Raw genomic sequence first — 57,671 nt, 5'->3', positions numbered from 1 at the left:
ACTTCCCTGAATTTAATCCTCGCTATCGCCGAAACCCGCAGTATTACGCAGGGGGCACAGCGCATGCATTTGGCCTTGGCCGCTGCGAGTAAGCGCGTGCAGGATTTGGAAACGCGTCTGGGGGTAACGCTGTTTACCCGCCATGCACGCGGTGTGCAGCTCACGCCCGCGGGTGAAGCGCTGGTGCGGCATGTGCGCAGCCTGCAAGGCGCGCTGGTGGCACTGGAAAGTGAAGTGAGCGAGTTTGCCCAAGGCGTACGCGGCCATGTGCGAATTGCGGCGAATGCCTCGGCCATTGCCGAGTTTTTACCGGCAGAACTTGCCCGCTACGTGGCGCAGTATGCCGATGTACGGATTAGTCTGGAAGAGCAGGTGAGTACCGAAGTGCAACGCATGGTGCGCGAAGGCTTTGCCGATATTGGGATTTTTGTTGCGGCCGCTGATTGGGCTGCGCCCGATGGCTTGTATGCCAAACCGTATCGCCAAGGGCGGGTCGCAGCGGTGGTCCCCAAGGCTTCGCCATTAGCGAAGAAGCGAACATTGCGCCTCGCCGATATGCTGCCCTATGACTTTGTGGAATTACAGGCGGGGGCGGCGATGCAAGAACAGTTGTTTGCAGCCGCAGCCGAACTGGGCTTACCTTTACGGGCGCGCATTCAGGTGCGGGGCTTTGAAGCAGTGGCGCAGTTAGTGAGTGCAGGCTTGGGGGTGGCGGTGATGCCGGAGTTAGTGGCGAAGCGTTTAGCAACTTTGTTTGAGATTAAAGTCTGTGCCTTGAATGAACCTTGGGCGACACGCCATTATTGGTTAGCGAGCCGCCCGCTAGAGAGTATTTCTGCCGCTTCGCGGCGTTTTGTAGAATTGTTAACAGAAGCAAATTCAGAAACGAATTTAGAAACGAATTGAGCACTCATCGAGAGTTAGGAGAAGCAAGAATGGCGAAAACCCTGTACGACAAATTATGGGAAGCACATGTGGTGCATACCGAAGAAGATGGCACCGCTTTGCTGTATATCGACCGCCACTTGGTGCATGAAGTCACTAGCCCGCAAGCCTTTGAAGGCTTGAAAGTCGCGGGCCGTCAGCCTTGGCGTATTTCGTCGATTGTGGCCATGCCCGATCACAATACCCCCACCGATCCAGGTTTTACCAGCATTGCCGACGCTACCTCGCGTACGCAAGTTGAAACGCTCGATGCCAATGCGCAAGCGCACAAACTCACCTACTTCAAAATTGGCGATGTACGGCGCGGGATTGTGCATGTGGCTGGGCCAGAACAGGGCGCGACGTTGCCGGGCATGACGATTGTGTGCGGCGATTCGCACACCAGTACGCACGGTGCTTTAGGTGCACTCGCGTTTGGGATTGGCACCTCCGAAGTCGAGCATGTGTTGGCGACCCAATGCCTGTTAATGAAAAAAGCCAAAAACATGTTGGTGCGCGTGGAAGGCAAACTGCCCGCTGCCTGTACCGCCAAAGATATTGTGCTGGCCGTGATCGGTAAAATTGGTACAGCAGGCGGCACCGGCTATGCGATTGAATTTGCTGGCAGCGCGATTCGTGATTTGAGTATTGAAGGTCGCCTGACTGTGTGCAATATGGCGATTGAAGGTGGCGCGCGCGCGGGTATGGTGGCGGTGGATCAAACCACACTGGACTACGTGAAAGGTCGCCCCTATTCCCCACAAGGCGCGGAGTGGGATGCGGCCGTGGCTTACTGGAACACCCTGCATAGCGATGAAGGAGCACAGTTTGATGCGGTGATTGAGATTGACGCGACCCAATTAAAACCGCAAGTGACTTGGGGTACGTCGCCTGAGATGGTCGTCACCGTGGCCGATAAAGTGCCCGATCCCGCCCAGGAAACTGATCCCGTCAAGCGTGAAGGTATGGAGCGCGCCCTGCAATACATGGGTTTGCAAGCCAATACGCCGATTGAGCAAATTCAGATTGATAAAGTCTTTATCGGTTCTTGCACCAACTCGCGGATTGAAGATTTGCGTGCAGCGGCAAGCGTAGTCAAAGGCAAGCAAAAAGCGGCCAATGTGAAGCGCGCCTTGGTCGTGCCCGGTTCCGGTTTAGTTAAAGCCCAAGCCGAAGCCGAAGGCTTGGACAAAATTTTCCTCGCCGCCGGTTTTGAGTGGCGTGAGCCAGGTTGCTCGATGTGCCTAGCGATGAATGCGGATCGCCTAGAGCCGGGTGAGCGCTGTGCATCTACTTCGAACCGTAACTTTGAAGGTCGCCAAGGGCAAGGTGGGCGGACCCACTTGGTCAGCCCTGCGATGGCCGCTGCCGCTGGCGTAGCTGGACATTTTGTTGATGTCAGCACTTGGAAATAAGGAATAGAAAAATGCAAAAATTTACCACGCACACCGGTTTAGCCGTGCCCTTAGATCGCGCCAATGTGGATACCGACGCGATTATTCCCAAACAGTTTTTAAAGTCCATCAAACGCACGGGCTTTGGCCCCAACTTGTTTGATGAATGGCGTTATCTTGACCACGGCGAGCCGGGTATGGATAACAGCCAGCGCAAAATCAACCCCGATTTTGTGCTGAACCAGCCGCGTTACCAAGGCGCGAGTATCTTGCTGGCGCGTAAAAACTTTGGTTGTGGTTCTTCACGCGAGCACGCCCCATGGGCATTGGAACAATACGGCTTTCGCGCCGTGATTGCCCCCAGCTTTGCGGATATTTTCTTTAACAACTGCTACAAAAACGGCGTGCTGCCGATTGTGCTGAGCGAAGAGCAAGTTCAGCATTTATTTGAAGTGGTGGAAACGAACCCCGGCTATCAGCTCACGATTGATCTGGAAAATCAAACGCTGAGACTGGCCGATGGCACTAGCTATACGTTCGATATCACCGCCTTCCGCAAGTACTGCATGCTGAATGGCTTTGATGATATTGGCCTGACTTTGCGCCATGCTGACAAAATCAAAGCCTTTGAACAGCAGCGCTTGCAACAGCAGCCGTGGTTAGCGAAAGTGATTGCCTAAATCATCGCTTCGCACACTGCAGAGACTCAACATAATTTCGTAATTGAAAGCACAACATGACAAAGAAAATCGCAGTCTTGGCCGGTGATGGTATCGGCCCCGAAATCGTCGCTGAAGCGGTGAATGTACTCAACGCCCTTGGCGAATCGTTTGAACTGGAACATGCGCCTGTGGGTGGCGCGGGTTATGAAGCATCCGGCCATCCCTTGCCCGAGGCCACGCTCAAGCTCGCCAAAGAAGCCGATGCGGTGCTGTTTGGTGCGGTAGGGGATTGGAAATACGATACGTTGGACCGTCCCTTGCGCCCCGAGCAAGCCATTCTTGGTCTGCGTAAAAATTTAGGCTTATTTGCCAACTTGCGTCCGGCCATTTTGTACCCCGAGCTCGCGGGCGCGTCCACGCTCAAACCCGAAGTGGTATCGGGTTTGGATATTTTGATTATTCGTGAACTCACTGGTGATATTTATTTTGGTCAGCCACGCGGCGTACGTGAGTGCCCGGATGGCCCCTTCAAAGGCGAACGCGAAGGTTTCGACACCATGCGTTATGCCGAGAGCGAAGTGCGCCGAATTGGCCATGTCGCTTTCCAAGCGGCCCGCAAGCGCAACAAGAAAGTTTGCTCAGTGGATAAAGCCAACGTGCTGGAAACTTTCCAGTTCTGGAAAGACATCATGATTGAAGTCGGCAAAGAATATCCCGATGTCGAACTCAGCCACATGTATGTCGATAACGCCGCCATGCAGTTGGTGAAGAATCCCAAGCAGTTTGACGTGCTGGTCACGGGCAATATGTTTGGCGATATTCTCTCCGATCAAGCCTCCATGCTCACCGGCTCGATTGGTATGTTGCCCTCCGCGTCGCTAGATGCGAATAACAAAGGTTTGTACGAACCTTCACATGGCTCCGCGCCGGACATCGCAGGCAAAGGTATTGCCAACCCCCTCGCTACCATTCTTTCCGCGGCAATGATGTTGCGTTACTCGCTGAATATGGCAGCCCAGGCAGATCGTATTGAAGCAGCCGTGAAAAAAGTGCTGCAACAAGGCTTACGCACGGCGGATATATACGAGGCCGGCACCACCAAAGTTTCGACACGTGAGATGGGTGCGGCGGTACTTAGTGTACTGTAGGCGCTTTAGGCCCTGTAACGCTTCGTTGCAGTTAATTTTCTGCCGATAAATGAGAGCCATGTAAACTTTCTAGCGAGGTTTACATAGCTCTTTTTACATGGAGGCTAATATGCAATCAGCGCGGAAAATTGGATGTGCGTTTACCCTGTTATTGATCTTGTGCAGCACTGTACAAGCTGGTCCACTCCGCGACCGTTTCATGGAGCGTATGCAAAACCGCCAAGACACGTCGGCGAATAGCTCTGAAGCGAATGACGAAGCGGGAAGTGAGTTAAGTGACATGGGCGGCGGCAATGCCCAAAGCTGTGCGGATTGGTCTAAAAAAGTGAAACGTTTGGGCCGCCTACTGGGCGACAAAGCCGCTGGCCCACCGCCCGATCAAGCGAATATTGCCTATGGCCCCAGCGCGCTGGAAAAGCTGGATGTGTTTTACGCTAAAACTAATACGCAGAACAGCGCGCAGTCTGCGCCGATGATTGTGATGGTGCATGGCGGTGGCTGGTGCGTGGGTGATAAGAGCATGAGCGGCGTGGTGGCGAATAAAGTTGCGCGTTGGACGCCCAAAGGTTTTGTGTTTGTGTCGGTCAACTACCCGATGGTGGCCGAAGGGGCGAATGCCTTAGCGCAAGCCGATTACATTGCCAAGGCGGTGGCGTATATCCAAAGCCATGCAGCGCAGTGGGGCGGCGATGGCAAGAAGGTTATTTTGATGGGCCATTCTGCGGGGGCGCATCTAATCTCTTTGGTGAATGCCGATGCCCGCATCCGCGATGCGAACCGCATGCAACCGGTGTTGGGCGCCATTTCACTGGATGCCGGGGCGATTGATGTGGTGAAGCAAATGCCCAATGTGTATTCCTTCCTGAAAGTCCGCTACCAAGAAGCCTTTGGCAATACCGAAGCGGAATGGATAGCCGCCTCGCCGTACCACCAGTTACGCGCTGGTGCTGCGCCATGGTTGGGGGTGTGCTCAACACAGCGCAAAGACAAACCATGTGACCAAGCGCAAGCCTATGCAGAGAAAAGTACGGCCATGGGGATTGCCGCGCAAACACTGCCACAGGCTAAAGGGCATGGTGGTTTGAATAAAGACCTGGGCTTGGAGAATGACTACACCCGCCAGGTAGAGCGATTTATGGCTGGTCTTAATGCCGAGGTAGCGCGCCTGCTTCAGTAGTTTCCCCAGTGCTGCCTTGTGCACAAAATCCATGATTTCGGTTAAAATCTTCTTCTGATTGGTTTTCCTTAATTTTGCTGCCATGTCTTTTGCATTCGCTCACGCCGTTTCTTCCTTCGCTGCTGTTCAAGCAGTGGTTGGCGTTCGCACAGCCAAAATTTCTACAATTAAAACCATTAAGACCATTATCGGATAAGCGTTTGGCATCTGCGGTCTGGCGTGGGTGCTAGACCGGGAAAAAATCCAGACACTTAACATCGTAGGTGATTCCATGAAACGAGTAGGTTTAGTCGGTTGGCGCGGCATGGTGGGTTCCGTGCTGATGCAACGTATGCAAGCGGAAAATGATTTCGCCCATATCGAAGCAGTTTTTTTCTCTACCTCCAATGCCGGTGGCACTGCGCCTAGCTTTGCTCCCAACGCCGAGCCCACGCTGAAAAATGCCTTTGACATTGACGAGCTGAAAAAGCTGGACGTGATTCTGACTTGCCAAGGCGGCGACTATACCAATGAGGTGTTCCCCAAGCTGCGTGCAGCGGGCTGGAACGGCTACTGGATTGATGCGGCATCTTCATTGCGCATGAAAGACGACAGCATTATCGTGCTCGACCCGGTCAACCTAAACGTCATTAAAGATGGCCTTGCTAAAGGCGTTAAAAACTACATCGGTGGCAACTGTACCGTGAGCTTGATGTTGATGGGCTTGGGTGGCTTGTTCCAACAAGGTTTGGTGGAATGGGTCAGCGCCATGACTTATCAGGCCGCTTCCGGCGCGGGCGCACAAAACATGCGTGAACTGCTCAGCCAAATGGGCGCGTTGCACGATGCAGTGAAAGCCGAGTTGGCAGACCCGGCTTCGGCGATTTTGGATATCGACCGCAAAGTGGCTGAAACCATGCGCGCCGAGAGCTTCCCCACGAAAAACTTCCGCAACACCGCCTTGGCGGGTAGCTTGATTCCTTGGATTGATGTGCCGGTTGAGCATGGTCAAAGCAAGGAAGAATGGAAGGGCGGCGCTGAATGCAACAAAATTTTGGGTAACCCAGCTTTCCGTAGCGCAGGCAGTATCCCGATTGATGGCCTGTGTGTGCGGATTGGCGCGATGCGCTGCCACTCACAAGGCTTGACCATCAAACTCAAGCGCGATGTGCCATTGGATGAAGTGAGCGACATCATCGCCAAGGCCAATGATTGGGTCAAAGTGGTGCCGAACGAGCGTGAAGCCACCGAAAAACACCTGACTCCAGCTGCGGTAACAGGTACATTGACTGTGCCGGTCGGGCGTTTGCACAAATTAGCGATGGGCGGCGACTACCTCGGCGCGTTTACCGTGGGCGACCAACTACTGTGGGGGGCGGCTGAGCCATTGCGCCGCATGCTGCGCATTTTGTTGGCAGCTTAGTGGATGACTGTGTTGCTCGCTGGATGGCGGTACGCCTTGGCCTGTACAACTGGACTGATCCGGGGTTTGGCCCACGTCTGTAACCAATTCAGGGTTTGAGCGCACATTTGTCGTTCGCTAGCCACATAAAACAAGGGCGTTGCCAAAAGCGACGCCCTTGTTTATTGGCATTTAGGTTAAGCTAATGCTCCCAAGCTCATGTTTTCATGGGCTTTTTCTCTCTATTTGTTGGCAATAGGCAATATGTCTTGTTGCTACAGATTACTAAATGCCTTGAAATATGAGGTTGGCAGTATGTTTAGCCTTTCTCGCTAGGCTTGGAAGAAACGAGAGTGTAGGTTTTCAGTCGAAAATAAGGTAAACCGTGAACTTGGCATCCGTTGAGCGGAATGAAAAGCTTGACCTTCTTGTTACGGTGAGAGATAACGGAAAACAAACGGGGTTCACCAGTTAAATAGGGTAGCAGGGTAAACGCATGAAATTCAAACCAACACAACTCGCTCTGGCCATTGCACTGGCAACCGGCTTAACCTCAACGGCAGTTAATGCTGCCGGCCTTGGCAGGCTGAATGTTCAGTCTGCCTTGGGTCAGCCTTTGCGGGCAGAGGTTGAAATTACCGCTCTCAGCAAAGAGGAGGAAAATGGGCTGACAGCGCGTTTGGCGCCCCAAGAAGCATTCAAGCAAGCGGGCATGGAGTTCAATCCGGCTCTGTTAGGGATCAGGTTGAACGTTGAAAAGCGCGCGGACGGTAAGCCAATTGTCCGCGTTACCTCAACACGGCCGATTAACGAGCCTTTTTTGGATGTATTGCTTGAGCTGAATTGGGCCACAGGCAAACTAATCCGAGAATACACACTTCTGCTTGATCCACCAGAACTCAAGTTGTCCCGACCAGAGAGCATTGCGGCGCCCGTGGTCACGAATATCCAGCCTGCTCGTCCCGTTGAGTCAAGCGGAACGCCGGGACAAACAGAGGTTCGCCCTTTGCGTTCGATCAATACAGACAGTTCAATTCAGCAATCCGCTATCTCTCCGGCAGAGGCACGGGCGCTAGCCCGTGAGCAAGCTAGATTAGCCGCAGAGGAAAAAGCTGCGGCGAAAGCTCAAGCGAAGGCGCAAGCGGCTGAAGAAGCGCGTGCCGCTGCGGAAGAGAAAGCGGTTGCCCGCGCCCGTGCGCGTGATGAGGCAAGAGTCGCTGCAGAAGAGCGTGCTGCAGCGAAAGCGGCGGCCAAAGCTGAGGCGAAGGAACGTGCTGCTGCCAAAGCCGAGCAGGCTAATGAACGCAAAGCAGCTAAATCTGTTGCTGCGGAGAAAGCTGAGCGCCCCAATGAGCAAAGTGGCCAGTCCTACACCGTCAAAGCGGGCGATACGCTGAGCAAAATTGCTCGCACAGTTGGTCCCCAGGGGGTTTCGCTTGATCAGGCATTAGTTGCACTGTACCGTAACAACGAAGATGCATTTATTGGGCGCAATATGAACCGCTTGCGCGCAGGGCAGATACTGACGTTGCCGTCTGCTGAGGAGGCGCGTAGTGTTTCCACCAGTGAGGCGCGCCAAGTCGTGGTTGCACAAACTGCAGACTTTGCGGCCTATCGTGAGAAACTGGCTGGTGTGGTTGCGGTCAATAAAGCCAGTGGCAAAGCGGAACCAGGCCAGCAGGCTGCAGGGAAAATCACAGCTAAGGTTGAAGATAAGGCCCCGGTTAAAGAATCTAGCGATAAACTTAAGCTGAGTGCTGCAAATAACGACGCTGACAAGAAAGCCAAATCAACCGCGTCGAGCGGTAATGAAAAAGCGATTGCAGAGAAAAAGGCTTTGGAAGAAACGCAGAGCCGAACCAAGCAGCTTGAAAAAAATGTTAACGATCTCGCGAATGCCGTAAAACTTAAAAATGAGCAGCTAGCCAAATTGGAAGAGGCTAAGAAAGCCGAAGCACTCGCTAAAGCTGCGCAAGAAAAAGCGGCTCAAGAAAAAGCAGCTCAGGAAGCTAAGGCGAAAGCGGATGCGCAAGCAGCGAAAGCGAAGTCAGACGCTGAGGCCAAAGCCAAGGCTGACGCCGACGCTAAGGCTAAAGCAGACGCTGACGCAAAGGCCAAGGCCGACGCAGAAGCGAAAGCTAAGCTAGAGGCCGAGAACAAGGCCAAGCTTGACGCAGAAGCCAAAGAGAAAGCGGATGCCGAAGCGAAAGCCAAAGCAGAGGCGGAAGCGAAGGTAAAAGAAGCTGCCAACGCAACGCCATTGCCCGCAGATAAGCCTGCTGAGCAACAACCTGCTGCACCTGCAGCGCCGGTTGCGCCAGTGGCGCCACCCGCTCCTGCACCCGAAGCCCCCGCCATGAGCAGTCCTCTGGATATTTTGCGTAGTCCCTTTGCATTGGGTGGCATCGGTTTGCTGGGTTTACTTGCCGCAGGTTATGCCATTTATCGCTCAATGCGACGCAAGAAGTTCCAGCAATTTGAAGACAGTATTATTACTGGAACTAACCTCCAGGCGAACTCCGTATTCGGGCAAACGGGTGGGCAAAGCGTTGATACCAACAGTATGTTCAACTCTACTTTTGGTCCCGTTACCACCTCTGCGCTCGACTCTAACGAAGTCGATCCAATTGCAGAAGCGGATGTATACATTGCTTATGGTCGCCAAGCACAGGCAGAAGAAATTCTGAAAGAGGCCCTGCGCCGTGACAATGAACGTCAAGCCGTACGCCTAAAACTGATAGAGCTGGCCGCACAGCGCGGTGATGTGAAAGTCGTAGAAACCCTCGCCGGTGAGATGTATGCAATGACGAATGGCGACTGTGACGAGTGGCCGCGAGTGCTGTCGATTGGGGCTGCAGTTGACCCCAATAATCCCATGTATGCCAATGCTCCTGTCGTCACGCAAGCTCAAGCGGTGAGTACGCTCCCAGTGGCTGGCGCTGCGACCGCTGCGGTAACAGCGGCAGCAATCGCTGCGATTGATCCTGCGGAAACGGTGAAACTGCCGAATGGCTTGGCTGCGCAGCAAACGCCTGATGTTGATATGCCACTCGAACTGGGCGGCGATACTGACTTAGATTTAGACCTGACAAAAGAGGTATTGGATACACAACCTGCGGTGTTTGAAGCAAGCGGTGATTTAGCGCTGGATTTACCCACATCGTTGCCCGTTGAGGACAAAAATTCGACACTTGACTTTGATCTGAACTTTGATTCCTCAGGGACTAATGTTGACTTCACTGCACCACAGATTGATGTTGACCTCAGCAGTTCAGTCGCCAGTACCACACCCGAAACAGTTAATGAGCCAGAAAGCCAGGTTGATTTCGATCTTGGTGATTTAGAGGTACCTTCGTTGGGTGATCATGCTAAATCTGATGACGCATTAGCTATTGAAATTGATGTGCCAGCGCTGGAAGCTGCCAGCGACGTTTCGATCGTGCCACCAGCGCCTCCGGCACTTGATACAGCCGGCCTCGACCTGGATCTTGACTCAATGGTGAGCACCGAGGAAGAAGTGACGGATAATCCGTCTTACTGGCAAGAGATCGCCACCAAGCTTGATCTAGCGAAGGCTTACCTGGATATTGGTGACAAAGAGGGCGCTCAAGAATTGCTAGAAGAGGTCCTAGAAGCGGGGGATGCGGCACAAAAAGCCAAAGCCCAAGAAATGCTTGCTGAGATTGCCTAAGGGCTAGCTTGGCTTTAAAGTGAGCTAGAGAGCTAACCGCTGCACTTGCATTCAGTAAGATCGCCTTTGTTCTTACTTTGACTTGACGTATCAGGCCAGCTTGGTAACCCGAGCTGGCCTTTTGTTTGTGAAACAACTATGCGAATAGCGCTAGGTATCGAATACGATGGCCAGCCTTGGCAGGGCTGGCAAACTCAGCCGAGTGGACTGACGGTACAGGATACCTTAGAGCGGGCACTCCGCCAGTTTGTCGGCGATGATACGTGTATCCCCACGATCTGCGCCGGACGAACCGATGCTGGGGTGCATGCCACGGCGCAAGTCGTGAGTTTTGACATTCCCGATGTTGCGTGTAACCGTCCGGCCCATGCTTGGATCCGTGGTGTCAATGCGTTTTTGCCCCCCAGTATTGCGGTGCGCTGGGCGCAGCCCGTGGCGAGTGAGTTCAATGCCCGCTTTTCTGCCACGGCACGGCGTTACGAATATTGGTTGTACACTGATCCAGTCCGTCTGCCGCACTGGCACGGGCGGATGGCATGGTATCACGAGCCACTGGATATCGCGGGGATGCAGGCAGCTGCGACGAGTTTGTTGGGCACGCATGACTTCAGTGCTTTTCGGTCTTCACAGTGCCAGGCGAAGTCGCCGGTACGTACCCTAAAAGAGTTACGAATTAGTACTTTTCGGCCAGAGGCCGTTGGCCGCGCTCAGGCTAAGGATGGTGTTCAAGCAATCCGCAGTACGCAAATTTTGTGCTTTAGCTTGCAGGCGGATGCCTTTTTACACCATATGGTGCGCAACCTTGTTGGCAGTTTGATTTATGTTGGCAATGGTCGGCAGTCACCCGCTTGGTTGAGAGAGGTATTGGCATGTCGTCAACGCTGCTTGGCCGCACCTACCTTTGCGCCGGATGGTTTATATCTGACACAGGTACAATATCCTGTTGCCTTTGGTCTGCCGGATGCAGCCCAATCTCCTTTTCGTTTTTATCCTGATATCCAATGAAGACTGATACTGTGTTATCTGTTTCCTCCACTTCGGTTGCTTTTCGGCCGCAGCGAACCCGTATCAAAATCTGTGGGCTGACCCGTGCGAACGATATCGCGGCGGCAGTCGCGGTAGGCGCTGACGCCTTGGGCTTTGTGTTTTATGAAAAAAGCCCGCGTTACGTCACTGCAGCCGAGGCAGCGGCACTGGTGCGTGAGATTCCGCCCTTTGTGATGACGGTCGGCTTGTTTGTGAACGCCAGTGTCGCCGAGGTGGCAGCAGTGTGTGCGCAGGTACCCTTACAGCTCTTGCAATTTCATGGTGATGAAAGCCCCGCCGACTGTATGGCGATTGCCCAAGCCGTACAACGCCCCTTTATTCGAGCGGCACGGGTGCAGCCTGAGCTAGATTTGTTAGAATACCAAGCTCAATATACCGCCGCTCAAGCGCTCCTACTGGATGCCCATGTGACAGGTTATGGCGGTGGTGGAAAGGTCTTCGATTGGTCTCTTATTCCAGAAAAACTCGCGCCTCAGGCCGTTTTGAGTGGTGGCTTGAACGTACAAAACGTGGCTACCGCCATTAAACAGGTTCGTCCTTATGCAGTAGATGTCTCTAGCGGCGTTGAGTCCGCGAAAGGCATCAAAGACCATCAACTGATTCAGCAGTTTGTTGCCGCTGTCCGGCAGGCAGAGCAATAAACGGCATGAGAAAGACATTCATGAAATACGATTTACCAGATGCAAAGGGCCATTTTGGCCCATATGGCGGCGTGTTCGTTTCCGAAACCTTGATGCAGGCATTGGATGAGTTGCGTGATGCTTATGAGCATTATCGTAAAGACCCTGCATTTATCGCCGAATTTAAAGATGAGTTAGCGCATTTTGTCGGCCGTCCAAGCCCCATTTATCATGCGAAGCGTTGGAGTGAGATGTTAGGCGGGGCGCAGATTTATTTTAAGCGAGAAGATCTGAATCACACGGGCGCCCATAAAGTAAACAACACGATTGGTCAGGCGCTACTCGCCAAGCGGATGGGGAAACCCCGGGTGATTGCTGAAACTGGGGCCGGACAGCATGGCGTCGCGTCTGCTACTGTGGCTGCTCGCTACGGCATGGAGTGCGTCGTTTACATGGGGGCAGAGGACGTGGCCCGCCAAGCACAAAATGTATTTCGAATGAATCTTCTGGGGGCTAAAGTGGTCCCTGTGCATTCTGGCTCGCGTACGCTGAAAGACGCATTAAATGAAGCGATGCGCGATTGGGTCACGCATGTTGATCATACTTTTTATATCATTGGCACCGTTGCCGGGCCTCACCCTTATCCCATGTTGGTTCGTGATTTCCAGAGCGTCATTGGGGAAGAGTGTATTGCACAGATGCTGGGTCGGGCTGGTCGTCAGCCTGATTATGTATTGGCCTGTGTTGGGGGGGGGTCGAATGCGATGGGGATCTTCTATCCGTATCTCGGCTACGAGGAGGTGAAACTGATTGGGGTAGAAGCGGCGGGTGAAGGGATTGAAACCGGGCATCATGCGGCCGCCTTATGTGCTGGATCACCTGGGGTCTTACATGGGAATCGGACTTACTTGTTGCAAGATGCAAATGGGCAGATTGTAGAAACCCATTCCGTCTCTGCGGGCTTGGATTATCCGGGTGTGGGCCCCGAGCATGCTTATTTGAAAGACAGTGGTCGTGCAGCGTATGTTGCTATTACCGACTCTGAGGCGTTGCAGGCGTTTCATGATTGTTGTCGGATCGAAGGCATTATTCCTGCGCTTGAATCCAGTCATGCGATTGCACAAGCTATAAAATTAGCGCCTACCTTGGCGCGTGACCAAATCATTTTGGTTAACTTATCTGGCCGTGGTGATAAGGACATGCATACTGTGGCAAGACAGTCCGGTGCCGCGTTCTGGTGTCACCCAAGTTGCAAACCTGCTACGGGAGTGAGCATTGCCTGTGCTGATTGACCTACTCAAAGCCATCCAAGCGAATTGAACCTAAAGTAGTGAATCTGCGCCAAGGCTGGTTAAAAGCCAGTCTTGGCGTTGTGCTGTTAGCGACGCTGGATTGTGGATGACGCTACTCTTCGCCCTGTAAAGGTAATATTTTTGCTAAGTTAAGCGCATCACGTGCGAGTGAGCGATTGAAAAATACCTCATCGGGAGCTTGTTGGTTATCGCATAGGCTTTGCAAAAATAGCATGCCGCTTGGTGTGCCCCAATGCTGCCAGATTTTATCCATCAGCTCGGGCATTTCATCCAAGCCGATTTGAAAGGCTTGGCTATCATAGGTTGCCCAATCGGGCATGCTGCGACCAAAGCGCCGCTCGAAGACAATCATTAGGGACTCATAGACAGATTGGCGATCTGCCTGTCTGTATAGGTCGAACAGGGCTAGCCAAGGGGCGGCCGGTAGACTTTTGTTTTCATGCACTTGATGGCGCAATAGGCTGATCGCCTGATCAATTTCTCCTTGACCCGTTAACTTCTCACTTTCTTCCAGTAAGCCCGCACAGGTGCTCAGGGTTTCTTGTGCTTTTTTAGCTTGTGCATAGCTGATTCGCTGCTCACTGTAGTTGTCTACATAGGCCATGGTGACCGCAGCCAGGGTGATTTTATAAGGACTCAGGGTCAGGAGCTTATCGAGGTTTTCTACTGCTTTATTGGTTTTTTCCGCTGTGCTCAGTGCGCTGCTTGGTTGCGGGTTTTTGAGTAGGCTGCTGGGGATCGTCAACTCGGGCTGCCCATCCGGCAGCGTTAAGTCGGGTGCCAAAGGTGTAATTGTTTGACCGGCATTCGAGACAGGAATGAGTGGTTCATCCAGTGCCAGTTCAAGTCGCGAGTCGGCTTGCGCCCAGGCATCATCCAGTTTAGGTGACACTGGAGTGCTCTCATGTGTGTCAATGGCCTCTGCATGAGGCGTAGCATTTTCAAGATTAAATGTTGATCCTAGCCCTGGCTTGTTTAGATTGCTGTCTGGCAGTTCCTCAATGCTGACATCAAATGAGGGTAAGGGGCCATGCGTTGGAATATCTAAGGGTAACGAGGCTGACCACGGACTGTTCGTGACCGGATCTTGCTGGGCTTGTGATGCGCGTTCAAGCGTGAGGATGTTGGTATCGACATGTTGACCCTGCGTAGGGCCCGCTGGCGGCACAAATGCCCCGATGATTGGTCTTGCATCTGTGCCTGTATGTTGCCATTCGTCGAGGTCAGGGGCATGCGTACTGGCTTGAGTTACTTGCGCGTCCCACCACGGTTCACTTAATTTATGCTGATGTGCTTGACGCAGCCGATACAGTAACCAAATGACCAACCCAAAACCTAGGAAAGCGGCCCCACCAAACAGGAACAAAGCGGTTATGTCGCCAGATTTACTTTGGGTGGTTGCTTGTGCAGTGCGCACGTCATTGAGCTGCTTATCAAGCTGCGCAATTTTTTCTTTTAGCTCAGTTTCATTTTTCAGTGATTGCGCTAAGAGATCCTCGTCACGTAAAAATGCGGCTAGCTTACGTTGCTCGCGACGGATTTCCTCTAATTTCTCTGGGGTTAGACTGGGCGGGGAAATCAGGCCATCGGCATTGAGTTGAAGCGTTCCAGCCAATCGCAGCCCAGTTGTGCGGGTAATCTCAGGCAAAAAACCATCAATATCGGGAGCCAGCAATTGGAGCTTGTCACCGCTCACGAGCGGTTCTTTTGTTTTGCTTTGGCGCGGTGCAGGAAGAATTTTTTGTTTGCTAGGTGGCAGGACACCTGGTTCGAGCAAAGGAGAAATAGCTTTCTCTGAGGGGGGCGATACGCTGGTTTTTTTGGTGGCCTGGCGACTTGCTTTGCTGTCCGCTACTGGGGTTGTCGCGTCTTGAGGCTGATCGACAGCAGGAGCCGCGACCATTTTTTCAGTGGGAATGTCATTCGACTTGGGTTGGCGGCGGCTTGAGGGCCGAGGCGTAGGGGCATTTGTAATGCTTTCAAGCGGTGCTCCCGGCGGGGTTGTATTTGTAGGGGCGAGTGTCGCTGTTGATGACTCTTCAGCCGAGGCTTTATCGCTAGGGGGATCGAGTAAAACGATGTATTCACGTTGAACCGGGTTGTCGCAGCCAATTTGTAGTCTCAGGCGCAGGGCAGGTTCATCGATTCGTTGGGCAGAGGTAATCCAAATCTGAGCGCCGTTAGCATTGGCTTCCAAGGAGGTTCTTCCGCCGAGCAAGCCTGGTATATCATCAGCGCGGGCGCTGTTACTGAGGATTCGAACGCAATTGGCAGGCAGTTGTTCGCCTGCTTGCAAGGTGATGTTTATTGAGCCCCGAAATGTTTGCCCGAGTTGTGAGCGAACATTTAACGGGCCGACTGTGAGCGCTTGAGCATGAGTCGCTGCAACACAGGCAAACAGGCAAGCCAGCGGACGCAGCAATCGCGTTTTCGCCTTTGAATAAGCCCAGCCTGTGCTGTTGATATGGTAAAGCCATGTATGCAAAATAGTATGGTGCGGCATGCTGCTTGTCTCTACCCCGGATGGATGCAGGGTGCATGTAGTCTTAGTGCACTTAATCCCGCAACAGTTTTTTATCTGCTATCAAATTCTTACTAATCTTAAAGAAAAACCCCCCGTCGCGCTGCTACTGGCAAGGTAATTTGCCGCAATTCAGCGTATGGCGGCGATAAACTGCAGCAATTACGCGACGTTGTAGGGCTGTATGGAATGGTAACGGCATACTTTTCACGGCGCACTGCTAGCCAGTGAATCTTTCTATGATGGCCTTCGCAACTGCGTTACCGCTGCGAACGGCACTTTCTAGTGTTGCTGGATAACGCGCTAATAAGTAATCGCCGCACAGCCAAATGGCCGGGTGCAGGGTGTTGGGTGAGGGAGTGACGCGTGCGGTATCGCATTGGAAGGTCGCGCGCTTTTCTTGAATCAACTGATAATCCAGCGCTTGTGAGGGCAATTGTAGATGACTGAATTCGCGCTGCAATTGCAGGCATACGGCACCTACCAAGTTTGTCTGCGTCAGCTTAATCTCAGTCTGAGTGCTGATGACGACAGCAAAGAGGCCTGCTAATTTGGGATCAAGTTGGCCTTTATCAATCACCCATTGGCCAGGATTGTCAGTATTTTCTCGAAGCGCTTGAATCGGTGCTGGCAGGCGGTAGTGCGATGGATAGCGCAGATAGACGGTTGTAATCGGTTGGGCGGGCTGCGCGCTGGTTTGGTGTTGCTGCGCTGTCAGAATGGCGGGCGGCAGTATCTGTGTTAACTGCTGCCAGCGGGTAGCGATGACACAAGCACGGTGTTGAAAGATGTGCTGCCTTGTTTGGACAGAAACGCCTGGCGCATTCCCAGAAAGAGGGCGAACTGCCGTGACCAATTCGCCAAGAAATACGTCGTGTTGCTGCTGCGTTAACCAAGCGCAGATTGGTTCAGGAAGCAATTCGCCCAAACTGCATTTGGGTAGCAGGTAATCGGTGGGGTGACATTTTTCCCGCTTGATCATTCGGGTTGCGGGCGGTAGGTCGTTCGCCAGACCAGCCGGCCCAAAAAAAGTGTCATGTAATACAGCCAGAAAGACGCGGGCACTGGCAAGCTCAATCGGGGTATTGAGGGCCGCAACACAGAGTGGTCGCCATAGGCGATCAACCAGATTGGCAGGTTGCCGGTACTGACGCATGAGCTGAATCACTGATTGGCCATCAGGTGCCTGCCAGCGGCAACCGAGCGCGTAGCAAAAAAAACGCACGAGTGCCCATTTTTCAGTGCTGGATTGCGTGCCATTAAGCCATGCGATCAAGAGTTGTAACGACGGTGGTAGGTAAGCCTTGATGGGGGAGCCTTCTACCCAGGCGGGCGGCTTAAAGCCATAACCGTCAACATAGCAAAAGCGAAAGGGGCTGCGCTGCAGTTGTGTCAGGGTTCCCAGTTCGGCAAGTAGGCTCAGTGTGGCATGGTAAGCCCCAATCAGCAGATGTTGGCCGTTATCGAGCATGAAGGCTTCTTGGTTCTCCCAGTGCCATGTGCGTGCCCGCCCTCCAGGTTGCGCTGCGGCATCATAGAGGGTAACGCGGTAGCCTGCTTGCGCCAGCCTATAGGCCGCCGTACAGCCAGCCCAGCCCGCACCGACAATGGCAATCGACTCTTGCATCTTTACTGCTTATTGAAAGTTGATGTGACGCCAGCGCCAGACCCAGGTGCTCCAAGCGAGCCAAAGTTTGCGAATCGGCGTCAGGCTGATGCGCTGGTGTAAAACCTGAAAGTCACTATCGGCGAGTTCTTGAAGCAGCGTGTGATAGACCGCCGCCATGATTAAGCCAGGCCGCTGCGCACGTCGTGCTTCGTTTGGCAGCGCCTGCAGTGCGGAGACATACGCTTGCTGAGCGCGCGTGTATTCAAACTGCATCAACGCACGAAAATTATCATTGTATTGACCGCTCAAAATATCATGTGCTTTGACATTAAAACGCTGTAAATCTTCAATCGGCAAATAAATTCTGCCTTTTCTGGCATCTTCGCCCACATCACGCAAAATATTGGTGAGTTGTAGTGCTTGACCAAGCTGAGTCGCATAAGCAGCCGTCGCTGGGGATTCTTGGCCAAAAATACGGGCTGCCAAAATACCCACTGCACCCGCGACGTGATAGCAATATTTTTCCAGTTGTTTGAAATCCAGGTAACGAGATTGCTCAAGATCCATTCTCATCCCCTGCAAAATATCCAACAAGTAACGGCGTTCGATTTGATAGCTCAGGATATGTGGCGCAAGGGCTTGCAGCACAGGGTGAGTGGCGATCGGTTTTTCGGTGTCAAGGCTGTCATAGAGCTGATGAATTTGCTTTTCCCACCAGGTAAGCTTGGTTTGCGCAACACTGGGGTCCTGACACTCATCGACAACATCATCGACCTCGCGACAATACGCATACAAGGCAGTAATCGCCCGCCGCTGCGCGGAGGGCAAAAAAAGAAACGCATAATAGAAACTCGACCCACTTTGGGCCGCTTTATGCTGACAATATTCGTCTGGAGTCATGGTGCCTTGGTTGTATGCTGGGAATGGTTAGCGCAAAAGGAGTCCCTTAGGCAGAGAGCGGGCGTGACCAGCGACAGGCACGCCAGCACAAGCCCAGCCAATCTGATTTACGTAAGCGGGGGCGATGTCGAAACACGTCTGCTTCTTGTTCCAGCCGCTTCAAAATAGTCAGTCCTCCCAAGATCACCAGTCGCAGTTCAAAGCCAGCGCGGCCCGGCAGTTGTTGGGTTAATTCTGCTCCGCTCAGCAGCAGTGCTCGGGTTCGTTTCACTTCAAACCACATTAATTTGTACCAATTACTGTGGGCTCGCTGTTCGCCAATATCCCATTCTTCCACACCAAAAGCGCGCATGTCGGCTTGCGGTAGATAGATTCGCGACTTTTGCCAGTCTATCGCGACATCTTGCCAGAAGTTAATCAGTTGGAGTGCCGTGCAAATGGCGTCGCTTTTTTGCAAAGTATCTGGGGTTGCCACCTGGTACAAGTGCAGTAAGAGTCGGCCAATTGGATTGGCTGAGCGGCGACAGTAATCCAATAAATCGGTATAGGTGGCGTACCGCGTTGTGGTGACATCCTGTTTGAATGCATCCAGCAAATCAGCCAAGAGGTTAAGAGGTAACTGATAACGCTGAACTGCGTCAAATAAGGGGCTAAATATGGGCTGTAGTTCTGCCGGAACCGCTTGTGGCCGCTCTTGGCGCAGACAGTCTAGGCTCCACTCATACTGCTTGAGCTTGCTAAGGCGCTGCTCTGCTGTGTCATTTCCCTCATCGGCAATGTCATCGGCGCTGCGCGCAAACGCATAGATGGCCCGTATTGCCTGCCGATAAGCCCGTGGCAGCAAAATGGATGCAACCGGAAAATTCTCATAATGTCGGCTGTAGGCCTTGATTACGGAGGGGGTTGTGGTAGGCGCGGTCATTACGGGGAAGTCGTCCAGCAAAAAATGAAACCTTTCCATTCTAATGGCTTTTCACGTCTCCCTATCATGAGGCGGTGAGCTTGGATTTTCTTCAGTTGTTGTTAAATTGTGCAATAGTGCCGCGCACTTATTGCTTTACGGATCAGCGAGACTTGAATAAAATAACTGACTATTCAGTCATTTATTTTTGGCGACCTATGTTGACATTTTTTGTACCTATTCGCATTGGCCTTCCCCCTTATTCCAGCGCGGTGACGCAAGGTCATCGAGCAAGCCGGGCTGGCACTGGCGCAAGATTTATAGGCTACAGCCTCATAGGGATGCTGCTGCTTGGCTCGCTGGTCGGCTGTGACCGTGCTGTGCCACCGCCACCGGCGGATCGTCCAGTGAGAACGCTGATTTTGGGGCAACAGACCCAGGGGGGGAGTAATCCAGTCGCGACAGAAATGGCTGGGGAATTGCGACCACGGTTAGAGAGTAGGCTGGGCTTTCGCGTGGGCGGCAAGTTAGCCAAACGTCTGGTAGAGGCTGGCCAGGCGGTCAAGCCCGGGCAAGTCGTGGCTGAGCTTGATAGCCAAGATTTAAAGCTGGCGCTGCAAACAGCCCAAGCGCAAGCCCGCAGCGCCCAGTCCGAACGACAGCTGGCCCAGGCAGATTTGCAGCGATATACCGAGTTGCGCGATCAAAACTTCATCAGCCAAGCGGAATGGCAGCGACGCAAAACGACCTTCGATTTGGCTCATGAGCGCGATTTGCAAGCCCAGGCACAGTTGCAGCAGCAGCAAAACCAGCTTGCTTATGCCACCTTGCGCAGTGATGTGGCCGGCGTGGTCACTGCAATCGATGCGGAACCAGGTCAAGTGGTCGCCGCAGGTCAATCGATTGTGCGCGTCGGTGTGAATCGTGCGGAATCGGCGCTTGATGTACATATCGCCGTTCCTGAGCAGCAGCTGTCACGCTGGTCAGTGGGGCAGGGGGTAGAAGTGGCTTTAGCGGACAGTGAAGTTAAGTCAGGGTGGTATCCAGGTAAAGTCCGTGAACTGGCCGCTTTGGCTGATCCGGCGAGCCGCACCTTTACCGTCAAAATTGCGGTAACGAGTGCGCCAGAGGAATGGCGCTGGGGTATGTCGGCCCGCGTTCGACATGGGGAAATTGCGCCGCGGGCGACTGAGTGGGTTGTTCCGCTTAGTGCCATAGTCAAAGATAGTGAGAATCGCGCTACTGTTTTCATTTATGACTCAGCTAAACACCAAGTTAAGGCAAAGCAGGTTGGGGTGGTCGGCTGGCGCGGGAATGCCGCTGCATTGGCGGCCGGGGAGCTTGCTGCGGGTACCGAAATCGTGATTGCCGGTGCTCATCTGTTGCGAGACGGACAAGTCGTGAAGCGCCTCTCTAGCGTTCCCAAGTGATAAGAATGTAACGTCCACTCGCGTGGTCTCTCTCAATTAATTTCTCGACTGCAATCGCTATGCTGCGTTCAATCAATCTCTCTCGTTGGGCCTTAGAGCATACTGCCCTGGTTCGTTATTTGATGGTCGCGCTCTTGATCGGCGGCGTATGGAGTTACGGCCAGTTAGGGCAGGATGAGGATCCGCCGTTTACGTTTCGCATTATGGCGCTTCGAGTTTTTTGGCCTGGCGCGAGTGCGCAACAAATCAGCGAGCATCTGGTCGATAAGCTGGAAAAAAAGCTTCAAGAAACGCCTTACATTAACAAAATCACCAGTTACGCTAAACCTGGTGAGACGCTGATCTTGCTCGATTTGCAGCAATCTACGCCCCCTAAAGAAGTAGCAAACAGCTGGTATCAGGTACGCAAGAAAATTGGCGATATTCGCCATACCTTGCCTGCAGGAATTCAGGGCCCCGTTTTTTTGGATGAGTTTGGGGACACCTTCGGCAGTATTTTTGCTTTTACCGCAGACGGGTTTAGTTACCAAGAGCTAAAGGCTTATGTCGAGCGGGCGCGACAGGAACTCCTACGCTTGCCAGATGTCGCAAAAGTCGACCTCTTTGGGGTGCAAGATGAAAAAATCTGGTTAGAAGTATCACAGGCGAAATTGGCCAAGCTTGGTTTGACTGTCTCTCAACTCTCTAACTTACTGAATGCGACGAATGCGATCGAGCCAGCAGGTGTTTTACCGACGCCGCAAGATAATATTTTTATCCGTGTGACGGGCTCATTTGAGTCGCTCAGCGACCTGGCTCAGTTAGTGCTCAGGGTTAATGGGCGCAGTTTCAAATTAGGCGATGTGGCACGTATCGAAAAAGGATATGTTGATCCACCGCTCAGTAAAATGCGTTATGGGACAGGCCCAAACACAGGAGGTACTCAGGCAGTAGCCGTTCCTGCGCAAGAAGTCATCGGTCTTGGCGTTTCGATGGTGAAGGGGGGCGACATAATCGCCTTGGGGCAGGCTTTAGAGCAGGCGCGTCTGCGGATTGAATCAGGTTTACCTGTTGGGATTCAGATTCATCGCGTACAAGATCAGCCGCAAGCGGTCAAGCGCTCGGTGAGTGAGTTTGTTCGGGTGCTGATTGAAGCGGTAGCGGTTGTTCTGGTGGTCAGTTTTATCAGCTTGGGCTTACATACTAAGCCATGGCGCTTGGATCCTTATCCTGGCTTAGTAGTCGCCCTCACGATTCCATTGGTACTGGCGATTACCTTTTTATGCATGCAACTTTTCGCCATCAACCTCCATAAGATTTCCTTGGGCGCGCTGATTATTGCCCTAGGTCTCTTGGTTGATGATGCCATTATCGCGGTTGAAATGATGGTACGTAAGATGGAAGAGGGCTTATCGCGTTTTGATGCCGCAACCTATGCGTATACTTCGACCGCATTTCCCATGCTAACCGGAACGTTGATCACCGCAGCCGGCTTTTTACCGGTTGGTCTGGCCAAGTCAACTGCGGGCGAGTACACCTTTTCAATTTTTGCAGTGACCACGATTGCGCTATTGATTTCATGGGTTGCGGCAGTCATCTTTACGCCCTATCTAGGATATTTGCTCCTCAAGACCAAGCCGCATGCCGCCCATGCTCATGAAGCATTATTTGCAACCCCGTTTTATGAGCGATTCAGACGCGCGGTGGCTTGGTGTGTCTGGCATCGCAAAACCGTGATTGGATTAACGCTGGCAGCCTTGCTTCTAGGGGGGCTAGGCTTCCGATATGTCGAGCAACAGTTTTTTCCCGATTCTAGCCGCCCCGAATTAATGGTGGATATGTGGTTACCGGAAGGGAGCAGTTATCAGGCGAGTGAAGCAGAGGCGAAACGTTTTGAGGCATGGCTGGCGCAGCAACCTGAGGTGGAGAGCTTTGCTACCTTTGTTGGTGTCGGCGCTCCCCGTTTTTACTTGCCGATGGACCAGCAATTCAACCAGAGTAACCTAGCTCAGCTCATTGTTTTGCCGCACGATTTGCCCGCGCGTAATCGGTTACGACAAAAAATTACAGATTTATTTGCGCAAGATTTTCCCGCCGTACGGGGGCGGGCCCGCTTTTTACCGAATGGGCCGCCTGTCCCTTATCCCGTTCAATTCCGCGTGACTGGCCCAGAAATCGAACAGGTTAGGCAAATTGCTGACCAAGTAAAAGCAATTGTGGCGAAAAACCCGCACACACTAGGCGTTAACGATAACTGGAATGAGGCGATTAAGGTCCTGCGGTTTCAGGTTGACCAAGAGCGTGCGAGCGTGCTGGGGATCAACTCACAGCAGATTGCTAGCGCGTTGCAAGCGGTAACCGCAGGCTACACAATCGGGCAGTTTCGTCAGGGTGATCGGTTGATTGAAATTGCCATTCGAGCGCCGCAGTCTGAACGGGCCCAAATTGATGCGCTGAATAATATTAATCTGGCGATCGGTGAGGGGAAATCTATCCCGCTGAGCCAACTCGTTCGCCCGGCGTTTGCCTGGGAGCCAGGGGTGATTTGGCGCTATAACCGCGACTATGCAATCACAATTAATGCCGATGTCCGCGATGGGATTCAAGGTCCAACCGTGACGCTGCAGATCGACCCTCAGTTAGCTCAATTACGGCAGCAATTGGGGGCAGGGTACCGCATTGAAATTGCCGGGGCGCTGGAGGAGAGTGCGACAGCAGGCAAATCGATCGCTGCGAACGTGCCTTTGATGATTTTTATTGTGTTGACGCTGCTCATGTTGCAGCTGCAGAGTTTTGGCCGTACGTTGTTGGTGTTTATTACGGGGCCTCTCGGCTTTATCGGGGCTGCAATGATGCTATTGATTATGCGGGCACCCTTTGGTTTTGTCGCGCAGCTTGGGGTAATTGCACTGCTAGGAATGATCATTCGTAACTCAGTTATTTTGATTGACCAAATTGAGCACGACATCAAAGCGGGTGTGGATGCCTGGCAGGCGATTGTTGAAGCGGCTGTAAGACGTTACCGGCCCATCATGTTAACGGCGGCAGCGGCCGTGTTAGCGATGATTCCGCTATCGCGGAGTGTGTTTTGGGGGCCGATGGCAATCGCCATCATGGGTGGGCTAATCGTGGCCACGGTACTCACCCTATTCTTTTTACCTGCGCTTTATGCGGCCTGTTATCGGGTTAAACGACCCGTGCAATAGTCGCCCCATGCATCAACCGCACTGGTTTCTTGCCCTGTACGGTCAAGCATAAGCAGCGTCCACGAATCTGCTCGATTAGGATTGGATAGCCCTTATGAATACGTTATAATGACAGGCTTGATTGGATCGACTTACTAGGCAGTGATGGTCAGTGCTGTCTGGTCAGGTTCAGTAGAGACGTTCCACTTGCGAGGGTGGCGAAATTGGTAGACGCACCAGGTTTAGGTCCTGACGCCAGCAATGGTGTGGGGGTTCGAGTCCCCCCTCTCGCACCAAATTTTTGGTCGAAATAGCCGTTCAAATGGTTTATTGGACCACTTTATTTTTCGTGTTTGTGTCGGTCTGGCTGCATATCAGACCACGCTCTGTTTGCCTTTTCAGAGGTTATCCATGTCTGCTTCAATCGAAACTCTAAGCTCACTAGAGCGCCGTATTCAATTAACGCTGCCTTCTGTCAATGTACGGCAAGCAATTGATGGTCGGCTAAAAAAACTGGCTCGTACCGTCAAAATGCCCGGTTTTCGTCCTGGTAAAGTGCCCCTTAAGATGGTCGAGCAGAGCTACGGCCCACAAGTTGAAAACGAGATTCTGAACGAACAACTTGGTCGGGCTTTCAGCGAGGCGGTGCAGCAAAACCAACTCCGTGTCGCTGGTTTGCCAAGCATTGAACCCGTGAATCCCCCAGCGGACAGCCAAGCGTTGCCTGAAACATTACAATTTACAGCGACCTTTGAAGTCTACCCCGAGATTAAATTAGGTGATCTGGGTACCTTGGCAATTGAAAAGTCGGTTGTCAATGTGGGTGATGCGGAGGTCGATCAAACTATCGACGTGATGCGCAAGCAACGTGCTACCTATACCCTGGTTGAGCGTGCCGCTGCTGATGGTGATAAGGTCACCATTGATTTTGTTGGCAAGATTGAGGGCGTCGAGTTCGCAGGTGGCGCTGCGCAAGACTTTGATTTCGTAATTGGTCAAAAACAAATGTTGGCCGACTTTGAAACTGGGGTATTGGGTGCTCGCGCAGGCGAGATTAAGTCTGTAAATGTGAGTTTCCCTGAAGACTATCATGGCAAAGAAGTCGCGGGTAAAACAGCTGTTTTCGAGATTACGGTCAAGCAGGTACAAGGCGCTGAGTTGCCAGCGCTAGATCAGGCTTTTGTGCAGTCGCTGGGGATTGCCTCCGGTGCCGTTGAGGATTTACGTCAAGATGTGCGGGCAAATTTGCAGCGAGAAATTAATCATCGCCTTTCTCAGCGCAATAAAAATGCCGTTATGGAGGCGCTGAGTGGGGCTGCCGAGCTCGATATCCCCAAGGCACTTATTCAGCAAGAAGCAGAGCGTATGGCTGAGGAAATGAAAGCCCAGTTTCAACAGCGCGGTGGAAAAGCTGATATGACGATTCCTGCTGATATCTTCAAGCCCCAAGCAGAGAAAAGCGTCCGCTTGGGTCTCATCGTTGCTGAGTTGGTCAAGCGCGAAAAATTGGAAGCAAATCCTGAGCAGATCAAAGCGCGGGTTGAAGAGTTTGCCCAAAGCTATGAAAAACCAGAAGAAGTTGTGCGTTGGTATTACAACGATCTCCGTCGCCTGGATAACGTTCGGGCGGTCGTGCTGGAAGATAATGTGGTTGACTTTGTGCTTGCTCGCGCAACAGTAACCCAAAAGACACTCAGCTTTGATGAGATTATGGCGCAGCAACAGCAGTGATACCGCGCTGATTGTTGTGTATGAATAACGATTGTGCCCTGCGGGGCACAATTGCTTTCTGGGGCCTTGAGGCTTGAGCCTCACGGGTGTATTGTGACTTGGTTGTGACGCACAATTTAAACAAAGTGACGTTGTCCAGTAGACGAGGGATAACGCAACCTTTTCAATATCTGATGGCGTAGTTTCGTGAGGTAGGTATGGCTGATTTTTCATTCGTAGGAAGTGGACGTAACCCTAGCTTGGGTGCCCAAGAGGCGCAATTATTGGGCTACGTGCCGATGGTTATTGAGCAATCTGGCCGTGGCGAACGTGCTTATGATATTTATTCACGGCTATTGAAAGAGCGCGTGATTTTCTTGGTTGGGCCTATCAATGATCAAATGGCTAATTTGGTTGTTGCTCAGCTTCTCTTTTTGGAATCAGAAAACCCTGAGAAAGACATTTATCTGTACATTAACTCGCCTGGTGGATCGGTGTCTGCGGGTTTAGCCATCTTTGATACGATGCAGTTCATCAAGCCGGATGTGAGTACTCTATGCACAGGTTTGGCCGCCAGTATGGGTGCCTTTTTACTGGCAGCCGGCGCAAAAGACAAACGTTATTCCCTGCCTAACTCTCGGATTATGATCCATCAGCCACTAGGGGGGGTGCAAGGGCAAGCATCGGATATTGAAATCCATGCAAAGGAGATTTTGTATTTGCGTGAGCGTTTGAATAGTATTTTGGCGCAACAAACTGGCCAGCCCATTGAGAAAATCGCGAAGGATACTGATCGAGACAATTTCTTGTCGGCCGCTGAAGCGGCATCATATGGGCTTATTGATAAAGTGCTTACCCGTCGCGCTGATGTGGCAGCGTAAAGCGAAAAGTATTTTGAGTGGTAAACGTATAAAGTTTGCAGTGGCGTAGGAGAGCAATATGTCAGAAAAGAAAAGCAGTAGCGAAAAATTATTGTATTGCTCGTTTTGTGGCAAAAGTCAGCATGAAGTGCGTAAGCTCATCGCCGGGCCGTCGGTCTTCATTTGTGATGAGTGCATTGATCTTTGTAATGACATTATCCGCGATGAAGCTGCCACTAGCCCAGAGCAAGCGCAGAAAGCGGCATTGCCTGTGCCTGCTGAGATTTATGGGATCTTAGATCAATATGTGATTGGTCAAGTGACGGCTAAGCGCAACTTATCTGTGGCTGTTTACAATCATTACAAGCGCCTGCAGCATTTGGGTAAACAGGATGAAATAGAGCTATCAAAAAGTAATATTTTGCTAATAGGCCCAACCGGCTCAGGTAAAACTTTGCTGGCTCAAACGCTTGCACGTTTGCTCAATGTGCCCTTTGTGATTGCTGACGCCACCACATTAACGGAGGCTGGTTATGTGGGCGAGGATGTCGAAAATATTATTCAAAAATTACTACAGAATTGTAATTACGACATCGAAAAAGCCCAGCGTGGGATTGTGTATATTGATGAAATCGACAAGATTACGCGTAAATCAGATAACCCCTCGATCACGCGCGATGTGTCCGGAGAAGGCGTACAGCAAGCTTTGCTAAAGCTGATTGAAGGCACGGTTGCCGCTGTTCCGCCACAGGGGGGGCGCAAGCATCCTAATCAAGACTTTGTTCAAGTGGACACCACGAATATTCTGTTTATATGTGGTGGGGCATTTGATGGCTTGGAAAAAGTTATCCGTAATCGTACCGAAAAAACCGGTATCGGCTTCGGGGCCGAGGTGCGTGCGCCTAGCGAACGCGATGTTGGGCAGCTCTTTCAAGATGTGGAGCCTGAAGACCTGATTAAGTTTGGTCTTATTCCCGAATTGGTAGGGCGGCTGCCAGTGGTTGCGACGTTGGATGAGTTGAATGACGCTGCTTTAGTGCAGATCTTGACTGAACCGAAAAATGCCTTAGTCAAGCAATACCAAAAGTTGTTTGCAATGGAAGGCGTTGAGCTTGAATTGCGCCCTGCTGCGCTTAAGGCGGTGGCCGCTAAAGCGCTCAAGCGTAAGACTGGCGCCCGTGGGCTGCGCTCAATTTTAGAGCATGCCTTGTTGGATACGATGTATGAATTACCCAGCCTGGAAGGGGTTCAGAAAGTCGTCATTGATGAAACGACGATCAGTGCGGATGCCAAGCCTTTGTTGATTTACGAAGAGAAAGCAAAAGCGGTCGGCTCCAACTAAAGCAGGGTTTTATCCATCAATTTAGGCATATCGAAGGCTGTTCATGTGCTACATTGCATGAGCGGCCTTTTTGTTTCTACGCTCACTTGAGTTTCGATCATGTGTCCCCAACTGTAACGTTGGATTAACCAAACGGTGCTAAATATGTCTAGCGTAAAATTGCTCCCAGAAGAGAAAATCGATCTTCCAATGCTGCCGCTGCGGGATGTGGTTGTATTCCCGCACATGGTTATCCCACTCTTTGTGGGCCGGCCTAAGTCTATAAAAGCTCTTGAAAACGCGATGGAAAGTGGCAAAAGTATTCTGCTCGTTGCCCAAAAATCCGCCGCCAAAGATGAGCCAGGTCCCCATGATGTTTTCGCGGTGGGGTGCATTGCCAATATTCTACAGATGCTTAAATTACCGGATGGAACCGTTAAGGTTTTGGTTGAAGGTAGTCAGCGCGCACATATTCAAGCCGTCGAAGAGCAAGAGAGCCATTTCGTCGCAACCCTGATTCCGGTTCAAATGAATTTGGATGAGGCTGCCGAGATTGAGGCACTGCGCCGCGCGGTTGTGAGCCAGTTTGATCAGTATGTGAAGTTAAATAAAAAAATCCCGCCAGAAATTTTAACGTCGTTGACCGGCATTGATGAAGCAGGGCGCCTGGCAGACACGATTGCAGCACATCTGCCGCTCAAAATAGAACAGAAGCAAGAGGTTTTAGAGATGCTAGATGTCGCTAAGCGTCTGGAACATCTCTTAAGTCAGCTCGAAACCGAAATCGACATTCTGCAGGTTGAGAAACGGATTCGTGGTCGAGTCAAGCGCCAAATGGAAAAGAGTCAGCGTGAGTACTATCTGAACGAGCAGGTGAAGGCGATTCAGAAAGAGCTGGGTGAGGGTGAAGAAGGGGCCGACATCGAAGAAATCGAGCGCAAGATCAAAGCTGCGCGTATGCCGAAAGAGGCCAAAGACAAAGCCGATGCCGAGCTTAAAAAACTGAAACTAATGTCGCCAATGTCAGCCGAGGCGACCGTCGTACGCAACTATCTGGATGTGCTCACTGGATTGCCTTGGAAGAAAAAGAGCAAAATTATCAATGACCTTAAATCGGCGGAGAAGGTGCTGGATGAGGACCATTTCGGCTTAGATAAGGTTAAAGAGCGTATTCTGGAATACCTTGCGGTTCAGCAGCGCGTTGATAAGGTCAAGGCCCCTATTTTATGTCTTGTTGGGCCACCAGGCGTCGGTAAAACCTCATTAGGGCAGTCGATTGCTCGGGCGACCGGCCGTAAATTTGTGCGGATGGCGCTGGGTGGCGTGCGTGATGAGGCTGAAATTCGCGGTCATCGGCGCACATATATCGGCTCGATGCCCGGTAAAGTCCTGCAGAGTCTCAGTAAAGTCGGGGTTCGTAATCCCCTGTTTTTACTGGATGAAGTCGATAAAATGGGGATGGATTTTCGCGGTGATCCCGCTTCGGCTCTGCTAGAGGTGCTTGACCCAGAGCAAAATCACACGTTCGCCGATCATTATGTCGAGGTTGATTTTGACTTGTCGGATGTAATGTTTGTGGCAACGTCGAATTCCTTCAACATTCCTCCGGCTTTATTAGACAGGATGGAAGTGATTCGCCTTTCCGGTTACACCGAAGACGAAAAGGTCAACATTGCGCTGCGCTATTTGTTACCGAAGCAAATGAAAGTCAATGGCGTCAAGAAAACCGAGCTGGTCGTGGCCGAAAGTGCGATTCGTGATGTCATCCGCTATTACACGCGAGAAGCAGGGGTGCGTTCTTTGGATCGAGAAATTTCAAAAATTTGCCGCAAAGTTGTCAAACTGCATTTGTTGAAAAAGCAAGAGACAAAAACCCAGGTGACGGCGCGCAATTTAGACAAATTCTTGGGGGTCCGTAAATTCAAGTTTGGTGTTGCCGAAGCGGAGAATCAGATTGGTCAGGTCACTGGCTTGGCCTGGACTGAGGTAGGCGGTGAGTTGCTAACCATTGAAGCCGTCGCGGTGCAAGGTAAAGGTAAGACGATTACGACCGGTAAGCTGGGCGATGTGATGCAAGAATCGATTAAGGCTGCCTTGACGGTCGTTCGTAAGCGCTCGCGGGCGCTGGGTATTCCTGATGATTTTTATGAAAAACGAGATTTACACATTCATGTGCCAGAAGGGGCAACGCCGAAAGATGGCCCGAGTGCCGGGATTGCCATGACAACAGCGATTGTCTCGGTACTGGCGGGTATTCCTGTGCGTAGCGATGTGGCGATGACTGGGGAGATTACCTTGCGTGGCGAGGTATTGGCGATTGGCGGGTTGAAGGAAAAATTATTGGCGGCGCATCGAGGTGGGATTAAAGTTGCGCTCATTCCCGAAGACAATGTGAAAGACTTGACTGAGATCCCCGACAATGTCAAAAACCAAATTGAGATTATTCCAGTGAAATGGATTGATCGGGTGTTAGAAGTTGCACTCGAAACCGCGCCAGTCCCGCTCCCAGAAGCAAGCGAACCAGCGCTGCTTCCGGCCGCGTCTAGCGCTCCCCCGGTGGTCGTCGATGAAGTTAAGCACTAGGCATTCTTATGATTACGAATGTCTGTTTGGGGCTAGACAAGCAGTAAAAACATCGGCTATAATAGCTGGCTGTTGTAGATAAGCATGGGTGCTTAGCTCAGCTGGTAGAGCGGCGCCCTTACAAGGCGTAGGTCAGCGGTTCGATCCCGTTAGCACCCACCACATGCTTTATTGTCACACCGCTGCGGAGCGGTAGTTCAGTTGGTTAGAATACCGGCCTGTCACGCCGGGGGTCGCGGGTTCGAGCCCCGTCCGCTCCGCCAAATTAGTCAGCAAGCTACCGTCATGGTGGCTTTTTTTTTATTTGTACTCGTCTGAGGTGGCTGCTTTATGGTCGCTTTTAGTTGCGCTTCTAGCAGATATTCGTGGCTCATTCGTATCGATTTGTCTTTACGTCTCCTTACAGAGGCGCGGTGCGATTGGTTATAAGGTTATTGCTAGGTATACTCTCAGGCTTTGGCAGGATAATCGTCCTGTAATTGTAAATCTTCATTCATATTGGACAGAGGCATGTTAGAAGCGATTCGTAAGCGTCCCCGCTTGATGTATTTAATTTTGCTTGTATTGATTTTTCCGCCGTTTGTCATGTTTGGTTTAGAGGGCTTCGCACGCATGAATGAAGGAGCGCAGAATTTAGCCACGATCGACGGCAAAAGCATCACCAAGGCAGAGTTTGATGAGGCGTTGCGGAATCGCCTGGACGAGTTGCGGAACCGCTTCGGTGGCAACATGGATGTGTCGCTGTTCAATACCCCGGCTTTGCGTAAAGCCATGGCGGATCAAATGGTGCGCGAGCAGTTGCAGCTTAACTATCAAAATAAAGCGCTCTTGGCAGCATCAGATCAACAGGTTTACGATTGGCTGGCGGCCCAGCCGCAGTTCCGTGGCGCGGATGGTAAATTTGATGCGAAGCGCTACAAGGAGTTGCTGGCTGCGCGGGGCATGAGTGAGCCGATGTTTGAAGCGCGGTTACGTGCCAGCCTCGGTGCGCAGCTTTTACCCATAGCTATAACGAGCACCGACTTTGTGCCAACCGCTGTTGCCAATCATTTATACGATACCCTATCGCAGCAACGTTCGGTGCGGGAGTGGGTCTTGCCTGCAAGCAGCTTTTTATCGAAAGTTACCATTGATGAGCCAAAGATTAAAGCTTACTACGATGCTAATGTCGCTCAATTCAAGGTCGAAGAGCAAGCAGATATTGAGTACCTTGTGTTGGACGAGGCTGCCGTAGCGAATTTAATTACAGTCAGCGACGCGGACGTGGCGGCATTTTATGAGCAAAATAAGCGTCAGTATGCGACTCCTGAGCAACGCCGGGCCAGCCATATTTTGATCCAAGCCGAGAAGTCGGCGAGTGCCACGCAAAAAGCCGAGGCAAAGACGAAGGCGCTCAGTGTCTTGGCCGAAGTCCGACGTCAACCGGCACGGTTTGCGGATCTGGCCAAACAATATTCTGATGATCCCGGCTCTAAAACTCAAGGTGGTGATTTGAGCTTCTTTGGTCGCGGCGCGATGGTCCCGGCGTTTGATCAAGCAGTATTTGCCATGAAAGAGGGTCAGATCAGTGATTTGATCGAAACAGAATATGGTTTTCACATCATTCAACTGACAGCGATCAAACCTGGGCAGTCAAAACCGCTGGCAGAGGTAAAAGACGCTCTTGTTGCTGAGCTACGCAAGCAGCAAGCCGTGAAGAAATTTGCTGAGTTTGTCGATCAATTGAATGAGCTGGTGTTTAAGCATCCAGAGAATTTTGCCCTCATCGCGCAGCAAATGAAGTTACCCGTGCAGAAACTACAAGGTTTAACGCGGCAGACTACTGGTGAAGCAAAGTTAGCGGTCTATCAACCCAAATTCTTGCAGGCAATTTTCAGTGAAGAGTCGATTAAATCTAAGAAAATTATCGAGCCCGTTGAAGTGGGCGCGGGGGCTATGATTACGGGGCGCGTGTTGCAACACCGTGCTGCAACGACTCGACCGCTGGTTGAGGTTGCCTCTTCCATTCGTACAAAATTAACTCAGGATGGCGCGCAGCAGGAGGCTGAGGCGGCCGGTGCTAAGGCGCTTAAATCACTTCAAGAGACTGGCGCGGTTGCGGGGGTGAATTTTTCAACACCGAAAACAGTGAGTCGCGAGCAGCCTGCTGGCTATGATGCGGCTAGTTTGAAAGCGATTTTTCAGGCAGACCAAAAACAACTGCCCGCTTACAAGGGTATTGCCCTTCCTGGTCAAGGTTACCGTATTCTGCGCATTGAATCTGTCGTTACGCCAACTGAACAGGCTCAAAAAGAGCGGCCACAGAAACAGCAGCAATTGACGATGCAGCTGGCGCAAGTGGGTGGTGAGTCTGCAATGCAAAGTCTCTTCAATCAATGGCGCAGTAAGGCGAAAGTCAAATTAAATGAAGCCTTGCTGGATGAAGTAAAGGAGTAAGCCTAGTTGTCCTAGACGCTGGTTTCTCGGGTGAGTGGCTGTTGCTACGTTTGCAACAAGTATTATTAAATTTTGTCAATCTAGACAGTCACACTCCCCCTTCTTGTTACAATCGATTCGCTTAGCCTGACAGAGTAAATGCGATCACGGGTAGGACAAATACTTGTCATAGGGAGTAGAAAAATGCAACAGACGTCCGCAGACCACAGCGAAAACTCAGTTGGCTTACTTGGTTATTTTTCTAAGTTGGGATATTCGAAAAGCTGGTCGCCATTTTTGATGGCGCTTAGTACGGAGTTCTCCCAGCAATTATCTGAACTTGAGTTACGTACACTGATGCGTCGCGTTGGTGTTGCCATGGCTGAGCGTGAGGCACTTCCCCCCTGTGACGCATTGCCGGCGGTAGAGCAGGCGATTAATGAGGTGCTAGAAAAAATGTCCTGGGGGGTAGTGTCGGTTCAAGATCTCGGTCATTCACTGAATATCAAGCACGCTGCTTGTCCCCTCGTTAACGCAATGGGTCAAAATTCTAGGCCGTGGGTGGGCGGTATCTTGGAAGGGCTTTACCAAGCATGGTTCAAGGCTTTAGGGGCGCAAGATGCGTTGGTCGTCAAGCAAATTGGGGAATACAATGATTTGCGACGAGAATTTGAGTTTAGCTTAAGTGTTTAATGTGATGCGGCGCGAGGTGGGCGATGAGCACAGCAGATGATGTAGCAGCCTTATTTCACCGTTTTGGTGGGCGATCAGAAAATTATCAAGAAATCGGTCGTGAACAAGAGCAGCGGGACGCGGTGATGCGCTGGCCGCTGATCAATGCGGTATCGATTGAAAATTTACCCGATGTGCCCTCTGTGCCGACGGCCCTGTCTCCTACCCCGCTGCCAGCCTCGACTCCGGCTCCCGCGCCAGTGATGCCAATGCCTGTGCCAGTTGTGTCTGTCAGTACTCCATTAGAATCCCTGCGTCCTGTTCCTGTAAATCCTTCCCCGGTGGTGTCGCCGCTTGCACATTTATCACCCTTGGCGCAACGTCTCGGTCGGCCCATAGAGCCAAGCTTAACGCAACCCGCAGTTGCTCAGCCTGCTCGCCCCGACGTTTCACTGGGGCAGGTATTTGAGCGGCTGGCAGCGGCTGGGCAACACGTGTCAGCGCCGTCGGGTCAAGGCTTTTTCGGTCGACTCGTAAAAAAATAATCTTGGTGATCGTCTCTTTATGCGGATAGTCTGGTGAAAATTGTTGCGGTTGTCTCAGCCAAAGGTGGGGTAGGCAAAACCACCGTATCCGCTAACCTATGCGCGGCGCTGCGCCAATGTGGTGCTGCGGTGGTTGCCCTGGATTTCGATCCGCAAAATGCCTTAAGACTGCACTTTGGGGTTCCCCACGCCGAAATTAATGGCTTGTCCCGCAGCACTCTAGCAGCAGCGAGCTGGATCAATGCTATGTATGACACCGCGGCAGGGGTCCAAGTTATTCCATATGGTTCTGTTAACGAGGCCGATCGGCAGCGGTTTGAGCATCATCTTGAAGCTAGCCCTAATTGGCTGATTGAAAATTTACAGAAAATTGGCTTGACGAATGATCATGTGGTTGTGATTGATACGCCGCCTGGTCCTTCGGTCTATATGCAACAGGCACTCCGTGCCGCGAGTGTCGCATTAGTGGTCGTGTTGGCAGACCCTGCTTCTTATGCCACGGTGCCAGGGATGGAGGTGCTGCTGCATGATTACTGCTATCAGCGCCCGGACTTCCTAGGGTCTGCCTATTTGCTAAACCAAGTTGATGCAAGTAAAGCACTCAACCGCGATATTGTCGCCGCTTTCCGTGCGCACATTCCAGACCGAATTTTGCCAACCTCCGTTCATTTTGATCAAGGTTTAACGGAAGCGTTGGCATATGGACAGACTGTTTTTCAATACGCGCCACACTCTCAGGGTGCGCACGATATCCTAACCAATGCGCAGTGGCTTGTGCAGGCCATCCTACCTACTAGCGGGAGAGGGTGATGGATTCACGCCGCATACGCCCAAGAGGCCTCGCGACTCAAAAGAAACGCAAGCTATATATTCCTCACGATACGGGAGAGTGGCTGAATGCGGCGCTGATGTGGCCGATGTGGAATAACCGCTTGGTACGTTTTGCTGGGGCGCTCCTGGCCAGCCTGCTCTTGTTCTATGCGGTGACGATTCCATTGGAACTGAAATACCAGGTCATGTTTGCGACGCTATGCGTTTGTTCTGCTTTGCTAGTAAGGCAATTTCCAGGCCGCTTTGTGGCCTTGATCTTGATTCAGTTTTCCTTATTGGCTTCGACTCGTTACATGTATTGGCGGATCACCGAAACCTTAATACTCGAAAACTTTATCGATTTATTTTTTGGTGTAGGCCTGCTATTGGCTGAGTTGTATGCATACAGCGTACTGGTATTTGGCTATTTTCAGACAGCTTGGCCGTTGGAACGCCGGCCTGTGCCATTGCCTTCTGATCGTTCGCAATGGCCAACCATTGACATTTTTATTCCCACTTATAACGAACCCCTCAAAGTGGTTAAGCCGACGGTGTTGGCAGCTAAAGCACTTGATTGGCCCGCAGACAAGCTTCGAGTCTATATTTTAGATGATGGTCGCCGTGACGAATTTCGAGAATTCGCGATAGAGGCTGGGGTAGTCCACTTAACACGACCCGACAATAAACATGCAAAAGCGGGGAATATTAATCACGCGCTCACCTTAACCGATGGCGAATATATCGGCATTTTTGATTGCGATCACATGCCGACACGGAGTTTCTTGCAAATTTGTTTGGGCTGGTTCATGCGTGATCCCAAGCTGGCCATGCTGCAAACTCCGCACCACTTTTTTTCTCCCGATCCCTTTGAAAAAAATCTTGAGACATTCCGCCGCATCCCCAATGAAGGCGAATTATTTTATGGGCTGGTACAAGATGGCAATGATCTTTGGAATGCAGCATTCTTTTGCGGTTCTTGTGCGGTATTAAAGCGCTCTGTCGTTGAGGAAATTGGTGGCATTGCGGTGGAAACCGTAACCGAAGATGCACATACAGCCCTCAAGATGCATCGGTTGGGATACAACACCGCTTATTTGCAGATCCCTCAGGCGGCTGGTCTTATTTGCAGATCCCTCAGGCGGCTGGTTTTGCGACAGAGAGTCTGTCTGCCCACGTTGGCCAGCGTATTCGTTGGGCCCGCGGGATGGCTCAAATTTTTCGAGTTGATAATCCTTTCCTGGGCAAAGGCTTAAAGTTAGGTCAGCGACTCTGCTACGCCAACGCGATGTTGCACTTTTTTTATGGCTTGCCACGGATTGTTTTTTTAACGGCGCCGCTTGCTTATTTATTTTTTGGCGCCCACGTTATTAGCGCCAGTGCCATAACCATTGCTGCTTTTGCCTTGCCGCACTTAATGCATGCGAGCATTACTAACTCTCGAATGCAAGGTAAATTTCGCCACTCTTTTTGGGCAGAAGTGTACGAGTCAGTGTTGGCTTGGTATATCTTACGCCCAACTTTAGTGGCGGTTATCAACCCGAAACTGGGTAAGTTCAACGTTACCCCTAAGGGCGGTTTAACAGAAAAAGAATTTTTTGATTGGGGTATTTCAGCCCCGTACTTGATCATGCTTGGCCTCAATATAGCGGGCTTGCTAGCAGGTTTTGGGCGGTTTTTTTGGTGGAGTACGCACGAGCTTGATACGGTCCTTTTAAACATGATCTGGACTGTTTATAACCTGGTTATTTTAGGCGCCAGTATTGCTGTAGCCAGTGAAGCTCGCCAAGTTCGACATAGTCACCGTGTGGCGATGCAACTCCCCGCTGCGATCCGTTATCCCAATGGACATATTCTGCGAGCACAGACCGTTGATTATTCTGATGGTGGGGTGGGCATACAATTACCGATGGCCTTGGATTCAAACACTGAGCATCCGCTGCACTTAGAGTTATATGATCGCGTGAGTGTACTGTTATATCGGGCTGATCAAGAGTACGAATTCCCCGCTACGGTGGTCAGTTTACCTAATCGCCGTGATCGCCTGGGCTTACAATTTGATGAGATGGATACAGCGACCATGTATCAATTTGTGCAGTGTACATTCGCACGTGCAGATACCTGGGCAATTTGGAGTGATGATCGGGTTCCAGATAAGCCATTACGGGGCTTGGCTGAAGTTGCGGGTGTTGGGGTACTGGGTTTTAGTAAGCTCGCGCGGGCTTTGGTGGCGTATGTCTGGCAACCGAAAAAACAGGCGCTGGTGGGGGCCTCGGAAACATCAATGTCCGGGCAACCTTCACCAGCCGAACATCGCAGTTCCCAATTTATTCGTTTTATGACACCTTGGCGTAAACAGCGCGTTGCAAAGCGTGCCGCGCTACACAATTAAACTATAGAGGCAATTATGATCCGTCAATTATTTGCAGGTCTTGTGCTCGGTGTTTTGGCATGGGGGCCATCCGACTACTTTAACGAGGCCGCTTGGGCGAAAAAGCGCGACGAGAAAATACGCGATTTCGTGCCTGTTGAGGTTCGAAATGATGGCAAAACGCCAAATGACGTGTATGTGCGTTCTAATTCCACCGGTGAATTAGGGGTTGTCAGGAAATATGGCTTCACCCTCAAGCAACTGGGCACTTACGATGCGTTTGAGATTCGTGGGGTTGATGGTAGTTACAGTGTGCCATTCAGCATTCCTGCAGATGAAGTCGTGAGCGAAATCAAACTCAAACTGAACTATACCTATTCGCCAGCCCTGATTTCACAGATTTCTCACCTCAAAGTGATGATGAATAGTGAGGTTGTCGCAACCATTCCACTCCCCAAGGAAAATGCGGGCAGCCCGGTCAGTCGTGAAATCAGTTTGAATCCCAAATACCTGGCTGACTACAATCAGCTACAGTTGCAATTGATTGGTCACTATACCTACGAATGTGAAGATCCACTCCATTCCTCACTGTGGTTGAAAGTCAGTAATCAGAGTGAACTCGAATTTACCGTCACCCCGTTATCGCTACAGAATGACCTGGCTTTATTGCCGCTGCCGTTTTTCGACAAACGCGATGGCCGCCGGCTAGAGCTACCTTTCCTTTTTGCTGCGGCTCCTTCGGCGGCGACCCTGGAAGCGGCCGGTATTACTGCTTCATGGTTTGGTAGCCTGGCAAGCTATCGTGGCGCCTTGTTCCCCGCTCATCTCAATAACTTACCGAATCAAAATTTGGTTGCCTTTGCGACCACTCAAGAAGCCCCTGCTGGGTTGAACTTGCCCGCGATTTCTGGCCCGACGGTTGCTGTCATCAGTCATCCTAATGATATCCGCTACAAAATATTGTTAGTCATGGGCCGCGATGGTAAAGAGATTAAAACAGCTGCGTCTGCATTGGCGTTTGGTAAAGGCATGATGAGTGGAACCTCAACCGTTGTGACCCAACTCAAGGAAGAGAAAGCCCGCAAACCTTATGATGCGCCGAACTGGTTGCCAAGTGATCGGCCCGTTAAGCTGGGCGAGTTGAATGACCTGCGTAGTCTCAATGTGGCGGGTCTGCGTCCCGACCTGGTGCGGGTTAACACACGCATTCCCCCTGATCTCTTTGCTTGGAAGAGTGAAGGGATTCCACTGGATTTGAAATACCGTTATACCCCTCGTCCTCAGCGCGATAAATCAACGCTGAATGTCAACGTAGATCGGTATTTTGTGACCTCCATTCCTCTCATGTGGGTTGAGCAAAACTCGATTGATGACTACGATCGCACTATCGCTCGCTTGAAAAAAGCCTTGCTACCGGATGGGACGATGCCAGTCCAAGAACGGGTATACATCCCTCCCTACATGATGCCAGCACGGGCTCAATTGCAATTCCACTTTGCGTTTGACTACCTAAAACATGGTCACTGTAAAGATGTTTTAGTCGACAATTTGCGTGCCGCCATTGATCCAGATTCGACCATTGATCTGACGGCATTTCCGCATTACCTCGCGATGCCCAATTTGGCCGCTTTCGGTAACGCCGGCTTTCCTTTCACCCGCATGGCTGATCTTTCAGAGACAGCGGTGATTTTCCCAGATAGCTATAGCAGCTTAGATTTAGGTGCTTACTTAACATTAATGGGGCGCATGGGGGAATCAACGGGGTATCCGACAACCGGGGTCGTCGTCGGTCGTGCGGCGGATGCGAAAAACTATGCCAATAAAGATTTATTGATCCTTGGCTCCGCATCCAATCAACCGCTCTTCTCGCAATGGGCGAAATATATGCCTTTCAGCACCAATGGCGAAAGTCGTAATTTCGAAGTGTCTGACCTGTTATTTAAGTTTAACCACTGGCTAGAAGGATTGGGTGCCTCCGAACGGATTCCACGCCGAGCTGAAATTTCCCTGAGTGGGGCATCCAACGAAGCCGCGTTATTCGGCTTTGAATCGCCGCTGAGTAGTGGTCGCAGTGTGGTGGCGGTCATGACCAGCCGTGCCAATAACTTATTTGATTTGCTCGGTGTCTTGATGGACCCTGAGTTGATCACTAAAGTGCAAGGGGCATTGGTTGTCGTGCGTGGCAAAGAGGTCGAGAGTTTGGCGGTGGGAAGCACCTACTATGTGGGTAGCTTGCCTGTATGGACGTACATACGCTGGTTCTTCTCCAATAATCCCCTGGTCTTGGCCTTGTTAGGATTGTTGGCTGCCATTGTGGTCGCCGTGCTCTTGTATCGAATACTGCGTGTGCGTGCAGAAAAACGTCTCTCAGGTAAAGTTTAATGCGTGTAGAGGGTGATCACCCCCCTCGCTCAAGCGCCTCTCTCACCCAACGCCGTCAATATTTATTGGCGGCGTTGGGGAGTTTGGCAGGCGGGTTGTTCCAGCCGCGCGCAGCCGTGGCGAGCCAACCAGCCCTTCCAAGCTGTTCTGCGTCCGCGAAATCCACGTGGGCAGACTGGTTATCGTATAAAAGTCGTTTCATTCAGTCGGATGGCAGAGTCATTGATTTTTCGACCCCTGAGCAGCAATCAACCTCTGAGGGGCAGGTTTACACCTTGTTCTTTGCGTTGGTGGCGAATGACCGCGCTATTTTTGAGCGGGTACTAGCTTGGACACAATCCAACTTGGCGGGGAATGACCTAACGGCTCGTTTGCCAGCCTGGAAGTGGGGGCGTCGCCCTGACAACACCTGGGGGGTATTGGATCCCAACGGGGCGAGCGATGCCGATTTATGGTTAGCCTATACCTTGCTAGAGGCAGCGCGTTATTGGCAAGAGCCGCGCTATGCTGCCTTGGGTTCGAGCGTCATGGCGCTGATCGAGAAAAAGTTGTTCGTCACCGTGCCGGGGCTTGGCATCATGCTCCTGCCGGGCGAGCAAGGCTTTAAGGTCACGGACAAAACAGGGCTAACACGCTGGCGTTTTAATCCGAGCTATTTGCCCCCATTTAAGTTACGCTATTTTTCGGCAAAGTCGCGCAGCCAGAGCTGGATTCAGCTTGAAAAAAACAGTCTCACGCTGCTGCGGCAGACCACCCAACAAGGCTATGCTGCAGATTGGGTAACCTACCAAGTCAGTGCAACGGGCGAAGGGCAGTGGCTAGCTGCGGATACTGAAAAGGGCCCGATTGGCAGCTATGATGCCATTCGCGTGTATAGCTGGTTGGGGATGAGTGCGGGTCTGTGGTCGAGTCGTGAAAAGCAACAGTGGCTGCAACTCTACCGTGGGATGCAGCAAGCCCTGCAAACGAATTTGGCGCCACCAAGATTGGTAAATTTGCAGACCGGGCAGCAACAGGAAGAGGGGGGAGTCGGATTCTCCGCCGCGTTGTTACCCTATCTCTCTGCCTGGCCAGAAGCACGATTACTGGCCCAGCAGCAAACCCGTATTGAGGCGTTGTGGGACGGCTCACCGGCGAGAGTGCAGAGTTGGAATTATTACGATGCGGTATTGCTGTTATTTGGTCGAGGTTGGCTGGAAAAGCGTTTTCGTTTTCAGCGAGACGGGGCCTTACAGCTAAGGGGGGCCTGTTAATGATTACCCCCTCATTAAGGTAAATCGGGAGTCGAGTCTATGCAAACAAAACAACTCATCAGCTCATTGATGCTGGCCTTACTTAGCACAACGCTGAGTCAGCCTGCTCTGGCTCAGGATGCGGCCATCAAAGTGCTGATTGAACAAGGTCGCTACTGGAGTAGTCAAAATCGTCCAGATCGCGCCGCTGATGCTTGGTCGAAGCTGTTGCGTTTGCAGCCCGATAATCCTGAAGCGTTGGCCGGGATGGTGCAATTTGAGCTAGACAATAATCGTCAGGATACGGCCCGCAGTTATTTCACCCGTTTACGCGAGAAGCATCCTAATTATGCCGGTATCAAAAAACTCGAAGAAGCGGTTCTATATCGCACGAGCGACAAACAAGTCCTTGAGCAGGCACGGCAACAAGCGCAAACCGGGCAGTCAGAGCAAGCCTTAACAACCTATAAACAAGTGTTTGGCAGCAAGGTCCCGCAAAGCGGGCCTTTGGCTCTGGAGTATTATCAAACGCTGGGCGGCAGTGCCGCTGGCTGGGAAGAGGCCCGTAAAGGCCTAGAACGCTTGCAAAAAGAAAATCCTGGCAATCCCAAATATGAACTCGCTTATGCACAGCATCTTTCCTATCGCGAAAGTACGCGGCGTGAAGCTATTCGTTTACTGGCGGCTCTGGCAAAAAAGGAAAGCACGGCTAAAGCGGCCACGGAGAGTTGGCGAAAATCCCTGATTTGGCTGGATGCGCGGCGTGCCGATGAAAACTTGTTTGAGGCCTACTTAGCGGTCGAGTCGAAAGATGAGGCCATCTTGAATCGCCTAGAGGTCCTGCGTAACCCGCCGAAAGTGGAAGTCAGCGAGCGTGACCAATCCCTTAACGCTGCGTTTAATGCGCTCAATAAAGGCGACTTGGGGCGTGCCGCAGCCCAATTTGAAGCAATATTACAAACCAAACCCAATGATGCTGATGCCCTAGGTGGGCTGGGTGTCATTCGGTTGAAACAACAGCGCTTCACCGAAGCTGAAAGTCTCCTGAGTCGTGCGCAGCAACAAGGCAGTAGTAAAAAGTGGGCGCAGCCATTGGCCTCTGCGCGTTTTTGGGGATTGATCACCCGGGCTGACAGCGAACGCCGCCAGGGCAATGATGAGCGTGCCAAAGGGCTTTATCTCCAGGCCGCCCAACTCGATAATACCCAGCTACTGCCACTGTTAAATGTTGCCGATCTGTACTTGGATGATGGGCAGTATGCGCAAGCCGAGCAAATTTATCGCCGGGCGCGTGAGCGTCATCCCGACAACTTGCAAGCGATCCGCGGTTTGCTAAGTGCCCTGACATTGCAAGAAAAACATGATGAAGCGATTCGGATTGCAGAAGGGTTGACCGAGTCGCAGCGGGAAAAAATGGGTGGCTTTGGCCAAATTCGTGCGCAACAACTACGGGCGCTGGCTCGTGCCAGCGATAAGCGCGGCGATATTGATTTGGCCATGCAGTATCTGGAAGATGCGATCTTGTGGGACCCGGATGACGCGTGGTCGCGTCTGGATCTGGCTCGCTTATATCAAAAGCTCAATGCCCCCACGCAAGCGCGTGCGGTGGTTGATGGTTTATTGATCTCGCATCCCGACCTACCGGAAGCCTTGCAAGCCAGTGCCATCTTGAGCGCGGAGTCGAAAGACTGGACAGAAGGGCTGTACACGCTTGAAAAAATTCCTGCCAATGTTCGCACGAAAGAAATGGCACAGCTGCAGCGCCGACTCTGGATTAATGCTCAACTTGAGCGGGCTAATCTGGCTTTGCGCGATGGTCAGCTTGCTGTCGCGCAGCAGATCGTTCGTCAAGTTGAGCCGGTTGCAGGCAAAGAGGTTGAATACCTGGGTTTGTTAGCAGGCATGTATGCCGAAATGGGCGATGAAGCGCGCGCGCTCGCCACAATGCGTAGTTTGATGGGCCAGTCATTGCGCATTGATCCGGGTTTACGGGTTCAATATGCGGCTATTTTGCTAAAAACCCGTCAGGATGCCGAGTTGGTAGCGCAGTTGCGTCAGCTTTACAGCTTACCGTTGTCCGAACAGCAGCGTGCTGATCTCGACAATATTCGGATTGCTTACACCTTGCGTCAAGCTGATACCTTGCGCGAAGCCGGGCAGTATGCCGCCGCCTATGAGGTGCTGGCTCCCGTCGTGGCCGAAAGCCCCGACGAACCCCGTTTACAGCAAGGGCTGGCCAGACTCTATGTCAGCGCAGGCGATTACACGGAAGGCTTGCGTTGGTATGAGCCCAGCCTGATCAAGGAACCGAACAATCTGGATGCGCGTGTGGCATTCGCCGGCGCGGCTTTAGCTGATAAGCGTTTGAAATTGGCCGCCGAAACGATCGACACAGCGTTGCGGCAGGCACCCTCTAACCCCCGGGTGCTGGCGATGGCCGGTCGCATCGCTCGGGCACAAGGCTTGACTCAAAAAGCTGCCGAATACTACCGTGCGGCACTCGCGGCAGAGCGCAGTAGCAGTGGCAGTCAAGGCGGTGCGCTGGGCATGCGTTTTGTGGATTATCGCCTGCCCGCAACAACCATCCCCACACTCAGCGGAGAACAGGCCTTGACCTATGCCCAGGCCGCAGCTAACAGCAAACCCTATATTCCTAGCCCCTTGCTGAATCAGACCAATACGGTGCCCCCAGCCAGTGCCAATCCAGCGTCACGCAATACTGGCCCAGCCGCAATACCGGGCATGCCACTGCCCACCGTAAAACGTGAAATGGCCCCAGTCATCCCGATCCAGCCGGTGGGGCAGCGCCCAGAATCCGCACTGCCCAAGCCAATTGTGCCGCAGAGTTTTGATACCGCACCGAGCCAACAGTCATCTGGGATCCCGGGCGCACCTGCGCGCAGTCTGCCAAACGCATTCTATCCACGTCAGTCTTCTTCTGCGACAGTGGCTGAGCCTCCTGCCCATGCGTTGGTGCGACATGACCCCCTCATGCGCTTGCAACAAGCCCTGGTGAGTAAAGCGACTGTCCATACCCCGGCACCGGCGATGCATTCCACCCCAGCTACCCCAGTGCAACGCGAACAGGTGTCAAGCGCCGTTGGGGTGTCAATAACGTCCACGCCGCCGCGCGCGACCAGCCATGCCGAGATTGCGCTGTCGCTCCAGCCAGCTCAGCAACCCGCGGTGTCGGCACCCGCTCGCGCTGAGCGTCTAGCAGAGCCAACCGCCGTCGCGGCGCGTGGGTCGAATGGGTTACAACTGAGCCTGCAACTAAGCTTGCCAGCCAGCGCCCTGCCCACGCCCGTCGCCGAGCGCCAGATAGCGCAAACAGCGGTATCTTTACCGCCTGCGGGCTTGGCGGCACCTGCCTCAACGGGGTCAGCAACAGCCCTGAGCGCATGGCAGGAACCAACCTTGCTAGAAAAGCAAACACAAGCCCAAGTTCAGTCAACGGCAACGCCGCTCACTCTTGCTGCCAACATCTCAGCACCACGGGGGTTAGAGGAAACCCTGGCACAAGCCAACCAAACCAGCAGAATTCAGCCCGGTAGCCGTTTTTTTGTCGCAACTGAGCCGCGTCAACTGGCTGGTCCCGCTGTCTCCCCGGCCCCTGCGGCCTTGCCCGCCCCAGTGACACCGGCTAGCCCCGTTATCCCGGCCGCACCTGTGCGGATTGCCCCGGCGCAGCGACAGTTTCAGCCTGCCCCTGCAGCAATTCCTGCGATTCCAGCGCCGGTGATGCCTGGCATGAGCTACACCCTAACGCCGCTGACGCCAACGTTACCCAACAGCTTACAGCCTTTGCCAAAACGGCAAGATTCAGTTGCCGATGAGCTGGCTGACATTGAAGCCAAACGGGCTGGCTCGTTTTCAGGCGGTGTCTATGCGCGCAGCCGTACCGGAGAGGCTGGCCTGGGCCAACTTTATGAAGTACAGACGCCGCTCGAAGCCCGTTTCCCGATTGGTTATGAGGGCCATCTAGCGTTGCGCTTAGCCCCCACGCTACTGGATGCAGGCAGCTTGAATTTCAATAATCCTGCTCGTGCGACCCGCTTTGGGGTGGGTACCGGATCGCTGGGAAATATTGGCTCCCGTTCGATCAATGCCTCTGGGGTCGGCATGGGCTTGGCTTACGAAGGGGAGCGTTTGGGCGTTGATATTGGCACGACCCCATTGGGTTTTGAAGTGGTGGATGCAACCGGCGGAATTCGCTGGCGTGATCGCGCCGACCGGCTCAATTATGCGGTTGAGGTTTCGCAGCGCCCCGTCACAGATAGCGTGCTCTCCTATGCGGGGATCAAAGATCCGGTTTCTGGGCGTATTTGGGGGGGCGTTCGTGCTTCTGGGGTTCGGTTGGACTTAAATTATGAATTAGGGCGCAGCGGGGTCTATGGGTTTGGTGGATACCATCTCCTGACCGGTCGCAATGTGGCTGATAACACCCGCTTTGAGTTCGGGGGCGGGGCCTATCACAAGGTGATGCAAAAAATTGATGAAGAATTCACCGTCGGTTTCAACGTCAATTTTTTAACCTATGAAAAGAATTTGAGTTACTACACCTTTGGGCATGGGGGTTATTTCAGCCCTCAGCGCTATCTGAGCATTACCGCGCCAATGGATTACTCCGGTCGCAGTGGTCGTCTGGCATACCAATTACGCGGTGCCATCGGCTTACAGACCTTCACCCAAGATGCGGCCAGCTACTTTCCAACCGAAGGCAGCTTACAAGCCGGTGTTGATGGGGTAGCCGCTGCAAATCCGAGTTCTGGGATCAAGACGCGCTATGACGGTCAAACAAAGACAGGCTTAGCGTTTAACATCGCGGGACGTGCAGAGTACCAATTAGCGCCCAAAGTCTTTGTGGGTGGCTATGCCGGTTTTGACAATGCGATTAACTTCCGTGAATCGGCAGGAATGGTTTATGTGCGCTACCTGTTTGCGCCGAGCTACACCCCGGTTAGTTTCCCACCCCGTGGGTTACGCCCTTACTATTGATGAAGGAGTGAAAAATGACGCTTGGTTTTTCACCAGACTTACGCCTCCAGTCAGCCAGCGCCCCCCGTCGTGCTGCTGTCTTGCGCTCCCTGCGGGCAACCTTATTTACAGGGTGTTGCTTACTGACCAGTGCGCAGGCGATTGCACAGTATTTTCCTAGCACTGTTCCCATTGGGCCAAGCACGAGTGCCGATCAAGTGCGTCGCCAAGCCACTGAACAGGCCTGGCAGCAGGGTAGTGTGGCGCCCGCCGCTGGTGCGCCTATCTATCTCCCGCAACCGGCGGCGTCAGCTAATCCGTATGCTTTACCCAGTGTGCCAGTAGGGGTTAATGGCGCGGCCCAGCCCGCGACTTATGGCAGCAATACCCGAGATACCGGCAATCAACCTCGATTGTCGATGGCTGAAGGTGAGCCCTGGAAAGCAGTGCAAAACTTGAGTGAGCAAGCGCGGCTCAATCCCTTTGATCCGATCGCCCTCAACAATCTTGCCGTGGCTCGAGCCGCACAAGGTGAATTGCAAGCGGCGATGCAACTGCTGGAACGGGCTGTCAAGTTGGCACCCAATCGCGCTGATATTGCCAATAATTTAAATAATTTACGGGCCTGGTATGAGCAGGGCGTGCCTAATTTCACGGCGCGCAGCGTTGAGCTAGATTTACCCCGCGCCGAGGGGGCATTGCCCCCCATTCCCGCGCTCTGGCCCCAAGCCATGGCATTGGCTGAGAAAGCGGCGACGCCTAACACGGTGGTGAGCAAAGAGGGGGCAAGCCGTTCGCTACCGCGTCTTAAGTTCCCGGCGGCTCAGCCGGTGAAACGAGCGGTCAGCGTGACGCCCGTCAAGCGTTCGAGCAATCGCACCGAATACCTACAGATTGAGGCATTAACGACACCGCTCTCGTTAGACTCCGGACGTCGTTGAACGTCATCACTGCCGTTGTACAGGGCGCTGCTGGAGCTGTTTTTCCAAAACCGGCAGCACATTATTGGCCATTATCGGCTGTGCTTGCTCGTTGGGATGAATGCCGTCTGCCTGAAAATAACTCGCATAATCAGCGCGATCGGCGACGCCTGCTAAGAGAAAGTTCACCCGCATTACCTTGTGGCGGGTCGCCAGTTTCTCAAATAACGCCGCATAATCTGAGGTGTAACGTTTGCCATAATTCGGCGGGATTTGCGTACCAATCAAGATAACCCGCGCCCCTTGCTGTTTAGATTGCTCAATCATGGCTTGCAGATTGGACTCAGTTTGGCTGAGATCAAGACCGCGCAGCGCGTCATTTCCCCCCAGTTCCAGTAAGACAATATCAGGCCGATGCTCGTTTAGTAATTTGCCCAAGCGTTGTTTACCGCCCGCCGTGGTATCCCCACTGATACTGGCATTGTGCCAAATGAGGCTGTCTTGGGAAAAGCGTTTTGCCAAGCTTTGCTGTAACAACTGAACCCAGCCTGTCCCACGGCGTAAACCATATTCGGCAGAGAGGCTGTCGCCGACGACCAAGATCCGAGTCGGGTTAACGCGACCGGCGTCGGTGCGGCTCGGTTGCGCCACCACAGATAACGAATGCAGTAACCCTGCAACCAATAAGAATGACCACAAAAGAAAAATGAGCGCCCGGGCAGGGGCCTTTTTTCTACCGAACCAGCCAAAGAAATCCACCCGAGAAAACAAGACGTAATGCCAGAGTCGTTTAGTATGCATGATTAAACCTGAAGGGATACCATGGATCAAGATTCTACGTCGTCTGTACCGCCTGAGATTCTCACTGCCGTAAATTTATCCCAGGTGATTGCCGATGCGGGTCAGCCACTCACTATCTTGCAATCGATCAATCTCTCCATTCGCGCTGGCGAATCGGTTGCGATAGTCGGGGCCTCCGGCTCTGGCAAATCCACCTTGCTAGGTTTGTTAGCGGGGCTGGATTTACCGACATCAGGCGATGTGCTATGGCAGGGAGAAGCCATCAATCGTTGGTCTGAAGATGCACGGGCCGCCTGGCGTGCGACCCAGGTTGGGTTCGTGTTTCAATCTTTTCAGTTACTTGGGCACTTAACCGCGCTGGAAAATGTCCTGCTGCCCCTTGAACTCATGGCTACGGGGCAGGGGCTTAATGCTCGCCAGGGGCGCGAGCGTGCTCTGGCGCTGCTGGCACAAGTGGGGTTGGCCGAGCGCGGGCATCACTTTCCCAAACAACTGTCTGGGGGAGAGCAACAGCGGGTCGCATTGGCACGGGCATTTATGATGCAGCCGCGCTTACTCTTTGCCGATGAACCAACCGGAAGTCTCGATGAACATGCCGCTGCACGGGTCATTGATTTACTGTTTGAGATTAACCAAGCCCAGGGAACGACGCTGGTATTAGTGACCCACGATCGGCGATTGGCAGAGCGCTGTCAGCGCCAATTCAGGCTACAAGCAGGGCAATTGGCTGGGGCAACCCAGCCAGAAGTTACGCTTGAGCTTTGAGGTAGGCTAACAACCCGAGGGTCGAGCTGTCATGGGGAAATTGTATGGTCTCGGCAACTAAATCCCTTTCGAGGTTTTGTGCGAGAGATTTACCCAGCTCAACCCCCCATTGATCAAATGAATTGATCTGCCAAAGGACGCCTTGAACAAAAATTTTATGTTCATAAAGTGCCAGTAGCATCCCCAGCTCATGAGGCCCCAGGCGCGGTAACAACAACATATTGCTGGGGCGATTGCCTGGAAAATGCCGTTGCTGGGCCATTTGCCAGCTGGCTGTGGCCACCTCTTCTTGGCCAGTGCTAGCCACGGCAGTGGCATCAACGCTGGCCAGTGCGGCGTCAAATGGGCGGCCTTGCAACAGCGCTTCGGCTTGGGCAAGGCAATTGGCCAGCAGGCTACGTTGTTGTGCAACATACGGATGGGCTGCTTGGGCAGCAGCAATAAAATCGACCGGGCAAATTTCGGTGCCTTGGTGTAGCAGTTGAAAAAAAGCATGTTGGCAATTCGTGCCGGCCTGGCCCCAGACAATCGGTGCGGTGGGTGTCGCTACGGGCAGACCATCTCGCTGTACCTGCTTGCCATTGCTTTCCATATCTAGTTGCTGCAGGTAGGTCGGCAGTGCCTCCAGACCGGCATGGTAGGGCGCAATACAAAGGCTGTTGTAACCGAGGATGCTGCGGTTCCAGTAGCCGATTAGCGCCATCAGAATCGGCATATTCTGCGCGGCGGGGGCGCTGAAGAAATGGTTATCGATCTGATGTGCGCCGGCGAGAAAGGCATCGAAATGGGTTGGCCCGATTGCCAGCATTAACGCCAAGCCAACGGCAGACCAAACGGAAAACCGTCCCCCCACCCAATCCCAAAACTCAAATATATGCTGCGGTGCGATGCCGAAGTCTCGCACCGCCGTTTGGTTGGCGGAAATCGCAACAAAGTGTTTTTCCACCGCGCTAGCCGGGGCCTGTTGTGTGAACCAGTTTCGTGCGGTCGCTGCATTGAGCATGGTTTCACGGGTTGTGAAGCTTTTTGAGGTCACAATAAACAGCGTGGTGGCGGGGTTTAAGGTTGGGAGCAGGTGATGTAACTCAAAGCCATCGACATTCGCGACAAAATGGCAGCGCAAGGATTGCTGATACGGCCGCAGGGCCTGGGCGGCTAGCCTCGGCCCTAGATCTGAGCCGCCAATGCCGATGTTGACGATATCGGTAATGGGGTGATCACGGTAACCTCGATATTCCCCGCTCAAAATGGCATGGCTAAAGTCACGCATCCGTTGCAATACAGCATGAATCGCTGGCATGATGTTCTGCCCATCTACGCTGTAACCAGCCATCAATGGGTGGCGTAGGGCAGGGTGTAATACGGGGCGCTGTTCACTGCTATTGATATAAGCACCCGCCCGCATTTTTGCTTGCCAATCAGCAACCGGTGCGGCGAGCTGCAAGAGCGTATGGTAGGCGGCTTCATCAATCAGATTTTTAGAAAAATCAAACAATATGCCTTCGGCTGTGATCGAAAAACGTTGAAAGCGCTCGGGGTCATGCGTAAAGAGGGCGCTGAGAGGTTGGGACTGCAGTCGCTCGGCGTGCTGCTTCAGCATTGTTACGATAGGTTCAGGTTTCCGCATGGTTGTCCGATAACCGTCAAATAGCATGGATTAATTTCCCTAAATTATGCGGGTATCTGGATCAGAATGGCAGGATATCTCGTTAATCGAGGGTTTCAGCGGCTAATTTTGTGGACAATTTGCCAGTATTACGCGCTCAAAAGGAATGATGATGACTGACACCCTGCAAACCCAACCGAACATCATGATCGTTGATGACAGTCGTGTCTCACGGATGATGTTGCGGGCGATGGTGCAAAATTTATGTCCCACCGCCACCATTCAAGAAGCGGCAGACGGTGAAGAAGCCTTGCAGGTCGTCGCCGGTTTCAAACCAGACTTGCTGATTATTGACTACAACATGCCCAAAATGACGGGTTTGGATTTTGCCCTCGCCTGCCAGGCACAGCATCCGCAAGCCAAGTATGCGTTGCTAACCGCGAATGTGCAGGACTCGACGAAGGCGCGTGCCGAAGAGATTGGCGTCGTTTTTTTTCGCAAGCCCATCATTGAAACCACGGTTAAAGCCATTCTGGCGTTACTGAATTAGTCGCTCACCCGGTCTTGAGAATAGCTGAGTATGTTACCCACCCCCCCTTTTTTCAGATGGGCCAATCACATGATGCAATTAACTGAACTGCAGCAAGACGCATTGGCAGAGACGTTTAATATCAGTCTTGGAGAAGCTGCTGCTGCCTTATCAACCTTGGTCAATGAAGAGGTTTTACTCTCCATTCCAGTGGTTGAACTCATTCCGGCGGCGGAGTTGGCCGAACGCCTAGACCCCCGATTCACTCAATCAGACCGTGTCTGCGGTGTGCATCAAGAATTTACGATGCCGGATCAAGCGAATTTCAGAACCGACACCCTATTACTCTTTGGGGAGCGAGGGGGCATGGAGGTGGTGCGATTGATGTTGGGACATGCCGCGCCGATTGGCCAAATTACGGAATTGGAGCAAGAAGCGCTCTCTGAAGTGGGCAATATTATTATTAACGCCTGCACTTCCGCGATTGCGAATCTGTTTCGCAAGGAAATGATTGGCTCGTTGCCAACGATTGCGATTGCAAACAATGGTGAAGCCATTTTGCCTAAGCACGATCCTCAAGATACGATTCTGGTCAGCAAAATTAATTTAGAAATCAAAGCGCGTGAAGTCAATGGTTATGTGGTTTACATGATGGATTTGGCTTCATTGGGCACCTTCGTTAAAAATGCGACCCAAGCTTTCGGGTTGCCAGACGGGGCCTAATCAAGCACCACGGTTTATGCGCAATCACGATTTTCCTTATGTCGTCATTACTTAACACCCTCATTCCAGGGCATATTTTGGCGGTACTGAATGCCGGTGTGATCGTCGTCGATCACCTCCAGCGCATCTGTTACTGGAACCGCTGGATGGAAATTCACAGCATACACGCCGCTGACACGGTGTTGATGCGACCGTTTTATGACGTTTTTCCAATGCTCAGTGTGAGCCGGGTGGCGCAAGCCATCACCGGGGCCATCCAGCAAGGGCGCTCTGCCTTGCTATCACATGCGCTCAATCCCCACCCATTCCCGCTCTATGCCTCAGTCGCCGATCAACAGGCAGAAATGCGCATGCAACAAGCGCTGGCAATTACCCCGATTCACATGGAGGAAGGGCAACGCTATTGTCTGATTCAAATTTCCGATATGACCGCAGCGGTTCGGCGGGAAACGATTTTGCGTGAACAAGCGATTGAGCTTGCCAATAAAATCCAGGCGATTTCTGAAACCGAGGGCCGCCTCCGCGAGAGCGAGGCACGCTTCCGACAATTGGCCGAGGTTGCGCCCGTTGGCATTTTTGAGGCAGGTGAAAATGGTCGTCTGCGTTACATCAATTCCCGTTTACGTGAGTGGTGTGGTTTAGCGTCTGACGAGCAGCCAGATACCCTGTTGCCGCTGGTGCATCCGGAAGATCAAGCACAAGTGCGCCAGGAGTGGCAGGCCGCGCGCAATCAACAGCGTGCCTATGAAGGCGAATTCCGTTTTGTGGCCAAGGATGGCAGCAAAATCTGGGTGCATACATTGGCAGCGCCGATCTTACAAAAAGCGGCACAGGCGACTGAGCAAGCGCGTTTCGACGGCTTTGTCGGTACGGTAACTGATATTTCTGAGCGCAAAGCGCTGGAAATTCACCACGAATATCTGGCCTATCATGATGGCTTGACCGGCTTGCCGAACCGGCTCCATGTGTTAGAGCGAATCCGTACGACCCTGTTGCAGCGGCATATGGATCAAGGTCGGCTAGCCTTGCTTTATCTCGATTTAGACAAATTCAAAGCGGTGAATGATCAGCATGGTCATGCGGTCGGTGATTCGCTCCTGATTGCGGCTTCCCAACGCATGCTGGCATGCGTTCGTTCAAGCGATTGCGTTGCTCGCCTAGGGGGGGATGAATTTGTCGTGCTGCTCAGCAGTTTGCCGGGGCCGGAGGTCGCAATCAAAGTGGCTGAAAAATTGATAGAGGCCTTGTCATTACCCTTCGAACTGTCAGGCTTAAGCTTGCGTGTCGGCACCAGTATTGGGATTGCCATGACACCCGAGGATGGGCAAGAGGTGAATGAGCTGATTGCCCATGCAGATGCCGCCATGTACAGCAGCAAGCAGCATGGTCGCGGGCACTACCGCTTTTACAGCCAATTGCCTGCGGCTGAGCGGGCGGACGCCATCAATGCAACCACTGGTTCAGCGCTATACGAATGAATTTTCCCAGTTCTGTTGCGGTTAGTCCGCGCAAGCCCTGGGCGCTGTTGGGCGTAGGGCTAGGTTGTGTGCGATGACTATCCGCAAAGGGACGATCGCCCAGCCGTGTGGCGGGTGCGGTGAAGGGGCGTTGCGCGGCGGCGGAGTGAGCAAAGTCTGCCCAAGCCAGTTCTGCGGCATAGCCGTGTAACCAGACGGCAGCTTGAATTGCCGGCAATACCGACATCCCCTGCGCGAGTAAGCTACTGAGGGTGCCGGTCAGAATATCCCCTGTGCCAGCGGTGGCAAGGCTAGCGTTCCCGGTTACATTGATCCAAACACGCTCATCCGGGCCACAAATCACGGAGCCACTGCCTTTTAACACGATCCATGCCGCATATTGCCGCGCCAAAAGGCGCGCAGCACTGAGTCGGTCTGCTTGCACGGTCGCCACATCACAGCCCAATAAGCGAGCTGCTTCTAATGGATGGGGCGTCAGAATACGACTGCCACTGTACTGTTGCAGGGCCTGACGTATTGCGGGGTGATTGGCCAGCAAATTTAACGCGTCCGCATCCAGAATGAGTGGCGGTAAGCCCCGTTGCTGCCAGTCTGTGCTAGCCGAGGGGGCTGTGTTGGGCGCATTTGGGTGCGCAATCTGTCTGGCCAAGCCTGGTCTGTATTGAAGCAGGGCGAGCAGATGTTGCTGAGCGGCAGTTGTTTGTCCCAGTCCCGGACCAATCGCAATGGCTTGGGCGTGTTGCAGCGTGTGTTCGAGCGTGGCGCTCCACCCGGTAGGCAGGCCCAATAACTCAGGCTGTGCCATGCGCATCAGCAGGTTAGCGGTGTCCGCCTGCGTCGCTAGGGTTTGTAGATAGACTTTACCGGCCCCGCTCAACAGAGCCGCTTGTGCGGCAAGCAACAGGGCGCCTTCCATGCCATCCGCCCCACCGATCAAGCACGCTGTGCCCGCTATGCCTTTATGGCTATTGGCTTGACGCTGCGGCAGCAGCGCTTGAAAGCACGCCAGGCTATTCAGCCGTGCCTGCTGGGTTGCTTCGGATGGATGATTGATCTGATCAGATTCATCGGGAGAATGCGGCCATGACGCGAGCCAGAGTTCGCCGCGATAGTCTGCCGCTGCCCCGGTTAACAAGCCGGGTTTGAGTGATAAAAACGTGAGGGTGGCGTCAGCACGCAGACAATTCTCGCCGTGTGGGTTGCCGTTGTTGGCATCGAGGCCTGAGGGAATATCGAGCGCCAAAACCCGTGTTTGTGACACCCGCTGGTAGACATGGACCTCGCTGATCCACTGCGCGGCCTGGCCCTGTGGCGCACGGTTTAGGCCAATGCCAAAAAGGCCATCAAGGATCCAGCTGGGTCGCTCGTTCGCGAGCGTCGAGGCCAGCGGGGGGAATTCGGTTTCAATCTGCCCACCGTCTTGTAACCATGCGGCACGCGCCAGCTGCGTTGCGGTGCTATTGGGATTCAGGCTAAAGAGCCTGACCGTGTAGCCCCGATTGTGCAAGTGTCGGGCGCATACATAAGCGTCAGCCCCATTGTGTCCTGGCCCGGCAAGAACCCAAATGATGGCGTTTGCGACTAGCTCCCCATTTTCTTGCAACCAGCGTGCAGCACAAGCACCCGCCCAGGCGACCAGCTGCTGATTCGGGAATGTCTGTTGTAAGAGCTGCTCATCGTGTCGTACTTGGTTGACGGTTCGCACTGGCAAGCTAGGGCTCTGTGCATTGATTCGTTCATCGTGTGGGTGCAGACCAGTGGGAGTGACGTCTTGTTTTGACATGAGAGGATTCGCAGGGAGTGTTTTTCGCTACGCTCATTATGGTATCTTGCCGCCATGATTCAATGCGCTCTCTGCCGCAATATCGTCAGTCAGTTGTTCCTTTGCCACGTGATGCATCAATACGGGGTGCGTAACAGGTGGATAACGAGCGGATAAACACAGTGGCGGTCGTGCTGGGTCTTGCTGGCTTGATAAAACCCCCCGTTTTTACGGTTCCTTACTTCAATTTAATGAGTTGCCATGCCGTTCCGTCATGCTCGTCCTCTGGTTGCTGAAGTGTCTCATTCTGCTTTGCAGCATAATCTTGCGGTGGTCAAACAACAGGCCCCCTATTCACGGATTTGGGCCGTGATTAAAGCCGATGGCTATGGCCATGGTGCGCTGCGGGTGGCCGACGCTCTCCCGCGGGCTGATGGCTTGGCCATGCTGGAAATGGAAACTGCGCTAGCCTTGCGTGAAGACAAAGAAACGCGGCCGATTTTGCTTCTGGAAGGGGTGTTTAATGCCGAAGAGTGGCGCTTGTGTGCGCAACATCAGTTGCAAGCAACACTGCATAGCGAAGCACAATTACGCTGGCTGGAAACACAGCGCTTACCGGCGCCCGTTGTCGTTCATGTCAAAATTAACACGGGCATGAATCGCTTGGGCTTTTTACCAAACCAAGTAACAACGGTGTATCAACGGCTGCTGGCCAGCAAGCAAGTCGCCGATATTCGCTGGCTCACCCACTTTGCCAATGCGGATCATGATGCGCATGACACACTGTCAGTCAGCCAACAACTGACTGCCTTTGATACCGCCCTGGCAGGTTTACCTGGGTTGCGTTCGGTATCCAATTCTGCCGCCATCTTGCGGCACGCGGGCCACGCCGCAGATTGGGTGCGACCGGGGATCATGCTTTACGGTGCCACGCCGTTTGCCGATCAATCGGCGGCGCAGTGTGGCTTACGGCCAGCGATGACCCTGCGTAGCGAAATTATTGCGATTCAAACCCTGACGCCAGGGCAGGCAGTTGGCTATGGCAGCCGTTTTGTGGCAACGACAGAGACAGTAATTGGCGTGGTTGCCTGTGGTTATGCCGATGGCTACCCGCGTCATGCGCCCGATGGCACGCCGGTGGCGGTTGCCAACCTACCGAGTCGGCTGCTGGGCCGTGTCTCAATGGATATGTTAACGATTGATCTCACCGCTATTCCACGGCCGCAGATCGGGATGCCGGTTGAGCTGTGGGGGCAACAAGTCCCGATTGATGCTGTGGCCCAGGCTGCAGGCACGATTGGCTATGAATTAATGTGCGCGGTTGCCCCGCGCGTTGATGTCGTGGATGTTCCGTAATGGCACGCGCAAAATCGATTTATGTTTGTACTGAATGCGGTGGCTCAAGCCCCAAGTGGCAAGGCCAATGCCCGCATTGCCAGCGTTGGAATACCCTGGTTGAAAGTGTGGCTGAAAGCAGTCCTGCACGCTACCAAGCGCTGGCTAAAAGCGCACCAGTGCAACCGTTGGCAGCGGTGCAAGCCCTTGAAGTGCCGCGCTTTGGCAGCGGTTTAGACGAATTCGATCGGGTCTTGGGTGGGGGGCTGGTGCCGGGAGCCGTGGTCTTGTTAGGGGGCGACCCGGGGATCGGTAAGTCCACCCTGTTATTGCAAGTGATGGCGGCATTGGCGCAACAAAGAACGGTGTTGTATGTGAGCGGTGAAGAATCGGCTGGCCAGATCGCCCTGCGGGCGCAGCGTTTAGGTTTGTCTGCCGCCACGCTACAGGCATTGCATCTGCAAGCTGAAATTCAGTTAGAGCGGGTTTTGGAAACCCTGGAGCAGCAACGCCCGAGCGTCGTGGTGATTGATTCGATTCAAACCCTGTATGCCGAAATACTCAACTCCGCGCCTGGCTCGGTTGCCCAGGTGCGTGAGTGTGCTGCCCGCTTGACACGCTACGCTAAAGAGTCGGGATGTGCCCTGATCTTGATTGGTCATGTGACCAAAGAGGGAACCCTGGCTGGCCCACGGGTGCTTGAGCATATTGTGGATACCGTTTTATATTTTGAGGGCGATACCCATTCTTCATTCCGGCTGATTCGGGCCAACAAGAATCGCTTTGGCGCTGTCAATGAACTCGGCGTATTTGCCATGACGGAGCGGGGGCTACGCGGCGTCAGTAATCCATCGGCCTTATTTTTGTCGCAACACGGAACGGCAGGGCAGGGTAAGCCAGTTTCAGGGGCGTGCGTCATGGTCACCCAAGAGGGATCGCGGCCACTGCTGGTTGAAGTTCAGGCATTGGTGGACACAGCACATGTGCCGAATCCGCGCCGGCTTAGCGTTGGGCTGGAGCATAACCGGCTGGCGATGTTGTTGGCAGTCCTGCATCGGCATGCAGGGATCGCCTGTTATGACCAAGATGTGTTTGTCAATGCGGTTGGCGGGGTGCGGATCAGCGAGCCCGCAGCTGACTTGGCGGTGCTGCTGGCGATTGTTTCCTCGTTGCGTAACCAGCCGCTGCCCAGAGGCTTGGTGGCCTTTGGTGAAGTGGGGCTGGCAGGGGAAATACGCCCTGCACCGCGTGGGCAGGAGCGACTGAAAGAGGCTGCGAAATTGGGTTTTTCGGTGGCTTTGATTCCGAGTGCAAATCGACCCAAACAAGCGATTGAAGGCTTGGAAATTTGGGCCGTTGATCGTTTGGAACAAGCGCTAGATCATCTGCGCGGGGCGGCCTCTCAAGCATAACCCAGCACCGACGCTGGCCTATGCAGCAGCATCTGTACTATGGCAAGCGCTCAATGGTGGTTTTGGAGTGTGGCAGGAAAGCCGGCCTGCTGTAACGCTTGCAGCACCTGATCGATCTGCTGGCGGTTACGGGTTTGGATCACGACTTCCAATTCCGCATTTTGTGCGGGCAGCACCGTGAATGCCCGCTGATGCATGACTTCCTCAATATTGGCCTGCTGGTCCGCAATAATTTGGGTGATTTTCGCCAATGCCCCGGGTCTATCGTGGATCGCAATATTCAGTCTCGCCAGCCGCCCAAGCCGCACCATGCCACGCTTAATCATGTCAGCCAGTAACAGGGGGTCGACATTGCCACCGCACAAGACCACGCCAACCTGCTTACCCTTGAAGTAATCTGGGTAACGCAAAATCGCAGCCAACCCTGCTGCACCGGCGCCTTCAACAATGGTTTTTTCAATATCCAGCAAATACAACAAACTTTGCTCGATTTCGCCCTCACTCACGAGCAGTAAATCATCTACGTATTGCTCAATCAGCTTGCGGGTATGTTGACCGGGCGTGCTGACCGCAATCCCCTCGG

Annotated in this window: 38 protein-coding genes, 3 tRNA genes and 1 pseudogene (2 of these 42 cut by a window edge); 34 read left to right on the top strand and 8 right to left on the bottom strand. The window is 52.8% G+C overall.

The genetic code is table 11. From position 1 onward, the window contains the following. The 10 genes from DU000_RS03775 to trpB form a co-directional block, all read left to right on the top strand. Nucleotides 1-906, top strand: partial view of a LysR family transcriptional regulator gene (locus tag DU000_RS03775; RefSeq protein WP_114401977.1) — the 3' portion only. 15 nt of this gene lie to the left of the window's left edge; the window shows 906 of its 921 coding nt (coding positions 16-921); its start codon lies beyond the left edge, outside the window; its stop codon occupies nt 904-906. A gap of 29 nt (nt 907-935) precedes the next feature. Then, nucleotides 936-2,339 carry a 3-isopropylmalate dehydratase large subunit gene (gene leuC / locus DU000_RS03770; RefSeq protein WP_114401976.1) on the top strand — a complete coding sequence of 468 codons (1,404 nt, stop codon included), beginning with the start codon at nt 936-938 and terminating at the stop codon, nt 2,337-2,339. An 11-nt stretch (nt 2,340-2,350) separates the two neighbouring features. Then, a complete protein-coding gene (leuD, locus tag DU000_RS03765) occupies nt 2,351-2,998 on the top strand; it encodes a 3-isopropylmalate dehydratase small subunit (RefSeq protein WP_114401975.1) in 648 nt (215 codons plus the stop codon). 56 nt (nt 2,999-3,054) lie between these two features. After that, on the top strand, nt 3,055-4,128 hold the full coding sequence (gene leuB / locus DU000_RS03760) for a 3-isopropylmalate dehydrogenase (RefSeq protein WP_114401974.1): 1,074 nt from the start codon (nt 3,055-3,057) through the stop codon (nt 4,126-4,128). 109 nt (nt 4,129-4,237) lie between these two features. Then, nucleotides 4,238-5,305 carry an alpha/beta hydrolase gene (locus tag DU000_RS03755; RefSeq protein ID WP_158529621.1) on the top strand — a complete coding sequence of 356 codons (1,068 nt, stop codon included), beginning with the start codon at nt 4,238-4,240 and terminating at the stop codon, nt 5,303-5,305. Between the two features lie 271 nt (nt 5,306-5,576). Next, nucleotides 5,577-6,707, top strand: a complete 1,131-nt coding sequence (gene asd / locus DU000_RS03750) for an aspartate-semialdehyde dehydrogenase (protein ID WP_114401972.1) — start codon at nt 5,577-5,579, stop codon at nt 6,705-6,707. 475 nt (nt 6,708-7,182) lie between these two features. After that, a complete protein-coding gene (locus tag DU000_RS03745; protein WP_114401971.1) occupies nt 7,183-10,377 on the top strand; it encodes a motility hub landmark protein FimV in 3,195 nt (1,064 codons plus the stop codon). Nucleotides 10,378-10,515: 138 nt separating this feature from the next. Then, complete coding sequence (gene truA / locus DU000_RS03740) at nt 10,516-11,382, top strand: tRNA pseudouridine(38-40) synthase TruA (protein ID WP_114401970.1); 867 nt, start codon at nt 10,516-10,518, stop codon at nt 11,380-11,382. Beyond that, nucleotides 11,379-12,065, top strand: coding sequence for a phosphoribosylanthranilate isomerase (locus DU000_RS03735; protein WP_114401969.1), 687 nt, complete (start codon nt 11,379-11,381; stop codon nt 12,063-12,065). Before truA ends, DU000_RS03735 begins: the two co-directional genes overlap by 4 nt. Nucleotides 12,066-12,085: 20 nt before the next feature. Next, a complete protein-coding gene (gene trpB / locus DU000_RS03730; protein WP_114401968.1) occupies nt 12,086-13,336 on the top strand; it encodes a tryptophan synthase subunit beta in 1,251 nt (416 codons plus the stop codon). Between the two features lie 112 nt (nt 13,337-13,448). On the opposite strand, the gene DU000_RS03725 is transcribed toward trpB, so the two are convergent. The 4 genes from DU000_RS03725 to hpnC all read right to left on the bottom strand — a co-directional run bounded on the left by DU000_RS03725 (nt 13,449) and on the right by hpnC (nt 19,309). Then, on the bottom strand, nt 13,449-15,860 hold the full coding sequence (locus tag DU000_RS03725) for a FimV/HubP-related protein (RefSeq protein WP_114401967.1): 2,412 nt from the start codon (nt 15,858-15,860) through the stop codon (nt 13,449-13,451). Nucleotides 15,861-16,098: 238 nt separating this feature from the next. Then, the gene (gene hpnE / locus DU000_RS03720) at nt 16,099-17,505 is read right to left on the bottom strand and encodes a hydroxysqualene dehydroxylase HpnE (protein ID WP_114401966.1); all 1,407 of its coding nucleotides are present in this window, start codon (nt 17,503-17,505) and stop codon (nt 16,099-16,101) included. A 9-nt stretch (nt 17,506-17,514) separates the two neighbouring features. Continuing rightward, nucleotides 17,515-18,387, bottom strand: coding sequence for a presqualene diphosphate synthase HpnD (hpnD, locus tag DU000_RS03715; RefSeq protein WP_114401965.1), 873 nt, complete (start codon nt 18,385-18,387; stop codon nt 17,515-17,517). Between the two features lie 46 nt (nt 18,388-18,433). Continuing rightward, nucleotides 18,434-19,309, bottom strand: coding sequence for a squalene synthase HpnC (gene hpnC, locus DU000_RS03710; protein WP_114401964.1), 876 nt, complete (start codon nt 19,307-19,309; stop codon nt 18,434-18,436). 197 nt (nt 19,310-19,506) lie between these two features. Here hpnC and DU000_RS03705 point away from each other — a divergent pair, with 197 nt between their 5' ends. The 18 genes and pseudogenes from DU000_RS03705 to DU000_RS03620 all read left to right on the top strand — a co-directional run bounded on the left by DU000_RS03705 (nt 19,507) and on the right by DU000_RS03620 (nt 46,698). Beyond that, nucleotides 19,507-20,718, top strand: coding sequence for an efflux RND transporter periplasmic adaptor subunit (locus tag DU000_RS03705; RefSeq protein ID WP_114401963.1), 1,212 nt, complete (start codon nt 19,507-19,509; stop codon nt 20,716-20,718). A gap of 59 nt (nt 20,719-20,777) precedes the next feature. Further along, entirely contained in the window at nt 20,778-23,903 is a 3,126-nt protein-coding gene (locus tag DU000_RS03700; protein ID WP_114401962.1) for an efflux RND transporter permease subunit, read from the top strand. Between the two features lie 188 nt (nt 23,904-24,091). Continuing rightward, nucleotides 24,092-24,178 (top strand) — tRNA-Leu (locus tag DU000_RS03695). A gap of 115 nt (nt 24,179-24,293) precedes the next feature. Beyond that, nucleotides 24,294-25,613 carry a trigger factor gene (gene tig, locus DU000_RS03690; protein WP_114401961.1) on the top strand — a complete coding sequence of 440 codons (1,320 nt, stop codon included), beginning with the start codon at nt 24,294-24,296 and terminating at the stop codon, nt 25,611-25,613. A 197-nt stretch (nt 25,614-25,810) separates the two neighbouring features. Next, nucleotides 25,811-26,473 carry an ATP-dependent Clp endopeptidase proteolytic subunit ClpP gene (gene clpP, locus DU000_RS03685; RefSeq protein ID WP_114401960.1) on the top strand — a complete coding sequence of 221 codons (663 nt, stop codon included), beginning with the start codon at nt 25,811-25,813 and terminating at the stop codon, nt 26,471-26,473. Between the two features lie 58 nt (nt 26,474-26,531). Further along, nucleotides 26,532-27,794, top strand: coding sequence for an ATP-dependent Clp protease ATP-binding subunit ClpX (clpX, locus tag DU000_RS03680; RefSeq protein WP_114401959.1), 1,263 nt, complete (start codon nt 26,532-26,534; stop codon nt 27,792-27,794). 144 nt (nt 27,795-27,938) lie between these two features. After that, nucleotides 27,939-30,356, top strand: coding sequence for an endopeptidase La (gene lon, locus DU000_RS03675; RefSeq protein ID WP_114401958.1), 2,418 nt, complete (start codon nt 27,939-27,941; stop codon nt 30,354-30,356). 86 nt (nt 30,357-30,442) lie between these two features. Further along, nucleotides 30,443-30,518 (top strand) — tRNA-Val (locus DU000_RS03670). 24 nt (nt 30,519-30,542) lie between these two features. Next, nucleotides 30,543-30,619: transfer RNA gene (locus DU000_RS03665), tRNA-Asp, on the top strand. Nucleotides 30,620-30,866: 247 nt separating this feature from the next. Then, entirely contained in the window at nt 30,867-32,792 is a 1,926-nt protein-coding gene (locus DU000_RS03660) for a SurA N-terminal domain-containing protein (protein ID WP_114401957.1), read from the top strand. Between the two features lie 183 nt (nt 32,793-32,975). Beyond that, nucleotides 32,976-33,464: a cellulose biosynthesis protein BcsD gene (bcsD, locus tag DU000_RS03655; RefSeq protein ID WP_158529620.1), complete on the top strand. Its 489-nt coding sequence runs from the start codon at nt 32,976-32,978 to the stop codon at nt 33,462-33,464. A 23-nt stretch (nt 33,465-33,487) separates the two neighbouring features. Further along, nucleotides 33,488-33,988, top strand: a complete 501-nt coding sequence (gene bcsP, locus DU000_RS03650; RefSeq protein ID WP_114401955.1) for a cellulose biosynthesis protein BcsP — start codon at nt 33,488-33,490, stop codon at nt 33,986-33,988. A 33-nt stretch (nt 33,989-34,021) separates the two neighbouring features. After that, on the top strand, nt 34,022-34,798 hold the full coding sequence (bcsQ, locus tag DU000_RS03645) for a cellulose biosynthesis protein BcsQ (protein ID WP_114401954.1): 777 nt from the start codon (nt 34,022-34,024) through the stop codon (nt 34,796-34,798). An 83-nt stretch (nt 34,799-34,881) separates the two neighbouring features. Beyond that, a pseudogene (gene bcsA, locus DU000_RS03640) lies at nt 34,882-37,187 on the top strand (UDP-forming cellulose synthase catalytic subunit). 15 nt (nt 37,188-37,202) lie between these two features. After that, complete coding sequence (gene bcsB, locus DU000_RS03635; protein ID WP_114401953.1) at nt 37,203-39,548, top strand: cellulose biosynthesis cyclic di-GMP-binding regulatory protein BcsB; 2,346 nt, start codon at nt 37,203-37,205, stop codon at nt 39,546-39,548. Next, complete coding sequence (gene bcsZ / locus DU000_RS03630) at nt 39,548-40,801, top strand: cellulose synthase complex periplasmic endoglucanase BcsZ (protein WP_114401952.1); 1,254 nt, start codon at nt 39,548-39,550, stop codon at nt 40,799-40,801. Before bcsB ends, bcsZ begins: the two co-directional genes overlap by 1 nt. A 39-nt stretch (nt 40,802-40,840) precedes the next feature. After that, nucleotides 40,841-45,778 (top strand): cellulose biosynthesis protein BcsC, encoded by a 4,938-nt coding sequence (locus DU000_RS03625; protein WP_114401951.1) that lies wholly within the window; start codon nt 40,841-40,843, stop codon nt 45,776-45,778. Nucleotides 45,779-45,792: 14 nt separating this feature from the next. Further along, nucleotides 45,793-46,698 carry a tetratricopeptide repeat protein gene (locus tag DU000_RS03620; RefSeq protein ID WP_114401950.1) on the top strand — a complete coding sequence of 302 codons (906 nt, stop codon included), beginning with the start codon at nt 45,793-45,795 and terminating at the stop codon, nt 46,696-46,698. A 6-nt stretch (nt 46,699-46,704) separates the two neighbouring features. On the opposite strand, the gene DU000_RS03615 is transcribed toward DU000_RS03620, so the two are convergent. Beyond that, on the bottom strand, nt 46,705-47,478 hold the full coding sequence (locus DU000_RS03615; protein ID WP_114401949.1) for an arylesterase: 774 nt from the start codon (nt 47,476-47,478) through the stop codon (nt 46,705-46,707). A 21-nt stretch (nt 47,479-47,499) separates the two neighbouring features. On the opposite strand from DU000_RS03615, the gene DU000_RS03610 reads away from it, so the two are divergent. Next, nucleotides 47,500-48,243: an ABC transporter ATP-binding protein gene (locus tag DU000_RS03610; RefSeq protein WP_114401948.1), complete on the top strand. Its 744-nt coding sequence runs from the start codon at nt 47,500-47,502 to the stop codon at nt 48,241-48,243. Here DU000_RS03610 and pgi read toward each other — a convergent pair. After that, nucleotides 48,227-49,870 carry a glucose-6-phosphate isomerase gene (pgi, locus tag DU000_RS03605; protein ID WP_114402100.1) on the bottom strand — a complete coding sequence of 548 codons (1,644 nt, stop codon included), beginning with the start codon at nt 49,868-49,870 and terminating at the stop codon, nt 48,227-48,229. The two genes, DU000_RS03610 and pgi, sit on opposite strands and share 17 nt — an antisense overlap. A gap of 151 nt (nt 49,871-50,021) precedes the next feature. Between pgi and DU000_RS03600 the strand changes: the two genes are divergently transcribed. The 3 genes from DU000_RS03600 to DU000_RS03590 all read left to right on the top strand — a co-directional run bounded on the left by DU000_RS03600 (nt 50,022) and on the right by DU000_RS03590 (nt 52,579). Next, nucleotides 50,022-50,399 (top strand): response regulator transcription factor, encoded by a 378-nt coding sequence (locus tag DU000_RS03600; RefSeq protein ID WP_114401947.1) that lies wholly within the window; start codon nt 50,022-50,024, stop codon nt 50,397-50,399. 69 nt (nt 50,400-50,468) lie between these two features. After that, nucleotides 50,469-51,101, top strand: coding sequence for a chemotaxis protein CheC (locus DU000_RS03595; RefSeq protein ID WP_147266960.1), 633 nt, complete (start codon nt 50,469-50,471; stop codon nt 51,099-51,101). Nucleotides 51,102-51,139: 38 nt separating this feature from the next. Beyond that, on the top strand, nt 51,140-52,579 hold the full coding sequence (locus tag DU000_RS03590) for a diguanylate cyclase domain-containing protein (protein ID WP_114401945.1): 1,440 nt from the start codon (nt 51,140-51,142) through the stop codon (nt 52,577-52,579). Here the strand turns inward: DU000_RS03590 and DU000_RS03585 are convergent. Then, the gene (locus DU000_RS03585) at nt 52,545-54,362 is read right to left on the bottom strand and encodes an NAD(P)H-hydrate dehydratase (RefSeq protein WP_114401944.1); all 1,818 of its coding nucleotides are present in this window, start codon (nt 54,360-54,362) and stop codon (nt 52,545-52,547) included. The genes DU000_RS03590 and DU000_RS03585 overlap by 35 nt on opposite strands. 240 nt (nt 54,363-54,602) lie before the next feature. Here DU000_RS03585 and alr point away from each other — a divergent pair, with 240 nt between their 5' ends. Both alr and radA read left to right on the top strand, forming a co-directional pair. Beyond that, the gene (alr, locus tag DU000_RS03580) at nt 54,603-55,697 is read left to right on the top strand and encodes an alanine racemase (protein WP_114401943.1); all 1,095 of its coding nucleotides are present in this window, start codon (nt 54,603-54,605) and stop codon (nt 55,695-55,697) included. Further along, nucleotides 55,697-57,088, top strand: coding sequence for a DNA repair protein RadA (gene radA, locus DU000_RS03575; protein WP_114401942.1), 1,392 nt, complete (start codon nt 55,697-55,699; stop codon nt 57,086-57,088). Before alr ends, radA begins: the two co-directional genes overlap by 1 nt. A 50-nt stretch (nt 57,089-57,138) precedes the next feature. Here radA and DU000_RS03570 read toward each other — a convergent pair whose 3' ends face one another. Continuing rightward, on the bottom strand, nt 57,139-57,671 hold the end of the coding sequence (locus DU000_RS03570; protein ID WP_114401941.1) for a threonine ammonia-lyase. It continues 673 nt past the right edge of the window; 533 of the gene's 1,206 nt are visible here — the last part of the coding sequence; its start codon lies off the right edge, out of view; its stop codon occupies nt 57,139-57,141.

Origin of the sequence: Parvibium lacunae (genome assembly GCF_003335215.1) — a bacterium.
In the GTDB taxonomy this organism is placed as follows: Bacteria; Pseudomonadota; Gammaproteobacteria; order Burkholderiales; family Burkholderiaceae_D; genus Parvibium; species Parvibium lacunae.
Note: the sequence above shows the minus strand (reverse complement) of the source record. Positions and strands in the feature narration are given on the sequence as shown.

Bases quoted from the DNA above. Each gene is read 5' to 3' on its own strand.
- leuD (WP_114401975.1), top strand. From the start codon at position 2,351: ATGCAAAAATTTACCACGCACACCGGTTTAGCCGTGCCCTTAGATCGC.
- radA (WP_114401942.1), top strand. From the start codon at position 55,697: ATGGCACGCGCAAAATCGATTTATGTTTGTACTGAATGCGGTGGCTCA.
- DU000_RS03625 (WP_114401951.1), top strand. From the start codon at position 40,841: ATGCAAACAAAACAACTCATCAGCTCATTGATGCTGGCCTTACTTAGC.
- trpB (WP_114401968.1), top strand. From the start codon at position 12,086: ATGAAATACGATTTACCAGATGCAAAGGGCCATTTTGGCCCATATGGC.
- bcsB (WP_114401953.1), top strand. From the start codon at position 37,203: ATGATCCGTCAATTATTTGCAGGTCTTGTGCTCGGTGTTTTGGCATGG.
- clpX (WP_114401959.1), top strand. From the start codon at position 26,532: ATGTCAGAAAAGAAAAGCAGTAGCGAAAAATTATTGTATTGCTCGTTT.
- DU000_RS03755 (WP_158529621.1), top strand. From the start codon at position 4,238: ATGCAATCAGCGCGGAAAATTGGATGTGCGTTTACCCTGTTATTGATC.
- leuC (WP_114401976.1), top strand. From the start codon at position 936: ATGGCGAAAACCCTGTACGACAAATTATGGGAAGCACATGTGGTGCAT.
- DU000_RS03700 (WP_114401962.1), top strand. From the start codon at position 20,778: ATGCTGCGTTCAATCAATCTCTCTCGTTGGGCCTTAGAGCATACTGCC.
- DU000_RS03610 (WP_114401948.1), top strand. From the start codon at position 47,500: ATGGATCAAGATTCTACGTCGTCTGTACCGCCTGAGATTCTCACTGCC.
- pgi (WP_114402100.1), bottom strand. From the start codon at position 49,870: ATGCGGAAACCTGAACCTATCGTAACAATGCTGAAGCAGCACGCCGAG.
- leuB (WP_114401974.1), top strand. From the start codon at position 3,055: ATGACAAAGAAAATCGCAGTCTTGGCCGGTGATGGTATCGGCCCCGAA.
- bcsP (WP_114401955.1), top strand. From the start codon at position 33,488: ATGAGCACAGCAGATGATGTAGCAGCCTTATTTCACCGTTTTGGTGGG.
- bcsZ (WP_114401952.1), top strand. From the start codon at position 39,548: ATGCGTGTAGAGGGTGATCACCCCCCTCGCTCAAGCGCCTCTCTCACC.
- DU000_RS03585 (WP_114401944.1), bottom strand. From the start codon at position 54,362: ATGTCAAAACAAGACGTCACTCCCACTGGTCTGCACCCACACGATGAA.
- DU000_RS03660 (WP_114401957.1), top strand. From the start codon at position 30,867: ATGTTAGAAGCGATTCGTAAGCGTCCCCGCTTGATGTATTTAATTTTG.
- DU000_RS03725 (WP_114401967.1), bottom strand. From the start codon at position 15,860: ATGCCGCACCATACTATTTTGCATACATGGCTTTACCATATCAACAGC.
- DU000_RS03745 (WP_114401971.1), top strand. From the start codon at position 7,183: ATGAAATTCAAACCAACACAACTCGCTCTGGCCATTGCACTGGCAACC.
- alr (WP_114401943.1), top strand. From the start codon at position 54,603: ATGCCGTTCCGTCATGCTCGTCCTCTGGTTGCTGAAGTGTCTCATTCT.
- DU000_RS03600 (WP_114401947.1), top strand. From the start codon at position 50,022: ATGACTGACACCCTGCAAACCCAACCGAACATCATGATCGTTGATGAC.
- clpP (WP_114401960.1), top strand. From the start codon at position 25,811: ATGGCTGATTTTTCATTCGTAGGAAGTGGACGTAACCCTAGCTTGGGT.
- hpnD (WP_114401965.1), bottom strand. From the start codon at position 18,387: ATGACTCCAGACGAATATTGTCAGCATAAAGCGGCCCAAAGTGGGTCG.
- DU000_RS03590 (WP_114401945.1), top strand. From the start codon at position 51,140: ATGTCGTCATTACTTAACACCCTCATTCCAGGGCATATTTTGGCGGTA.
- DU000_RS03620 (WP_114401950.1), top strand. From the start codon at position 45,793: ATGACGCTTGGTTTTTCACCAGACTTACGCCTCCAGTCAGCCAGCGCC.
- DU000_RS03705 (WP_114401963.1), top strand. From the start codon at position 19,507: ATGTTGACATTTTTTGTACCTATTCGCATTGGCCTTCCCCCTTATTCC.
- DU000_RS03615 (WP_114401949.1), bottom strand. From the start codon at position 47,478: ATGCATACTAAACGACTCTGGCATTACGTCTTGTTTTCTCGGGTGGAT.
- truA (WP_114401970.1), top strand. From the start codon at position 10,516: ATGCGAATAGCGCTAGGTATCGAATACGATGGCCAGCCTTGGCAGGGC.
- hpnE (WP_114401966.1), bottom strand. From the start codon at position 17,505: ATGCAAGAGTCGATTGCCATTGTCGGTGCGGGCTGGGCTGGCTGTACG.
- DU000_RS03735 (WP_114401969.1), top strand. From the start codon at position 11,379: ATGAAGACTGATACTGTGTTATCTGTTTCCTCCACTTCGGTTGCTTTT.
- bcsD (WP_158529620.1), top strand. From the start codon at position 32,976: ATGCAACAGACGTCCGCAGACCACAGCGAAAACTCAGTTGGCTTACTT.
- DU000_RS03595 (WP_147266960.1), top strand. From the start codon at position 50,469: ATGATGCAATTAACTGAACTGCAGCAAGACGCATTGGCAGAGACGTTT.
- asd (WP_114401972.1), top strand. From the start codon at position 5,577: ATGAAACGAGTAGGTTTAGTCGGTTGGCGCGGCATGGTGGGTTCCGTG.
- tig (WP_114401961.1), top strand. From the start codon at position 24,294: ATGTCTGCTTCAATCGAAACTCTAAGCTCACTAGAGCGCCGTATTCAA.
- lon (WP_114401958.1), top strand. From the start codon at position 27,939: ATGTCTAGCGTAAAATTGCTCCCAGAAGAGAAAATCGATCTTCCAATG.
- hpnC (WP_114401964.1), bottom strand. From the start codon at position 19,309: ATGACCGCGCCTACCACAACCCCCTCCGTAATCAAGGCCTACAGCCGA.